The following is a 55,967-nucleotide window of genomic DNA, read 5'->3' as shown; positions in this document are numbered from 1 at the left end:
CCGTCTCCAACTCCGGCGGATTGCCCGCCAGCCGCGACAGGAAGGCGTCGAAATCCTCCCCGCACGGCAGCAGCAGCCGCTCCACCCGCTCCGCCGGCGGCAGCGACGGATCCACGTCCCGCGCGTCGTCGTACGCGCAGAACCACACCGACCCGATCCGCTCGCCCTTCACCTTCACCGCGAGCAGCCCGCCCTGGACGAACGAGACACCCAGATAGTCCTTGGTCAGATGGTCGCGCAGGCACTTGTTCACGTACACCAGGTCGTTCACCGCCGCCTCGTCGCGCACCGTGAAGAACGGCTGGTCCACCAGCAGCCCCAGCTCCGCGTCCAGCGCCGCGCCCACCGGCGCGCAACCGCCCGCCGCCTTCAGGAACGACCGGTACGCACCCGGCAGCCGGTACCCGAGGTCCTCCTCGACACCCTGCACCTGCGACTCGGTCACCGCCACACCCGACTTCGGCAGCCCGAAGTGCGCCGGACGCGTCTCCTGCAACGGCCGCGTCCCCCGCTTGTCCTGGTCCACGCCCGACGTCGCCACCCCGCCGTGATGCCGCAGCAGTGCCTTCACCTCGACCGGGACCAGCTCCAGCCGCCGCGTGTCCGCCACGTGGTGCCACGTCCAGCCGTGCGGCGTCGCCACCGCCGGCACCGTGTCCCACAACTCGTGCCCCGACGCCGCCAGCGCCGTGTTCGCCGACACGTAGTCCGTCAGCCGCAACTCGTCCACACCGAAACCCTCCGGCGGCTCCGCGATCTCCGCGGCCGCGCGCGCGTAGGGCGAGAAATCGGGGTGACCACGCTCGTCGACCCGTACCCCTCTCGGGTGACGGGCCGCCCGCACCGGATCCGGGAAGTGCACGACCTGCCCGGCATAGGCCGCGTTCGGCGGCGCGGCGTGTCCCCCGGCCTGGCGGCCGGGAGGCGCCCCCAGCCCGAGCCGACCTGTCGTCATGGCGGTTGCCCCCTGCGGCACTCTGTACGACCCGTATTGACCACCCTTGGCGCACTACGGCCCGTATCGACTGTCACGTCTGCTGATGCGACTTCCTGCACTTCACTGCGTCCCCGGCCACCACGGATCACCCTCCGGTTCACTGCATCGAACCCCGAACGGATCACCGCTTCGACCGCGGTGCCGGACAGCCTATGCGGTACGACGACACCGGTCACCGGCGCCGGTCGCCGCCCCCCGGCGCACCCGTGACCCGCCGTCACCCCACCGTCACGACACGCCCCGCCCCGGGCGTGTCGCACCGCCCCAGCTTCCGCACCAGCCACGGCATTTGGCAGTCTGTGACCACCCGGGGGGATGCACGGAGGGGAATACGATCATGAACGCGACACAGACGGGACCACACACCGGCAGGCCCGCCGGCCACCACGACGGCGACCCGCGCACCGCAGTCCCGCACCCCGCGGACCCCCCGGGCGGAGACCCCCGCATCGGCTGGAGCGCCACCGCGGCGGCCCACGCCCCCGTCCTGCGCCACCGCCGCGACGGCATCCTCCCCACCGTCGCCGCCGCCCTCTCCGTCCGCGGCACGACCCTCACCGGCACCGCCGCCCGCGGCGACACACCCCCCGCCCTGCACCCCCTCGTCCAGGACTTCCTCGACACCCTCACCAGCACCCAGCGCGACCGCTTCACCGGCCGCTGCGCCGAGACCATCCTCATCTCCCGCCACATCGCCGCAGCCGACGCCGCACGCAGCAAACGCGCCGCACGCAAGCCCATGACCAACGGCGAGGCCCGCAAAGCCCTCAAGCACGCCAAACTCACCGCCCGGCGCATCCGCGAGGACGGCGACCCCCTCCACGGCAGCTTCGCCACCCCCTGCCGCGCCTGCACCGCCCTCAGCGCCCACTTCGGCGTCCGCATAGTCGACCCCGCGGACCAGAACACCTGACGCGCCCACGATCGCGCCCGTCACCCCGCCACCCCGTCACCCCGTCACCACGACAAGACAAAGGGCAGATGCACACCGACCGCACCTCGACCACCCGCTTCGCCGTACCCGTCGACGCAGCCCTGCGCGCCGCCGGCTGGCAACCCGGACGCTGGGACATCAAACAAGCCGAGATCTGGGCCGACGCCCTGCGCGACCACGCCTCCCCCGCAGGCCACCGCCACAGCGTCTTCCCCGCCGCCGTCGAGGCCTGGGCCGAGTTCGGCGGACTCCACATCACCCCCAGTGGCCCCGGCCGCCAGGTCGCCCCCGCCACCCTCCACCTCGACCCGCTGCACGGCCTCCACATGGCCCGCACCCTCGGCGACCTCGGCCGCGCGCTCGACACCGAGGTCTGCCCCCTCGGCGCCGAGACCGACACCCAGGCCCTGCTCGCCATCGACACCGACGGCCGCGTCTACACCCTCGACCACACCGGCGACTGGTACCTCGGCACCGACATCGACCAGGCCCTGGCCACCCTCATCGCCGGCACCGCACCCGCCCGCCTCACCACCCACTGACGCGAGCCCCGCACCCGGCCCGGCCACGCCCGCCAGGCCCGGCCACGCGCGCCACGCCCGGCTACGACGCCGGAATCACCGCCGACACCCGGAAACCCCCCGCGTCCGTCGGCCCCGACACGAACACCCCGCCCAGCGCCGACACCCGCTCCTTCATCCCCACCAGCCCGTTCCCCCCGGACGGCAGCCGAGCCGACGACGCCGCCTCCTCGGGCGGCTCGTTCTCCACCTGCATCGCGATCTCCGACACCCGGTGCGCCAGCCGCACATACGTCTTCGCACCCGCCGCGTGCTTGTGGACGTTCGTCAACGCCTCCTGCACCACGCGGTACGCCGTCTGCTCCACCAACGGCGCATACGACCGGGCCTCCCCCTCCACCGACAGATCGACCACCATCCCCGCCGCGGCCGACTGCCCCACCAGCTCCTCGATCTCCGCCAGACACGGCCCGTCGTCGTCCGCCGCCCGCGACGCCGCCGCAGCCGCGGCCGCCGCCGCCCCCACCGCCGCCAACGGCACCGACTCCGCCCGCGCACGCCGCTCGTCCCCACCACTGCGCAGCACCCCGAGCATCTCCCGCAGCTCGGTCAGCGCCTGCCGCCCCATGTCCCCCACCAGCACGGCGTTGCGGACCGCCTTCTCCGGATCCTTGCGGGCCACCGCCTGCAACGCCGCCGCGTGCACCACCATCAGACTCACCCGGTGCGCGACCACGTCGTGCATCTCGCGCGCGATCCGCGTCCGCTCCTCGTTGCGGGCCCACTCGGCCCGCTCCTCCGCCCGCTCCGCCAGCAACTGGAGCTCCCGCTCCAGACTGTCCGCGCGCTCCCGCAGACTCTCCATCAGCCGCCGCCGCGCCCCCACGTACAGACCCAGCAGCACCGGGGGCGCCGTGAAGCCCAGCGACATCGTGACCGCCGCGAACGGCACGAACCAGTCACCCAGGTCCAGCTCCCCGCGCGACATGTCCTGCCGCGTCTTCACGAACGTCACGATGAGCGTCCCCACCAGCGACATCCCCGCCAGCGAGGCGACGATCCGCCGGGGCATCTCGGCCGCGGCCAGCGTGTACAGGCCGACGATGCCCATCATCAGGCCCATCTCCGCGGGCGTGATCGCGATGGACACCAGCACGACCGCGATCGGCCACCGCCGGCGCACCAGCAGCACGGAACCGGCCAGCAGACCGAAGACGACCCCCGCCGCCACCGGAATCCCGGCGTCCCTCGCGAACGGGATCCCCTCCAGCGCGCACTCCAGCGCGGACACCACGGCCAGACTCGCGTCGAACACGGCGCTGCGCCGCCTGGCCCACCACCACGGCCCTCCCCGGGCCGTCACATGGTCTTCCCCCGTCGCGGTCATGCCCCCAGCCTACGGGCGCCCCCCGCCGGTTTTCCGGTGAGTTTCCCGGACTCGCCCGCACCACACGCGGTGACCGATCGGCTGCGAATTCACCCGACATCCCTCGAACTGCTGAATCGCACGCCGTTCGATCCCGGAGTCGGTCATTCCGCCCGGACGGTATGCGTATGACACATGCATCCGGCAAGTACGCCGACTTCGAGGCCCTCCGCGAGAAGGCGGTGGCCCTGCGCCGCCAGGGCCTCTCCCTCCGGCAGATCCGCGACGAACTGAAGATCTACAACAACGACATCCTCAACCGCCTGGTGAAGGGCGAACCGCCACCGGCCTGGACGAGGCGCCCGAACGCCAAGGACGACCTCCGGGCACGGGCCAGGGAACTACGCCTCCAGGGCTGGACCTACGACCGGATCGAGGCGGAGCTCGGGTGCTCGAAGAGCTCGATCTCCTTGTGGGTGCGGGATCTGCCGAAGCCGGAGCGTCGTGACCCGACCGAGCAGGCGAAGCTGGCGGCGCGGAAGCGCTGGGAGCACGAACTCGCCATCCGGGACGAGGAGCGACTGCGAACCAAGCGGGCTGCGGCACAGGAGACCGCCGAACTGTCGGCCCGTGACCTGTTCATCGCCGGCGTGGCGCTCTATTGGGCCGAGGGCTCGAAGGACAAGCCCTATGACCGACGTGAGAACGTGCTCTTCGTCAACAGCGACCCAGGGGTGATTCGGCTCTACCTGGCATGGCTGGACCTGCTGGGCGTGGAACGCGACCGCCTGCGGTATCGCGTCATGATCCATATGACAGCCGACGTCGAGGGTGCCGAGCGCTACTGGGGCGACGTGGTGGGCGTTGACAGCTCCACATTCCAGAAGACGACGATCAAGAAGCACAACCCGAAGACCGTCCGCAAGAACGTGGGCGAGAACTATCGGGGTTGCCTCGTGGTCCGCGTCTCCCAAGGCGCCGAGTTGTACCGTCGTATCGAGGGCTGGTGGCATGGAATGGTTTCCGGGATCACCACGTCCTTCTCCTCGGGTAAGGTCTGACGCAGCCATCCGCCATGGGGTAACTGGTAGCCCGCGGGCCTTTGAAGCCCTGTAGTGCTGGTTCGAATCCAGCTGGCGGAGCTGCGCGGTGCGGGCCCTGACAGTCACGTCAGGGCCCGCACCCATGCCCCCCGGAAAACCCCCCGGTATCCTGCGGATGACACCCCACCCCATCCACAGCCGAAGGGCATCCCGTGAGCGCCAACCGCCCGGCAGCCGTCGTCGTTCTCGCAGCGGGTGAGGGCACCCGTATGAAGTCGGCCACACCCAAGGTCCTGCACGAGCTCTGCGGTCGCAGTCTCGTCGGGCACGTGCTCGCCGCCGCGGGCGAGCTGGACCCCGAGCACCTGGTCGTGGTGGTCGGTCACGCGCGGGAGAAGGTCACCGCGCACCTGGGCGAGATCGCGCCCGGCGTCCGCACCGCCGTGCAGGCCGAGCAGAACGGCACGGGGCACGCCGTGCGGATGGGCCTGGAGGAGCTGGGCGGGTCGGTCGACGGGACGGTCGTGGTCGTGTGCGGGGACACTCCCCTGCTGACCGGCGCGACGCTGCGGGCGCTCGCCGGGACGCACTCCGCGGACGGCAACGCGGTCACCGTGCTGACCGCCGAGGTGCCGGACGCGACCGGCTACGGCCGGATCGTGCGGGACGACGCCACGGGTGCCGTCACGGCGATCGTGGAGCACAAGGACGCGACGGACGCGCAGCGGTCGATCCGGGAGATCAACTCGGGTGTGTTCGCGTTCGACGGTCAGCTGCTGGCCGACGCGCTGAAGAAGGTGCGGACGGACAACAGCCAGGGCGAGGAGTACCTGACGGACGTGCTCGGGATCCTGCGTGAGGCGGGGCACCGGGTGGGGGCGTCGGTGGCCGGTGACCACCGTGAGATCGCCGGGATCAACAACCGGGTGCAGCTGTCCGAGGCCCGCCGGATCCTGAACGACCGGCTGCTGACCGAGGCGATGCTGGCGGGGGTGACCGTCATCGACCCGGCGACGACGTTCGTCGACGTGACCGTGACGTTCGAGCAGGACGCCGTCGTCCACCCGGGCACGCAGCTGCACGGCGCGACGCATCTGGGTGAGGGCGCGGAGGTCGGGCCCAACTGCCGGCTGACCGACACCCGGGTGGGTGCGGGCGCGCGGGTGGACAACACGGTGGCCGTGGGTGCCGAGGTGGGGGCGGACGCGACGGTGGGTCCGTACGCGTATCTGCGTCCGGGGACGCGGCTGGGCGCGAAGGGCAAGATCGGGACGTACGTGGAGACGAAGAACGCCTCGATCGGTGAGGGCACGAAGGTGCCCCATCTGTCGTACGTCGGTGACGCGACGATCGGTGAGCACACGAACATCGGTGCCGCCAGCGTGTTCGTGAACTACGACGGGCAGGAGAAGCACCACACGACCATCGGCTCGCATTGCCGTACGGGCTCGGACAACATGTTTGTGGCGCCTGTCACGGTGGGGGACGGTGCGTACACCGCTGCGGGGTCCGTGATCACGAAGGATGTGCCGGCGGGTTCGCTGGCCGTGGCCCGTGGTCAGCAGCGGAATATCGAGGGTTGGGTGGCTCGCAAGCGTCCGGGGAGCGCGGCCGCGAAGGCGGCGGAGGCGGCTTCCCGGGGGTCGGCCGAGGAGGGCTGACCGGAAACCGTTGCCTGAAACACGGCGTACGGTGATAAGTGCACACCCGCACCCCCACCAGCTGAGACGGCCTCCGGCAAGCCGGCTGCGAGGTCTCTCGACACCCAGCTGCGACACCTCTGAGGAGACAGTGCTGTGACCGGGATCAAGACGACCGGCGAGAAGAAGTTGATGTTCTTCTCCGGCCGCGCCCACCCCGAGCTTGCCGAGGAGGTCGCCCAGCAGTTGGGTGTCGGGGTCGTCCCGACGAAGGCCTTCGACTTCGCGAACGGCGAGATCTATGTGCGGTATCAGGAGTCGGCGCGTGGTGCCGACTGCTTCCTGATCCAGAGCCACACGGCTCCGATCAACAAGTGGATCATGGAGCAGTTGATCATGATCGACGCGCTGAAGCGTGCGTCGGCCCGCTCCATCACGGTCATCGTGCCGTTCTACGGTTACGCGCGGCAGGACAAGAAGCACCGCGGGCGTGAACCGATCTCGGCGCGTCTGATCGCGGACATGATGAAGACCGCGGGTGCGGACCGGATCCTGACCGTGGATCTGCACACGGACCAGATCCAGGGCTTCTTCGACGGTCCGGTGGACCACCTGTTCGCGCTGCCGCTGCTGGCGGACTACGTGGGCCGGAAGGTGGACCGGGAGAAGCTGACGGTGGTGTCCCCGGACGCGGGCCGTGTGCGGGTGGCGGACCGCTGGTGCGACCGGCTGGGCGCGCCGCTGGCGATCGTGCACAAGCGCCGGGACAAGGACGTCGCGAACCAGGTCACGGTCCACGAGGTCGTGGGTGAGGTGAAGGGCCGCGTGTGCGTCCTGGTGGACGACATGATCGACACCGGTGGGACGATCTGTGCCGCGGCGGACGCGCTGTTCGCGCACGGTGCGGAGGACGTGATCGTGACGGCGACGCACGGTGTGCTGTCGGGTCCGGCGGCGGACCGGCTGAAGAACTCGCGGGTGAGCGAGTTCGTGTTCACGAACACGCTGCCGACGCCGGGTGAGCTGAGCGGTGACATGGACAAGATCTCGGTGCTGTCGATCGCGCCGACGATCGCCAGGGCGGTGCGTGAGGTGTTCGAGGACGGTTCGGTGACGAGCCTGTTCGACGAGCAGTAGAGATCGTTTTGGAGGCGGCCTTCCTGGCCGAGTAGACTGCTGCAGTTGCTCGGCGAGGGAGGCCGTTCCCGTTTGTTGGCGGGATGCGGCGGTCCGTTATCGACGCGCTCTTCGTAGCAGGCCGTTCGTGGCCGGGTGACCACGTTCGTCGACTGACTATGAGGAGTGATCATGTCCGAGGTGAAGATCGCCGCCGAGACGCGCACCGAGTTCGGCAAGGGTGCTGCGCGCCGTATCCGTCGTGAGGACAAGGTTCCCGGCGTGCTGTACGGGCACGGTTCGGACCCGCTGCACCTGACCCTGCCGGGTCACGCGCTGCTGCTGGCGCTGCGTACGCCGAACGTGCTGATCGCGCTGGACATCGACGGCAAGACCAACGAGCTGGCGATCCCGAAGTCCGTGCAGCGCGACCCGCTGAAGGGCTTCCTGGAGCACGTGGACCTGCTGCTGGTCAAGCGTGGCGAGAAGGTCACGGTGGAGATCCCGGTGCAGGCCGAGGGTGAGCTGGCTCCGGGCGGCAACCTGCTGGAGCACGTGCTGAACGCGCTTCCGGTCGAGGCCGAGGCCACGCACATCCCCGAGGCCGTGACGGTGTCGGTGGAGGGTCTGGAGGCCGGTGCCTCGATCCTGGCCAAGGACATCGAGCTGCCCAAGGGCGTCACGCTGGCCGTCGAGGAGGACGCCGTCGTCCTTCAGGTCCTGGCCGCGCAGGCCGAGGAGGCTCCGGAGGGCGAGGAGGCCGCTGAGGAAGAGGCCGCCGAGGCCTGATCCTCAGCGTCGTCGTGTGGTCGGCCGCTGTTCCCGTGCGGGGCAGCGGCCGACGCGTATGAAGGAGACAGGGACGTGACGACCGATGCGGCCGCGCCGTGGCTGATCGTGGGGTTGGGCAATCCGGGGCCGGAGTACGCGGGGAACCGGCACAACGTGGGCTTCATGGTGGCCGATCTGCTGGCCGGGCGGATCGGGGGGAGGTTCAAGCGGGCCGGGAAGGCGCAGGCGCAGGTGGTCGAGGGCCGGATCGGGCCGCCGGGGCCGGCGGGCCGGCGGGTGGTGCTGGCGAAGCCGATGTCGTACATGAACCTGTCGGGCGGGCCGGTGAACGCGTTGCGGGACTTCTACAAGGTGCCGGTGGCGCATGTGGTGGCGGTCCATGACGAGTTGGACATCGACTACGGGGTGCTGCGGCTGAAGCTCGGGGGCGGGGACAACGGGCACAACGGGCTGAAGTCGATGACGAAGGCGTTCGGTGCGGACTATCACCGGGTGCGGTTCGGGATCGGGCGGCCGCCGGGGCGGATGCAGGTGGCGGATTTCGTGCTGAAGGACTTCTCGTCCGCGGAGCGCAAGGAGCTGGACTACTTCGTGGACCGGGCGGCGGACGCGGTGGAGTGTCTGGTGCTGGACGGTCTGGAGCGGGCGCAGAGTACGTACAACTCCTGACTTGTCACCCGGCGAGGTTGACGGGTTGTTCAGGCATGGCCAATGATCCCGGCCATGCCTGCCCACGCCACGCCCTCCCGTCCGGTGTCGGCCGTCGCGCTGCGGTTCGGGCGGTTCGCCGCGATGGGGGCGCTGGCGGTGCTGATCCTGGTGGCGGGCGTGTGGGCGTCGTGGGGGACGGCGCAGCACGTGATGCTGACGAAGGGCCGGGAGCGGGGCACGGTCGAGGTGACGCGGTGCGGGACGGACTCGTGCCAGGGCCGGTACACGCCGGTGTCGGCGGGGTCGCAGCCGCGGTCGCGGGTGGTGCTGGAGAAGTCGGTCGCGGTGGAGCCGGGCCGGACGTACATGGTGGTGCTGAAGCCGGGCGGTGAGGCCGCGGTGCGTTCGGGTCCGGCGGGGGTGCTGTACGCGTGGATCCCGCTGGGTGGTGCGCTGTTGCTGGCGTCGGTGGTGGTGGCGGGGGGTCTGCTGCGGTCGCGGGCGGCGTGGGTGCTGGCGCTGTCGGGGGTGGCGTTGCTGACGGCGGCTTTCGTGACCGTCTGAGGGGCCGCCGGTGTTCGTCGTGCGCCGGATGCGGCCGTGCCCCCGGGCCCTTGCGGGTCCGGGGGCACGGTTGTGTGCGGGTGCGGGTCAGCCGGTGTTGCGCAGGCCCGCGGCCACGCCGTTGACGGTGAGGAGCAGGGCGCGGGCGAGCAGCGGGTCGGGCTCCTCGCCGGCGGCGGCCGCCTCGCGCTGCCGCTTGAGCAGGGCGACCTGGAGGTAGGAGATGGGGTCGAGGTAGGCGTCGCGGATGGTGAAGGTCTGCTTCAGTACGGGCGCGGCGTCGAGGAGTTCGTTCTCGCCGGTGACGCGGAGCACTTCGCGGACGGTCAGTTCGTGTTCGGCCTTGATGGTGTCGAAGACGTGCTTGAGCTCGTCGGGCACGAGGGTGTCGACGTAGTGCTGGGCGATCCGCAGGTCGGTCTTGGCGAGGGTCATCTCGACGTTGGAGATGAAGTTGCGGAAGAAGTGCCACTGCTGGTGCATCTCGTCGAGGACGGTGTCGAGGCCGGCCTCGCGCAGGGCCTTGAGGCCGGAGCCGACGCCGAACCAGCCGGGGACGATCTGCCGGGACTGGGTCCAGCCGAACACCCAGGGGATGGCGCGCAGGCCGTCGAGGGAGACGCCGGAGCCGGGGCGGCGGGAGGGCCGGGAGCCCAGGTGCAGGTCGGCGAGCTGGTCCACGGGTGTCGACGCGAGGAAGTAGGTCGGCAGGTCGGGGTCCTCGACGAGGTTGCGGTAGGCGGCGTGGGCGGCGTCGGAGACGACGTCCATGGCGGCGTCCCAGCGGGCGAGTGCCTCGGTGGACTGGCGGGGCGCGGTGTGCAGGGCGGAGGCCTGGAGGGTGGCGGCGACGGTCAGTTCGAGGTTCTCGCGGGCCAGGGACGGGATGAGGTACTTGTCGGAGATGACCTCGCCCTGTTCGGTGACCTTGATCTCGCCTTCGAGGGTGCCCCAGGGCTGGGCGAGGATGGCGTCGTGGGTGGGGCCGCCGCCGCGGCCGACGGTGCCGCCGCGGCCGTGGAAGAGGCGCAGGCGGACGCCGTAGCGGTGGGCCACGTCGCGCAGGCGGCGCTGGGCGCGGTGGATCTCCCACTGGCTGGTGGTGATGCCGCCGAACTTGGAGGAGTCGGAGTAGCCGAGCATGACCTCCTGGACGTCGCCCCGCAGCGCGACGAGGCGCCGGTAGGACGGGTCGGAGAGCATGTCCTCGAGGATGGTGTCGGCGGCCTTGAGCTCGTCGGTGGTCTCCAGCAGCGGCACGATGCCGATCTTGGCCCAGCCCGCGTGGAGGTCGAGGAGGCCGGCCTCGCGGGCGAGGACGGCGGCGGCGAAGACGTCGTCGGCGCCCTGGCACATGGAGATGATGTAGGACTCGATGACCTCGGGTCCGAAGACCTCCAGGGCCTTGCGCACGGTCTGGAAGACGCCGAGCGTCTTCTCGCCGGCGGCGTCGACGGGTGCGGGGGTGGGGGCGAGGGGCCTGCGGGAGCGCAGTTCCTTGGCGAGGAGCTTGGCGCGGTAGTCGCGGGGCATGTCGGCGTAGCGCCAGGATTCCTCGCCGAGCCGGTCGAAGAGCTGGCCGAGGGCGTGGTGGTGGGCGTCGGCGTGTTCGCGGACGTCCATGGTGGCGAGCTGGAGGCCGAAGGCGGCGAGGGTGCGGATGGTGCGGGCGAGGCGGCCGTCGGCGAAGAGGCCGCCGCGGTGGGCGCGCAGGGACTCCTGGATGATCCGCAGGTCGGCGAGGAGTTCGCCAGTGCCGAGGTAGTCGCGTCCGTCGACGTGGGGGGTGCCGTCGGCGAGGCGCTTCTTGGTGTTCTCCAGCTTCTGCCGGATGCAGGTGGCCTTGAGCCGGTAGGGCTCCTCGGCGTTGAGGCGCTTGTAGCGGGGGCTGATCTCGGGGAGGTTGTCGAGGTCGGCGTGGAGGGAGGTGAGCAGTTCCTCGGTGGCGCCGGCGTAGCGGATGGAGTTGGACAGGAAGCCGCGGAGCTCGTCGATGGTCTCCAGGGCGTCGTTGATGCCGTGCTCGTGCTGGAGGATGAGGACGTCCCAGGTCACCTGGGGGGTCACGTTGGGGTTGCCGTCGCGGTCGCCGCCGATCCAGGTGCCGAAGGTGAGGGGGCGGGTGTCGTCGGGGAGCTTGACGCCGGCGCGCTCCAGTTCGGCGGTGAGGTCCTCCAGGACGTCGCCGACGGCGCCGGCGTGGAGTTCGTCGAGGTAGTAGACGGCGTTGCGGGCCTCGTCGGCGGGCTCGGGGCGGACGACGCGCAGTTCGTCGGTCTGCCAGACGAGGTCGATGTTCTCGGCGAGCCGGGTGTCGAGGCGGCGGCGGTCGGACTCGATGACCGGGGTCTCCAGGAGCGCGGCGATGCGCCGGAGCTTGTTGAGGACGGACCGGCGGGCGGCCTCGGTGGGGTGTGCGGTGAACACGGGGCGGACGTTGAGGTTGCGGACCGTCTCGCGCAGGTGTTCGGGGTCGGCGTCCTTGAGGCGGTCGGCGGTGCGGGCGAGGAGTCCGCCCTCGGCGGCGCGGCGGGCGCGCAGCTCGCGGCCGCGGTGGACCTGCTCGGTGACGTTGGCCAGGTGGAAGTAGGTGGAGAAGGCGCGGACCAGCTTGGCCGCGGTGTCGAGTTCGGTGCCGCGCAGCAGCTCGGCGGCGGCCTCACCGTCCTCGCGGGTCAGTCGGCGTACCTTCTCGACGAGGTCCAGCAGCTCGGGGCCCTCCTGCCGGACGAGGGTCTCCCCGAGGAGGTCGCCCAGGCGGCGGATGTCGGCACGCAGCTCACTGCTCGTCGTGGTCTGGTCGTCGGCACTGCTCACAGGTGCGGCTCCTTGCAGTGTTGAAGCTCGTCTGGGAGGGGAACCCGGACGGCGTCTCGCGCGGCGGGCGCCGCTTACGGGGCGGGGCGTCCGGGAAGAAATCAGAGCGGACCGCGCTGTCCGACCGACTCAAGGATAGGTGTCGACCGGGACGCGCAGGCCGTCGGGCCCTTGCCGCGGAGCACCGCACTGCCATACTTACGATGCCGTAGGTTACGGAACCGTAGGGAGCACGGCACGGATTCCCGTGGCCCGGCCACACCATCTCCCTCCACATACCCCCCAGGGGACGCGTATGACCAGTAGTTCCGATGTGATCGAGGACGCCGCGAAGGCACCCGGTCGGTCCAGCGACGCCGCAGCCTCCGCCACGCTGGGTGGCGAGAAGAAGCGGTCCATCGAGCAGCTCGCCCTGCTTGTCTTCATCATCGTCCCGTTCGTCGCGCTGCTGGCGGCCGTGCCGCTGGCGTGGGGTTGGGGAGTGAGCTGGCTGGACCTCGGTCTGCTGGTCTTCTTCTACTTCCTGGGGTGCCACGGCATCACGATCGGGTTCCACCGCCACTTCACGCACGGCTCCTTCAAGGCCAAGCGCCCGTTGAAGATCGCTCTGGCGATCGCGGGGTCCATGGCGGTCGAGGGGCCCTTGGTGCGCTGGGTGGCCGACCACCGCAAGCACCACAAGTTCTCCGACGCCGAGGGCGACCCGCATTCGCCGTGGCGGTTCGGCGAGACGCTGCCGGCCCTGATGAAGGGCCTGTGGTGGGCGCACATCGGCTGGATGTTCGACGAGGAGCAGACGCCGCAGGAGAAGTACGCCCCGGACCTGGTCAAGGACAAGACGCTCCGCACCATCTCGCGCCAGTTCGTGCTGTGGACGGTGGTGTCGCTGGGGCTGCCGGCGCTGATCGGCGGTCTGGTGACGATGTCCTGGTGGGGCGCGTTCACGGCGTTCTTCTGGGGTTCGCTCGTGCGGGTGGCGCTGCTGCACCATGTGACCTGGTCGATCAACTCGATCTGCCACGCGGTGGGCAAGCGGCCGTTCAAGTCGCGTGACCGCTCGGGCAACGTGTGGTGGCTGGCGATCCTGTCGTGCGGCGAGTCCTGGCACAACCTGCACCACGCCGACCCGACGTCCGCGCGCCACGGCGTGATGCGCGGGCAGGTGGACTCCTCCGCCCGGCTGATCCGCTGGTTCGAGCTGGCGGGCTGGGCGTACGACGTGCGCTGGCCGTCACGCTCGCGTATCGATTCGCGCCGTACCGGCGGGGAAGGCGGCTCCCGGCGCGGGAAGGAACCCGCCGAGGCGGCATGATGGTCGCTGTGGCGACCGACTCGAGCAGCAATCCCAGCAATGACAAGCCGCGGCGAGTGCGTCGCACCCGTATGACCGGTGCCGAGCGCCGTCAGCAGCTGCTGGAGATCGGTCGCACGCTCTTCGCCGCGAAGGGCTTCGAGGGCACCTCGGTGGAGGAGATCGCGGCGAAGGCCGGGGTCTCCAAGCCGGTGGTGTACGAGCACTTCGGCGGCAAGGAGGGCCTGTACGCGGTGGTCGTGGACCGTGAGATGCGGTGCCTGCTGGACATGGTCACCGGCTCGCTGACCGCCGGTCACCCCCGCGAACTGTGCGAACAGGCGGCGTTCGCGCTGCTGGACTACATCGAGGAGTACACGGACGGGTTCCGCATCCTGGTCCGTGACTCGCCCATCCCCCAGTCGACGGGGTCGTTCGCGTCGCTCATCTCGGACATCGCCACCCAGGTGGAGGACATCCTGGGCCGCGAGTTCAAGAGCCGCGGCTTCGACCCGAAGCTGGCCCCGCTGTACGCCCAGGCCCTGGTCGGGATGGTCGCGCTGACGGGTCAGTGGTGGCTGGACGTGCGCAAGCCGAGGAAGGCCGAGGTGGCCGCGCACCTGGTGAACCTGGCCTGGCACGGCCTGGACGGCCTGGAGGCCAAGCCCCACCTGATAGGCCGCCGCAAGGCCTGACCGCGCCGGCCGGCCGGCCCCGGCCGTCAGTCCCCCCTGCGTGCCACGGCGAAGACGCGGCGGAAGGGGAACACGGTGCCGTGCGGGCCGGGCGGGTAGGCCGCGCGCAGGGCTGTGCGGTACTCGGCGACGAACGCCTCGCGCGCCGCGGGGTCGTCGCCGAGGGCGGTGAGGACGGGCCGCAGCCCGGTCCCCTCGACCCAGTCGAGGACCGGGTCCGGCCCGTGCAGCAGGTGGAGGTACGTCGTCTCCCACACGTCGGCCGCGCAGCCGAGCGCGGTCAGCCGCTCGTGGTAGGCCGCCGGGGAGAGCACGGCGTCGGCGTGGCGCAGGACGCCCTCGAGCCGGTCGCGCCAGCGGGGCGAGACGGCGAGGGCGCGCATGAGGCGATGGCTGGGGGCGTCGAAGTTGCCGGGCACCTGGAAGGCGAGGGTGCCGCCGGGCTTCAGCGCGGCCGTCCAGTCCGCGAACCGTTCGGCGTGTCCGGGCACCCATTGCAGGGTGGCGTTGCTGACGATCAGGTCGTGCGGCTCGCCGGGTGTCCAGGTGCGGGCGTCGGCGGGGGCGAAGTCCAGCCGGCCGCCGCCCGCGGTGGGCCCCTCGTGGTCCACGTGGGCCCGGTCGAGCATCTCGGCGGAGTTGTCGTAGCCGGTGATCCGCGCGGTGGGCCAGCGGCCGGCGAGCAGGGTGGTGACGTTGCCCGGGCCGCAGCCGAGGTCGGCGATGCGGGGGCGGTCCGGCGGCTGCGTGGGCAGGTCGGGGACGCGGGCCAGGAGATCGGCGAAGGGGCGGGCGCGGTGCCCGGCGTGCCGCAGGTACCGGTCGGGGTCCCAGGTGGGGGTGTCCGCGGGCATGGGTCCTCCAGGTGTCCGGCCGGTGTCCCCGGGTGCGGACGCTCGGCGCCTGCACCCAGCGTGATCCCGCAAGTCTCTTGATGTCAAGAAGATCGACGTCAAGAGACTCTACGTCGACACAACCACTACACTGATCGTCATGGAGGACGAGGTCGATCGGCTGGTCGCAGCGTGGCGCCGGGAGCGCCCGGACCTCGACGTGGAACCGCTCGAGGTGCTCAGCCGCGTCAGCAGGCTGGCCAGGCACCTGGACCGGGCCCGGCGCCTGGCCTTCTCGGAGCACAACCTGGAGCCGTGGGAGTTCGACGTGCTGACGGCGCTGCGCCGGGCGGGCACGCCGTACCAGCTCTCGCCGGGGCAGCTCCTCACCCAGACCCTGGTCACCTCGGGCACGATGACCAACCGCATCGACCGGCTGGCGAAGAAGGGCCTGGTGGAGCGCCTCCCGGACCCCAGCGACCGGCGGGGCGTGCTGGTGCGGCTGACGGACGAGGGCCGGGACCGCGCGGACCAGGCCCTGTCCGGACTGCTGGACCAGGAGCGGGCGATCCTGGCGGAGCTCTCCAGCGGCCAGCGCGGTGAGCTGGCCGGTCTGCTACGCCAGTTGACCGCCCCGTTCGACAACATCCCCGGCTAGGTCGGCCGGTCCCACCCCGGCCCGCCGGGCGAGGGCCACGGCGGCGAGCGTGGAGTGCACGCCGAGTTTGCCCAGCACGTTCTGCATATGGGTCCGCACGGTGTGCGGCGACAGGTACAGGCGCTCGGCGACGGCCTTGCGCCCCAGCCCCGCCACCATGCACCGCAGCACCTCGCGCTCCCGCGGCGTGAGCGACTCCACGAGCCGCTCGCTCTCGGTGCGGTGCTTGCGGGCGGCGGTCAGTTCGCGCAACACCCCGGTCAGCAGGGCGGGCGGCAGATGCGTCTCGTCGCGCAGCACCCCGCGGATGACCGTGAGCAGCCGGGACAGCGAGCAGTCCTTGGCGACCCAGCCGCAGGCCCCTGCCTGCAGGGCGAGCGCGGCCCGCCGCGGGTCGTCCTTCTCGGCGAGCACGACGATCCGTACGTTCGGCTGCGCGGTGCGCACCCCGGTGACCAGGGAGATCCCGTCGACCAGCCCGTCCTCGTTGCCCTCCTGCACCGGCACGGCCGGGCGGGCGCCCGGGACCTTGCCGCCCAGGTCGGCGTCGACGAGAGCCACATCGAAGCGGCGCCCCTCGGCGACCGCCCGCTCCAGGCTGCGCAGGGCGGCCGGGCCGCTGCCCGCCGCGGACACCTCGACGTCGGGCTCGGCGGCCAGGGCCGCGGCGAGCGACTCGGCGAAGATGCGGTGGTCGTCGACGACCAGGACTCGGATGCGAACCACGTAACCCCCTTCCCCGATGCTCCCGAGGAGCAGGGGATCCCCATCGTCGGAAGACGACACCGCGCGGGCACGACGCCGGAGTGCGGTGACCGGCCGCGTCCGTGCTCGTCCGCAGCCGCACCGGGTCGCCGCAGCCGCACGGCCGCCGCCGTGCAGGAACCGCCACCCCCACCCCGGGCGCCGTACCCGGCTGTCTCGCCCCCTGAGCGGCACCGGCCCCCACCGGTGCTGTTCATCAGAGTACGGACGGGTGCCCGGAGCGGAAGGTTATTTGCAGAACTGACTGTCCGACGCGTTTATGGTGTGCCGCATGTTCCGTCTTGAGACAGAAGTCGACAAGGACCGACGTGATCTGCTCCGTACCCGGTTGCGGGACTCCAACACGACCGCCTCGGCGATCCTGCGCTCGCTGCGCGGAACGCCCGGCGAGCGGGACGTCCCCTTGCATGTGTGGGCTGTGAACGAGACGGACGGCGATCTCGCCGGCGGGCTCGTCGGCTACACCTGGGCGACCTGGCTGCACGTGACGCACCTGTGGGTCGACGACCGCCACCGCGGCGCGGGCCTGGGCAGCCGCCTGCTCGCCCGCGCGGAGGACATCGCGCTCTCGCAGCGCTCCTGCCGCTTCTCCCGCCTGGAGACCTGGGACTTCCAGGCCCCCCGCTTCTACGAGAAGCAGGGGTACCGGGTGGCGTGCACCGTGCCGGACTACCCGCCCGGCGTCACGGAGTACTTGCTGACGAAAACGCTTCGGTGAGGCTCAGGCCAGCCGGCGGGCACCGGCCGACGGCACCGCTTCGAAGACCCGGGGCGCGGTGAAGCCCGCCGCCGCGAAGGCCTCCGTCACCGCCTTGCCGATCGCGTCGACGTCCGCCTCCTCCGCCAGGACGATCGCCGAGCCGCCGAAGCCGCCGCCGGTCATGCGGGCGCCCAGCGCGCCGGCCGCCAGGGACGCCTCGACGACCAGGTCCAGCTCCGGGCAGGAGATGCGGAAGTCGTCCCGCAGGGAGGCGTGGCCCTCGACCAGGACGGGCCCGATGCCGCGGGTCTCGCCCGCCTCGAGCAGGGAGACCACGCGCTCCACCCGCCGGTCCTCGGTGACCACGTGCCGGACCAGGCGGCGGACCTCCTCCTCGTCGCCGAGGCGGTCCAGGGCCGCGTCCAGGTCGTGGTAGGCGATGTCGCGCAGGGCGTCGACGCCCAGCAGGGCCGCCCCCTTCTCGCAGCCCGCGCGGCGCTTGCCGTACTCGCCCTCGCTGTGGGAGTGCTTGACCTGCGTGTCGACGACCAGCAGGCGCAGGCCCTCGGCCGCCAGGTCGAAGGGGATCTGCTGCTGGGAGAGGTCCCGCGTGTCGAGGAACAGGGCGTGGCCCTGCGTGCAGCAGGCCGACGCCGTCTGGTCCATGATGCCGACGGGCGCGCCCACGTAGACGTTCTCCGCGCGCTGGCACAGGCGGGCCAGCTGCCAGCCGCGCAGGCCCAGGTCGAACAGGTCGTTCAGGGCCAGCGCGACCACGACCTCCAGGGCCGCCGAGGAGGACAGCCCGGCGCCCGAGGGGACCGTGGAGGCCAGGTGGACGTCCGCGCCGGTGACCGCGTGGCCGGCCTCCCGCAGGGCCCAGACCACGCCGGCCGGGTACGCCGTCCAGTCCTTGTCGGACTCGGGTGCCAGTGCGTCCAGGCGCAGTTCGGCGACGCCGGAGTCCACGTCGGCGGAGTGCAGGCGCAGCACGCCGTCGTCGCGGCGGGAGACGGCCGCGACCGCCGTGTGCGGCAGGGCGAACGGCATGACGAAGCCGTCGTTGTAGTCGGTGTGCTCGCCGATGAGGTTCACGCGGCCCGGAGCCGCCCAGACCCCCTGCGGCCCCGTGCCGTACAGCTCGGTGAACCGTTCGGCGACCGTGCCGGCGACAGCCTCGCTCATGCCCTGCTCCCTGACCTTCTCGTAGCTACTGCTTGCCGTGCCGCCGGGCGAAGTCCCACGCGTCGGCGACGATGCCCGCGAGATCCGCGCGGGACGGGTTCCAGCCCAGCTTCTCGCGGGCCGTGGCGGCGGACGCCACCAGGACCGCCGGGTCGCCGCCGCGGCGGGGGGCGACGACCTCGGGGATCGGGTGGCCGGTGACCCGGCGGACGGTGTCGATGACCTCGCGGACGGAGAAGCCGCTGCCGTTGCCGAGGTTGCAGATCAGGTGCTCGCCGGGGGTGGCGGCCCTCAGCGCCAGCAGGTGGGCCTCGGCCAGGTCTGCGACGTGGATGTAGTCGCGCACGCAGGTGCCGTCCGGCGTCGGGTAGTCCTCGCCGAAGACGGAGATCGCCTCGCGCCGGCCCTGCGCCACCTGGAGGACCAGCGGGATCAGATGGGACTCGGGGTCGTGGCGCTCGCCGAACTGCCCGTAGGCGCCCGCCACGTTGAAGTAGCGCAGGGAGACCGCGCCCAGGCCGTGCGCCGCCGCCTCGCCGGTGATCATGTGGTCGACCGCGAGCTTCGAGGCGCCGTAGGGGTTGGTGGGCCGGGTGGGGGCGGACTCGACGATCGGGACCTGCTCCGGTTCGCCGTAGGTGGCGGCCGTGGAGGAGAAGACCAGCGTGCGCACGCCCGTCTCGCGCATGGCGCCGAGCAGGGCCATGGTGCCGCCGACGTTGTTGTCCCAGTACTTCTCCGGCTTCACGACCGACTCGCCGACCTGGGAGGAGGCGGCGAAGTGCAGGACGCCGTCGAAGGAGGAGTCCAGCCATTTGGCGGCGTCGCGGATGTCGCCCTCGACGAAGGAGGCCCCGGCCGGGACGCCTTCGCGGAAGCCGGTGGAGAGGTCGTCGAGGACGACGACCTCGTGGCCGGCCTCCAGCAGGTGCTGGGCGACCACACCGCCGACGTATCCCGCGCCGCCCGTCACCAGGTACTTCCCGCTCATGAACTCGCTACCTCTCGCAGTCGCTCGGCCGCGCGCTCCGGCGGCACGTCGTTGATGAACACGTTCATGCCGGACTCGGAACCCGCGAGAAACTTCAGCTTGCCGGAAGTGCGGCGGATGGTGAAAAGCTCGAGGTGCAGTGCGAAGTCCTCGCGCACGACCCCGTCGAACTCCTCCAGCGCGCCGAACGGTGCCTGGTGCCAGGCCGCGATGTACGGCGTCGGCGGCTCGCCCTCACCGAAGATCCGGTCGAAGCGCCTCAACAGTTCCAGGTAGACCTGGGGGAATTCTGTGCGCGCGGCCTCGTCCAGGGCGAGCAGGTCGGGCACCCGCCGCTTGGGGTACAGGTGGACCTCGTAGGGCCAGTGCGCCGCGTACGGCACGAAGGCCACCCAGTGCTCGCCCTCCAGGACGACCCGCTCCCCGGCGAGTTCGCGCCGCACGACGGCGTCGAAGAGGTTCTCCCCGCCCGTCGCCTCCTTGTGGGCCGCGGCCGAACGGAGCATCAGCGCGGTGCGCGGGGTGGTGAAGGGGTAGGCGTAGATCTGCCCGTGCGGGTGCTGGAGCGTCACGCCGATCTCGGCGCCCCGGTTCTCGAAGCAGAACACCTGCTCTACGGCGGGCAGATGGGACAGCTCCGCGGTGCGGTCGGTCCAGGCTTCCAGCACCAGGCGCACCTGCTCCTCGTCGAGGTCGGCGAAGGAGGCGTCGTGGTCGGAGGTGAAGCAGACGACCTCGCAGCGGCCCGAGTCGCCGGCGAGGGAGGGGAAGCGGTTCTCGAAGACGGCGACGTCGTAGGAGGAGTCGGGGATCTCGCTGAGCCGGTCGCCCTCGGAGGGGCACAGGGGGCACTCGTCGGCCGGCGGGTGGTAGGTGCGGCCCTGGCGGTGCGAGGCGACGGCGACCGCGTCGCCGAGCAGAGGGTCGCGGCGGATCTCCGACGTGGTGACCGTGCGGTCCAGGGGGCGGCGGTCGACCGCGTCCCGGACGGTGTCGTCCCGCAGGTCGTAGTAGAGGAGCTCGCGGCCGTCGGCCAGCCGGGTCGAGGTCTTCTTCACGCCGGACTCCCTCATCCTGCTCACTCGGCTTCACACTCAGCCTTCAAACACGGCCTTCAAGCACAGCCTTCAAACATAACCCAACATATTGAAACACAACTCACCACAGCGGGTCAACATCACAATCAAACAAAGAGCACCACCCGACGTGTTCAATGACGGAACGCGGAGAAGTGGACTTCCGCCAGGTATCGGTTCGCGCAACGAAGCGAGGGCTCATGCATCCCCCCCTGTATCTGTCGGCCGAGTATCTGTCGGCCGAGCTGCGGCTCCCCACCAACTGGCTCGACTACACGATCCTCGGCATCTACTTCGTCGTGGTCCTCGGCATCGGCTTCGCCGCGCGCCGGTCGGTGAAGACCAGCCTGGACTTCTTCCTGTCGGGCCGCTCCCTGCCCGCCTGGGTCACCGGGCTGGCGTTCATCGCCGCCAACCTGGGGGCCACCGAGATCCTCGGCATGGCCGCCAACAGCGCCCAGTACGGCGTCTACACCACGCACTGGTACTGGATCGGCGCCATCCCGGCCATGGTCTTCCTGGGCCTGGTGATGATGCCCTTCTACTACGGCTCCAAGGTGCGCTCGGTCCCCGAGTTCCTGCTGCTGCGCTTCGACAAGGCGGCGCACCTGCTCAGTTCGATCCTGTTCGCCTTCGCGGCCATCCTCATCGCCGGCGTCAACCTGTACGCCCTGGCGATCGTCGTGGAGGCACTGCTGGGCTGGCCGGAGTGGGTGGCGATCGTCGTCGCCGGATTCTTCGTGCTGGCGTACATCACGCTCGGCGGCCTGTCCTCGGCGATCTACAACGAGGTCCTGCAGTTCTTCGTCATCCTGGCCGCGCTCATCCCCATCACCGTGCTCGGGCTGAAGAGCGTCGGCGGCTGGGACGGGCTGTCGGACTCCCTCACCGAGTCCCGCGGCGCCGACTTCATGACGTCCTGGGGCGGCACCGGCATCGGCAGCGACAACCCGCTGGGCGCCAACTGGCTGACCATCGTCCTCGGGCTCGGCTTCGTGCTCTCCTTCGGCTACTGGACGACGAACTTCGCCGAGGTGCAGCGCGCCCTGTCCGCCAAGAACCTCTCCGCCGCCCAGCGCACCCCGCTGATCGCCGCGTTCCCCAAGATCTTCATCGTGTTCCTGGTGATGATCCCGGGCCTGGTCGCCGCGGTCCTGGTGCCGAAGATCGGTACGGCGGACTCCGATCTGCAGTACAACGACGCCATCCCCTACCTGATGGAGCAGTTGCTGCCCAACGGCGTGCTGGGCATCGCCGTGACCGGTCTGCTCGCGGCGTTCATGGCGGGCATGGCGGCCAACGTGTCGTCGTTCAACACGGTGTTCACGACCGACATCTGGGCCAAGTACATCGTCCGGGGCCGCGAGGACGAGTACTACGTGCGCTTCGGCCGGCTCATCACCGCGGTCGGCGTCCTGGCGTCCATCGGCACGGCGTTCCTGGCCCGGTCCTTCTCGAACATCATGGCCTACCTCCAGACGCTGTTCTCCTTCTTCAACGTGCCGATGTTCGTGGTGTTCATCATCGGCATGTTCTGGAGGCGGGCATCGGTCAAGTCCGGCTTCTGGGGGCTGCTGGCGGGCACCACGGCGGCGATGGTCAACTACTTCGTCCTCTACAAGCAGGACGTCATCGACATCCCCTCCGACCAGGGGGCCAACTTCGTCTCGGCGATCGCGGGATTCGTCGCGGGCGCGGTCGTGATGGTGGCGGTGTCGCTGTTCACCAGGCCCAAGCCGGCGGCGGAACTCCAGGGCCTGGTCTACGGCACGACCTCTCCCGGCATGTCCGAGCCGCCGGCGCCCGGGGACGAGGCGTGGTACCGCAGGCCGGCGCTGCTGGGCTGGGGCGCGGTGATCCTGGCCGCGGCCTGCTACATCCCGTTCTCGTTCTGACGGGTCACGCTGTTTCGAGGGAGGATTGACAGATGTCCGAGTTCTACTCCGAGAAGGACGTGCAGCGGGAAGTCACCGAGCTGCAGGGCAAATCGGCGACGGCCGCCCGGCTGTTCGACATCCGCCGCATCATCGGCGGGCTGTTCGTGCTGTACGGCGTGATCGTCATGATCGCCGGCTTCACGGCGTCCGACGCCGACATCGACAAGGCGGAGGGCGTCAACATCAACCTCTGGACGGGCCTGGGCATGCTCCTGCTGGGCCTGTTCTTCCTGGTCTGGCTGAAGCTCCGGCCGGCGGCCCCGCCCCCGCCGGACGTCACACCCGACCAGGAGCCGCGGGACTGAGGCTCCCGCGACGACCGGCGCCCGGTCCCCGACCGGGCGCCGAGGCCGGCCGGTACGCCTCACGACGTCCGGTGGAGCTGCCCCACCAGGGCGGCGTGCGGCGTGTCACGGCTCCTGGTGCGGCGGGCCCGGCAGTGGGGTCGCTCGGTCCAGGAGGCCTGTGCGGGCTGCCAGGGCCGCTGCCTCCAGGCGGGAGCCGACGCCGAGTTTCATCAGGACCCGCTGGACGTGCGTGCGGGCCGTGGAGGGGGCGATGCCCATGCCCGCCGCGATCAGGCGCGTGTCCTCGCCGTCCGCGACGCGGACCAGCACCTCGACCTCGCGGGGCGTGAGCATCGACAGCAGCCGCTGCCCCTCGTCGTCCGGCTGGGCGGCGGGGTTCAGCAGCTCGGCGAACGCCCCCTGGAGCAGCTGCGGCGCCACGGCCGCCTCCCCCGCCCGGGCCTTCATGATCGCCCGCTCGACGCCCTCGATGCGCTCGTCGTGCCGGACGTAGCCCGACGCCCCCGCGGCGAAGGCCGCCGCGATGCCGCGCGGGTTCGGGACCGGTCCCAGCACCAGGACCGCGACCTGCGGCCGCTCCTGCTTGATCCGTACCACCGGGTCGAAGACGCCCGGCTCCGCCGGCGCGGCCGTGCCCAGCAGGCACACCTCCGGCGCCCGGGTGATCACCAGCTCCGCCGCCCCCGCGGCCGGCGCCGCCGCGGCCAGCACCCGGTGCCCCCGCAGCTTCAGCGCCGAGGCCAGCGCCTCGGCCAGCAGACGGTGGTCGTCGACCACCATGAGCCGCACTCCCATCGAGCAACCCCCCAGTCACCCCGGTCCCCCTGATGGAAGCCCCCCGGCTCCCCCGCTTCATGCCCCCGGAAGCTACACGCTTGTTCGACGCCGCGCTCCCCCTACCGGCGATAATCGCCCCGGATCGAGGAAATTCCTCGCATACGAGGTTGACCGGCCCAAACGCGAACGGTCCCGCCCCTGAACAGGGACGGGACCGCTGTGGCCACCGCTCGGTCGGAAACCGACCGGACGCCGATCAGCTCGTACCGAAACCGACCGCGAGGTACTCCTCGTTGCCCGACGTGGACCGCTTGCTCGCGTACACCCGGGACATGAACAGGTGCCCGTCGGCGTAGAGGTACTCGGAGTAGTCCGGGGACATCCGGCTCTCCACGTCCCGCACCTGCTCGGTCGTCGGGTTCTCCAGCAGCTTGGTCTGCTTGAAGCTGCCGCCGTCGATGCTGACGACCTGCCCGCCCTTGTCGTACGGCGGGCGCTTGTACGCGATCACGTTGCCGCCGTCCATGCGCAGCGGCGAGATCGTGTAGCCCTCGCCGGCGTCGGCCCGCTGGCCGGTCTGCTTACCGGTGGTGAGGTCGAAGGCGACGATCTCGTTGGTCTGGCTGTACTTGCCGGTGCCGTCGTGCTCCTCGGTCGGCAGGTACAGCCGGTTCGGGCCGACGGCGATGCCGGTGCAGTACTCGATGCGCGTGATGCCCTCGCAGCGGGCCGCGAACTGCTCGCCCGGCGCGGCGATGCGCGTGCGCAGCTTGCCGGTCTTGTTGTCGATGGAGAAGAAGTCGGAGATGCCGCTGCCGTCACCCGCGGAGTCGCCGACGTCGGCGGCCACGACGAGCGGGTCGGTCGACACCACGCTCGCGTACTCGATGTCCTCGGCCATCTTGTACTCGGAGACCACCTTCCCGGACTTCGGGTCGATGGTCTGGATGTGCAGCTGCCGCGCCCCGTACGACCCGCACTTGCGCACCGCGACGAGCCTCTCGCCGCCGCCGTACCCGGCGTCGTAGCAGGAGTCGCTCGTCTTGGGGCTCCACAGGAGCTTGCCGGAGGTGTCGAACGCGGCGCCGCCGCTGGTGCTGCCGACGGCCACGGTCTGTCCGCTGATCGTGACGTTGTTGAAGCTGATCGGGTCACCGCCCGTGTCGACCGTCTTGGTCCACAGCTTCTTGCCCCCGTCGAGATCGATCAGGGCGATCTGGCTGCACCCGTGCGAGGGCTGGGCCTTGGTGGGCATGGCCGGCTGGTAGAGGATCGCCGTCTTGCCGTCGTCGGTGGCGTGGCGGCTGGCCTGGCACACCGGGCCGGGCAGCGGAACGGTCCACAGCTCGGTGCCCTTGTCGCGGTCGTAGCCGACGATCTTGGCGATGCCGCTCTTGACGTACGCCTTGTCGGTGAGCCACGAGCCGGAGACGACGACGGTGCTGTCGTTCTTCACCTCGGGCGCCGGGACCTGGAAGAGGACCTTGGCGGTGGGGTCGGCCGGGGCCTTCTCCTCGCCGCCGGAGGCCCCGCCCTTGCCGTCGTCGGAGCCGCCGGTGCCACCGCTGGAGCTGGCGGTGTCGTCCTTCTTGCCGTCGCCGTCACCGGACTTGGCGTACCAGACGCCGCCGCCGATGATCAGCGCGATCGCGACGACCGCGGCGACGATGATGGCCACCTGCGCGTTGAACCCACCGCCGCCCTGCCGGCCGGCCTGCGGCTGCTGCGGCATGGCCCCCTGCGGGTAGCCGTAGCCGGGCTGCCCGTACGGCACCGTCGGAGGCTGCCCGTACCCGGGCTGCCCGTACGGGCCCGGCTGCTGGCCCGGGTAGCCGTAGCCCGGCTGCGGCTGCGGCGGCTGGGGCGCGCCCTGCGGGTAGCCGTAGCCCGGCTGCGGCGGGGCCGCGGGAGGCGTCTGCGGGGCCGTGGGGGGCGTCTGGGGAGCCGTGGGGGGCGTCTGCGGCGTCTGCGGCGTCTGCGGGTAGCCGTAGCCCGGTTCCGGGGCCTTGTTCAGGTTCGGGCCGCCGGGGGGCGGCGGGGTCTGCGGGGGCTGGTCCTGGGGCGGGCCGAACCCGCCTCCCTGCGGGGGCTGCTGGGGCGGCGGAGGGGGCGGCTGGGTCATGACGTGAGTACCTCGGGGAAGGGGACGGACGGCGACGGGGGGACAAGCGGTCCGGGAGGGCGGAGAGTCACTTGCCGTAGGCGAGCATCAACTTCTCCTTGGAGTCGTCGTTCCCGCTCAGCCGGGTGGTGGAGAGGTAGAAGCGCCCGTCGACCCAGTCGATGTCCTTGGAGAAGAAGCCCTTCTCGATGTCCGCGGCGCCCTGCGGGTTGCGCAGCAGCTCGACCGGCTTGTGGCCGGCGCCGCCGGTCGGGATGGAGACGACCTGGCCGCCCCCGTCGTAGGAGGGCTCCACGTAGGCGATGAGCTTGCCGTCCTCGACCTTCATCGGGACCATCGACTCCTCGGCCGGGGACTTCACCCGCCACTTCTCCTTGCCGTTCGCCAGGTTGATCGCGACGATCTCGTTGGCGCCGGTGGTCGCCTTGGTCGGCAGGTAGAGCGTGTCGTCGTCGGCGGCGACGCCCTCGCAGCCCTGGAGTTCCCGCGCGAGGATGGCCCAGCCGCACTCGGGGGCGAAGTCCTCGTCGAAGCCGACCTGGGAGCGGAACTTGCCGCCGGAGGTGAAGGTGGAGATGTTCCAGGCCTTCTTGTCCTCGTTGGTGCTGTAGATCACCAGCGGGTTCATCGAGTAGGCGCGCGCGACCCGCCAGCCCTTGTCGAACTTCTGCGTCCAGCGGACCTTGCCGGTCCTCGGGTCGAGTTCCTGCACCTCGTCGTGCTGGTTGTTCCCGCCCGCACCGCAGGAGGAGACGGCGACGAGCCTCTCGCCGCCGGCGAACGCGGCCGGGAAGCAGGTGTCGCCGTAACGCTTCTTGTCGAAGAGCTTCTTGCCGCTGGTGACGTCGTACGCCGTGCCCGACTGGGAGCGGCCCACCATCAGCGTCTTTCCGGTGACGGTCAGCTCCACGGACAGGGTGGAGTCGAACAGGGCGCCGTCGGCGACCTTCTGCGTCCAGCCCTTCTTGCCCGTGTCGAGGTCGATCTCCTGGAGCTGGTTGCACTTGGCGCGGTCGCTGCTGCCGCTCATGTACGCCACGACGATCTTGTCGTCGGCCGTCTTCTGCGGGGTCGTCGCGCAGATCTTCTGCGGGAAGGTGACGGTGTCCCAGGCGGGCTTGCCGTCGGCCACGCCGAACGCGAGGAGCTGCTTGTAGGCGGCCTTCACGGCGGTCTTGTCCGTGATCCACATGCCGGGGGCCTCGGCGCCGGAACCGGGCGCGTCGGGCGCCTCCTTGTACCAGAGGACCTTGGCCTCGCCGGCCTTGCGGCCCTCGTTGAGGTTGTCGGGGTCCTCGCCGCCGTCGCCGTCGCCGTCACCGGGGTTGACCGGTGCGGAGGAGCCGCCCTTGGGGTCGTCGCTGCCCTGCGCGACCGGCTTCTTGTCCCCCTTGTCGTCTCCCGTCGCGGTGACGGCCCACACGGTGCCGCCGACCACGAGCAGCGCGGCGACGGCCGCGCCGATGACGGCGGCGGGCTTGCCCTTGAAGGGGCCGCGCGAGCCGCCGGGGGGCGGGGTGCCGGGCCCGCCGGGGTAACCCGGCTGCTGCGGGTAGCCGTAACCGGGCTGCCCGTACGGCCCCGGCTGCTGCGGCTGCCCGTACGGCCCCGGCTGCTGCGGCTGGCCGTAGGGTCCGGGGGCGTAAGGGCCCGGCTGCTGCGGCTGCCCGTACGGCCCGGGCTGCTGCGGGGGCTGCTGGGGGTAGCCGTAGCCGGGCTGCGGCGGTGTCTGGGGCGGGCCCTGGGGTGGCGGCGGGGTCGGTGCCCCGAAGCCACCGCCCTGCGGCGGCGGGTCCTGCGGTGCTCCGAAGCCACCCTGCGGCGGCTGACTGGGCGGCTGAGACATCAGTCGCTCCCCCCGTTTCACTGATTTTTCGCCACGCCCTGAGGCACCGGAGCGCTCAGAGTCGTTCCATAAAGTTCTAAGACGGCTCTTTCTATCACCCCGTTCCGACAAGCGAACGGGCCGTCCCATCCCCTGTTCCCAAGGGAGGACCGGCCCGTGATGCCCTCGTTACGCGCCTTCACGCGCCCTTCACGCGTCTTCGGCGAGTTCCAGCCAGCGCATCTCCAGCTCCTCGCGCTGACCGGCCAACTCGCGCAGCTCGGCGTCCAGTTCGGCCACCTTCGCGAAGTCCGTGGCGTTCTCGGCGATCCGGGCGTGGAGCTTGGTCTCCTTCTCGGAGACCTTGTCGAGCTGCCGCTCGATCTTCTGCAGCTCCTTCTTGGCCGCGCGCTGGTCGGCGGCGCTCCTCTCCGGGGCGGCGGTCTGCTGCGCGGCGGCGGGGGCCGCGGCGGCCGCGGCCTCCTCCATGCGCCGGCGCCGCTCAAGGTACTCGTCGATGCCGCGCGGCAGCATCCGCAGGGCGCCGTCCCCGAGCAGCGCGAACACCCGGTCGGTGGTGCGCTCGACGAAGAACCGGTCGTGGGAGATGACGATCATCGAACCGGGCCAGCCGTCGAGGACGTCCTCCAGCTGGTTCAGCGTCTCGATGTCGAGGTCGTTGGTGGGCTCGTCGAGGAAGAGGACGTTGGGCTCGTCCATGAGCAGCCGCAGCAGCTGGAGCCTGCGGCGCTCACCGCCGGACAGGTCGCCGACCGGCGTCCACTGCTTCTCCTTGGAGAAGCCGAACGTCTCGCACAGCTGACCGGCGGTCATCTCCCGGCCCTTGCCGAGGTCGACGCGCTCGCGCACCTGCTGCACGGCCTCCAGCACGCGTGTGGCGGGGTCGAGTTCGGCGACCTCCTGGGAGAGGTAGGCGAGCTTGACGGTCTTGCCGACGCGGATGTGCCCGCCCGCGGGCTGGGCCTCCCCCTCCGTCCGGGCCGCCTGGGCCATGGCCCGCAGCAGGGAGGTCTTGCCCGCGCCGTTGACCCCGACGAGGCCGATCCGGTCGCCGGGGCCGAGCTGCCAGGTGACGTGCTTGAGCAGGACCTTGGGGCCGGCCTGGACGGTGATGTCCTCCAGGTCGAACACGGTCTTGCCGAGCCGGGTGGAGGCGAACTTCATCAGCTCGCTGCTGTCGCGGGGCGGCGGGACGTCCTTGATCAGCTCGTTGGCGGCCTCGACGCGGAAGCGGGGCTTGGACGTGCGGGCGGGGGCGCCGCGGCGCAGCCAGGCCAGCTCCTTGCGGACCAGGTTCTGGCGCTTGACCTCCTCGGTGGCGGCGATGCGCTCGCGCTCGGCCCGGGCGAAGACGTAGTCGGAGTAGCCGCCCTCGTACTCGTAGACCGCGCCGCGCTGGACGTCCCACATGCGGGTGCAGACCTGGTCCAGGAACCAGCGGTCGTGGGTGACGCAGACGAGGGCGGAGCGCCGGGTCTGAAGGTGCCGGGCGAGCCAGGCGATGCCCTCGACGTCGAGGTGGTTGGTGGGCTCGTCCAGGACGAGCAGGTCCTGCTCCTCGATGAGGAGCTTGGCGAGGGCGATGCGACGGCGCTCGCCGCCGGAGAGCGGGCCGATGACGGTGTCCAGGCCCTTGGGGAAGCCGGGCAGGTCCAGTCCGCCGAACAGGCCGGTCAGCACGTCCCGGACCTTGGCGTCGCCGGCCCACTCGTGGTCGGCCATGTCGCCGATGACCTCGTGGCGGACGGTGGCCTCGGGGTCGAGGGAGTCGTGCTGGGTCAGCACGCCCAGCCGCAGCCCGCCCGAGTGGGTGACGCGTCCGGTGTCGGCCTCCTCCTGCTTGGCGAGCATGCGGATGAGGGTGGTCTTGCCGTCGCCGTTGCGCCCGACGACACCGATGCGCTCCCCTTCGGAGACGCCGAGGGAGACGCCGTCGAGCAGGGCACGGGTGCCGTACACCTTGCTGACGTTCTCGACATTGACCAGGTTGACGGCCATTACTCTCCTGCCAAGGGGGATGGATCGACCCTCAAGGGTAGTCCGGCACGGGGGTGCTCCGGCGGGGCGTCCGCGCGCCTGCCGGGCGCCGGCCGCCGCGCGCGCTCAGCGGCCCGTGAGCGTCGCCCCCGGAACCGGTCCTGCTGCCGTCCTGGCCGTGCGGCAGGTGCCGGAGGAGACGAGGGCCTGCGCCACCGCCGCCGCCGAGTCCGGGTCGCGGACCAGGAAGGCCGTGGTCGGGCCGGAGCCCGAGACCAGGGCGGCCAGGGCGCCCGCGGCGCGGCCCGTGGCGAGGGTGCCGGCGAGTTCCGGGAAGAGGGAGAGGGCCGCGGGCTGGAGGTCGTTGGAGACGGCCGCGGCGAGCGCGTCCGGGTCGCCCTTGGCCAGGGCGGCGAGGAGTTCCGGTGCGGCGACGGGCTCGGGGATGTCCGTGCCCTCGCCCAGCCGGTCGAACTCCCGGAAGACGGCCGGGGTCGACAGGCCGCGCTCCGCCATGGCGAAGACCCAGTGGAAGGAGCCGCCGACCTCCAGGGGCGTCAGCCGCTCGCCCCGTCCGACGCCGAGGGCGGCCCCGCCGACCAGGCTGAACGGCACGTCGCTGCCCAGCTCGGCGCAGATGTCGAGCAGTTCCTCGCGGGAGGCGCCCGTGCCCCAGAGCGCGTCGCAGGCGAGCAGCGCGCCGGCGCCGTCCGCGCTGCCGCCCGCCATGCCGCCGGCGACGGGGATGTCCTTGGCGATGTGGACGTGGACGTCGGGGCTGCGGCCGTACCGCTCGGCCAGCGCGATCGCCGCCCGGGCCGCCAGGTTCGTGCGGTCCAGGGGCACCTGGTCGGCGTCGGGGCCCTCGCAGGTGACGCGGAGTTCCGCGGCCGGGGCGACGGTGATCTCGTCGTGGAGGCCGACGGCGAGGAACACGTTGGCCAGGTCGTGGAAGCCGTCGGGGCGGGCGGCGCCGACCGCCAGCTGGACGTTGACCTTGGCGGGGACGCGGACCGTGACGCTCACGCGGACTCCTCCGGCCGGACGGGGGCCGCCTTGTGCTCGGCGATCCGCGCGAACTCCTCCACCGTCAGGGACTCGCCCCGGGCCTGCGGCGAGACGCCGGCGGCGACGAGGGCCTCCTCGGCGGCGGCCGCGGAGCCCGCCCAGCCGGCCAGCGCGGCCCGCAGCGTCTTGCGGCGCTGGGCGAAGGCCGCGTCCACCACGGCGAAGACCTCCGCCTTGGACGCCGTGGTCTTCAGGGGTTCGGTCCGGCGGACCAGGGAGACCAGGCCGCTGTCCACGTTCGGCGCGGGCCAGAAGACGTTCCGGCCGATGGCGCCGGCGCGCTTGACCTGCGCGTACCAGTTGGCCTTGACCGAGGGGACGCCGTAGACCTTCGAGCCGGGGGCGGCGGCGAGCCGGTCGGCGACCTCCGCCTGGACCATGACCAGGGTGCGCTCGATGGTCGGGAAGGTGTCCAGCATGTGCAGCAGCACCGGGACGGCCACGTTGTAGGGCAGGTTGGCGACCAGCGCGGTCGGGGCGGGCCCCGGCAGGTCGGTGACGTGCATGGCGTCGGAGTGCACGAGGGCGAACCGGTCGGCGCGCTCGGGCATGCGGGCCGTGACGGTGGCGGGCAGCGCGGCGGCGAGCACGTCGTCGATCTCGACGGCCGTGACCCGGTCGGCGGCCTCCAGCAGTGCCAGGGTGAGCGACCCGAGCCCCGGGCCGACCTCGACGACCACGTCGTCGGGGCGGACCTGTGCGGTGCGGACGATGCGGCGGACGGTGTTCGCGTCGATCACGAAGTTCTGTCCGCGCTGTTTGGTGGGGCGTACGCCGAGGGCTGCCGCGAGTTCTCGGACGTCGGCGGGGCCGAGCAGGGCGTCGGGGGCGGGGCTGGTCACGGGGACAAGGGTACGGGGAGGGGTGCGGGGGGTCGCGCACCCGGCCGCCGGGCCCGCTACTGGTGCAGCCGCCCGCCGCAGTGCGGCCAGGGGCTCGCGCCCCGGCGCACGTACAGCTTCTTGGCCCGGTAGGTCTGCTCCGCCGCCGGGGCGTCCTGGGGGCGGCCCCGGCCGCCGAGCTTGTGCCAGGTGTGGGTGTCGAACTGGTACAGGCCGCCGTAGGTGCCCGAGGGGTCGACGGCGTCCGGCCGGCCGCCGGACTCGCAGGCGGCCAGGCCCTGCCAGTTCAGGTGGTCGGCGCCCCGCACCGACTCCGGGCGGGGTCTGGTGCCCACCTTCACCTCCTGCGGGCGCGGCGCGCGCACCACTTCGGAGGTCAGCCGGCGCGGTGTCTGGCGGACGCCGTTGACCGTGCGCACGGCGTAGGTGATCCGGCGCAGGCCCGGCTCGCCGGGACTCGCGACGACCTCGGTGCCCCGGAACAGGGTCGGGTCGTCGGTGCGCCGCACCTGGAAGGGGATGGCCTCCTCGCGGATCTCCCGGCCTCCGGTGATGCGCAGGACGGTGACGGTCTGCCCGTCGCGCGGGAAGCTCGTCTGCGCGACCGAGGTGGTGTCCTGGCCGCGCAGGGTGATCCCGGCCTGCTCGACGGCCTCCCGGACGGTCGCCGCGTTGGTGCGGACGGTGCGGGCGCGGCCGTCGGCCATGATCGTCACGGTGCGCTCGGTGCGGACGTCCAGGGTGAGTCCGGCGTGCCCGATCGGCCGGGAGCGCGAGGTGGACACGTACGCGCCCTCCTGCCGTACGCCCAGCTGGCGCAGGACACCGGCGACCGTGCGGGCCGTCGTCCACACCTCGCGCCGGTGGCCGTCGAGGGTGAGCCGCACCGGGCGGGCGTGGAGCACGGACACCTCGTCGCCGTTGCCGAGGCCGGCGCCGTGCCCGGGGGTCACCACGTCGTGGGCGCCGACTTCCACGCCCTCCTCGGCGAGCAGCTCGGTGACGTCGTCGGCGAAGGTGTGCAGCGTGCGCTCCTGGCCGTCGACGCTCAGCTCGATCGCCTTGTCCTCGGCGACGAACGCCGTGGTGCCGCCCGCCAGGAAGGCCACGACCAGGGCCTGCGGGAGCAGGCGCAGCACGGAGCTGTCGGGGCGTTCGACGAGGCGGGTGCGGCGCCGGCGCGGGGATCTGCGGTGCGAGCCGGTGCGCGAGGCGGCTCGCGATCCGGCGCGCACCCCCGCGTCGCCGTCCGGGTCGTCACGCTCCGTGCACGCGGGCGGGAGGTCGCCGGCCGGTGCGCCCTGGCGGGGCAGACCGGGCAGGGTCGGGCCCTCGTAGGCGGGGCGGTAGGTGTCCGCGTAGGCCGGCCGGTAGGGGTCCGCGTGGGCGGGCGTGCCGTACGCGAGGGTCTCGGCGCTGTGCAGATCGGCGGGCGGCACGGCGAGGCCGCCGTACGCCGCCTCGGCGTAGGCCGGGCCGTACGTCTGGTACGTGTCGTACTGCGGGCTGCTCACGCCGACAGGCTCCAGGGGCCGGGGGGAGTCCAGAGGGGTCCGGATCGGGCCCCCAGAACCTAGCGGAGCGCTCGTCACTCTCCAAAGCGACGCGACTACGCACAGTCGTGCGGGAGAGGCCGAGGGGTCAGTACCCGAACGCGCGCGCGGTGTTCGCGCCGAGCGCGGTGGCCAGCGTGTCCTCGTCGGTGCCGCGCACCTCGGCCAGGGCGCGCACGGTGATCGGCACGAGGTAGGGGGCGTTGGGCCGACCCCGGTAGGGCACGGGCGTGAGGAAGGGCGCGTCGGTCTCCACCAGCAGCAGCTCCAGCGGGGCCACCGCCACGGCGTCGCGCAGGTTCTGGGCGTTCTTGAAGGTGACGTTGCCGGCGAAGGACATGAAGTAGCCCGCGGCCGCGCAGATCTCCGCCATCTCGGCGTCGCCGGAGTAGCAGTGGAAGACGGTCCGCTCGGGGGCGCCCTCCTCCTTCAGCACCCGCAGCACGTCGGCGTGGGCCTCGCGGTCGTGGATGACGAGGGCCTTGCCGTGCCGCTTGGCGATCTCGATGTGGGCGCGGAAGGACCGCTCCTGCGCGTCCTTGCCCTCGGGCCCGGTGCGGAAGTAGTCGAGTCCGGTCTCGCCGACGCCCTTGACCTGCGGGAACGCGGCCAGCCGGTCGATCTCGGCGAGGGCCTCGTCCAGGGCCGCCGGGCCGCCCGGTGCGCGGGCGCCCTGCCGGGACCAGCCGTCGGGGTCGCCGTGGACGATCCGGGGCGCCTCGTTCGGGTGCAGCGCGACCGTGGCGTGGACGGCGTCGTGCGCGGCGGCCGTCTCGGCGGCCCAGCGCGAGCCCGCGAGGTCGCAGCCGACCTGCACGACCGTCGTCACTCCGACCGACGCGGCCTTCGCCAGGGCCTCCTCGACCGTGCCGGACTGCATGTCCAGGTGGGTGTGGGAGTCGGCGACCGGTACCCGCAGGGGGTCCGGCAGCGGGGGCGCGGTGTGCTTGTCGGGGTCGTTGGCAGGCATGCCCCGATCCTACGGAAGGGCGACGCCCTCCCCCGCGGGGGAGGAGGCGGGGAGGGCGTCGACGGCAAGGGGAGCCGGACGGGTCAGCTCGCCTTGCGCTGGAAGGGGTGCAGCAGGTCGGACAGGTGCCAGTGGTGCTGCACCCGCGGGGTCCGGGCGGCCGCGGCCTCCGGGACGGGTGCCTCGACGGGTCCGGCGGGCGGCGGCACCCGGCGGGAGCCGTACGCGGCGTCCCGGGCCGACGCGACCCGTCCGGGCCGCATGATCCGCACGACGTGCCCGTCGCAGTTGTGGCAGGCGGGCCTGCTCAGCGGGGAGGGCACGACCCGGCCGTCGGCCACGTAGAGCACGAACTCGTGCCCGGTGGCGTCCGTGTGGTGCTCTATCTCGTACGACTGCTCCCAACCGTGCCCGCAGCGCATGCAGGCGAAGGAGTAGGACTCGTTGACGACGGCACTCGCACCGGCGCGAAGCCCGGTCCGCCCTGCGATCTCACTCATGCCGGCTCCTGTTCCGCTGTGGCGTGGGAACGGTTGCGTCCCCGCACCCCAGTGGACTCCCCGGCCGGGCGGACGGCAGCAGACCTGTCGACGAATTGGCCCCGATTTGGGCGGCCCTTGTCCCAGGGGCAGATCACCTTTGCCCACCCATGGGGCGCACGCTCAAACGACAAGCGCCCTGCTCACAGGCGTGTGCGGGAGTCAGCCGGCGTTCTTCGCGGCGACCACGGCGTCGAAGACGACCCTCTTGGGCACTCCGGCCTCCTGGGCCACGGCGGCGATCGCCTCCTTGCGGCGCTCCCCCGCCTCCTCGCGCGTGCGCACCCGCCGCACGAACTCCTCGGGCCCCACGTCCTCGGGTCCCTTCTCGGGCGCGCCCTCGACCACCACGGTGATCTCGCCGCGCACCCCGTCGGCGGCCCACTCGGCGAGTTCGCCCAGACCGCCGCGCCGGATCTCCTCGTAGGTCTTGGTCAGCTCCCGGCACACCGCGGCCCGCCGCCCGGCGCCGAACACCTCCGCCATCGCCGCCAGCGTGTCGTCCAGCCGGTGCGGGGCCTCGAAGTACACGAGGGTGCGCCGCTCGTCCGCCACCTCCCGCAGCCGCCCGAGCCGCTCCCCCGCTTTGCGGGGCAGGAAGCCCTCGAAGCAGAACCGGTCCACGGGCAGCCCCGACAGCGCCAGTGCCGTGAGCACGGCGGACGGCCCGGGCACGGCCGTCACCCGCACGTCCCGCTCGACGGCGGCGGCGACCAGCCGGTAGCCCGGATCGGACACGGACGGCATGCCGGCGTCCGTGACGAGCAGCACCCGCGCCCCGCCCACCAGTTCCTCGACCAGTTCGGGCGTGCGCGCGGCCTCGTTGCCCTCGAAGTAGGACACCACCCGCCCCCTGGGCGTGACGCCGAGCGCCTGGGTCAGCCGGCGCAGCCGCCGCGTGTCCTCGGCGGCGACGACGTCGGCCCCGGCCAGTTCCTCGGCGAGCCGGGGCGGGGCGTCCGCGATGTCGCCGATGGGGGTGCCTGCGAGTACGAGGGTTCCGGTCACGCCCCCATCCTCCCAGGGGCGGAGGATGCGGACGCATACCGGTCATGGACGGGACTCACACAGCACGGTTCCCTACGATGGCGCGGTGACCAGTACCGCGTCCTCCACGGACACCCGGCAGGGCCAGGCGCCGCTCGAGCAGCGGCCGCCCTGGCAGCAGCGGCTGCGCCGCTTCGGCTACCAGGGGCAGCCCGGCAGCGACGCCGGTGACGTCCGGGACCGGCTGGTGCCGCCGTACACCGAGCCCTCCCCGCGGCTGTGGGGGGCGCTCGGCGTGCCGCACGCCCTCGCGGGGCGGCTGGTGCGCTGGTCGGGCTGGATCGGGCCGCTGCTGGTGACGCTGCTGGCGGGGGTCCTGCGGTTCTGGAACCTGGGCAGCCCCCGGGCGGTGATATTCGACGAGACGTACTACGCCAAGGACGCCTGGGCGCTCGTCCACCGCGGCTTCGAGGTGAACTGGGCGAAGAACGCCAACGACCTGGTCCTGTCGTCGGGCGGGAACGTGAAGCTCCCGACCGACGCGGCGTACGTCGTGCACCCGCCGGTCGGCAAGTACGTCATCGGGCTGGGCGAGCTGATGTTCGGCTTCGACCCGTTCGGCTGGCGGTTCATGACGGCCCTGCTCGGCACGCTGTCGGTGCTGCTGCTGTGCCGGATCGGCCGGCGCCTGTTCCGCTCGACGTTCCTGGGCTGTCTGGCCGGTGCGCTGATGGCGCTGGACGGGCTGCACTTCGTGATGAGCCGCACGGCGCTGCTCGACGGTGTGCTGATGTTCTTCGTGCTGGCCGCGTTCGGCTGTCTGCTGGTCGACCGGGACCGGGCCCGCGCGCGGCTGGCCGCGGCGCTGCCCGTGGACGCCGACGGCCGGGTCCGGCCCGACCGGTACACGGCCGAGACGGCCCGTCTGGGGTGGCGGCCCTGGCGCTGGGGGGCGGGCCTGATGCTGGGTCTGGCCATCGGCACCAAGTGGAACGGCCTGTACATCCTGGCGGCGTTCTGCGTGATGGCGGTGCTGTGGGACGTCGCCGCGCGCCGCGTCGCCGGTGCCCGGCACCCGTACACGGCGGCCCTGAAGCGGGACACTGGCCTGGCGTTCGTCGCCACCGTGCCGGTCGCCCTGCTGACCTACCTCGCCTCCTGGACCGGCTGGTTCCTGTCCGCCACCGACGGTTCCGGCGGCTACTTCCGCAACTGGGCGGCGACCGACGGCAAGGGCGGCAGCTGGACGTTCCTGCCCGACTGGCTGCGCAGCCTGTGGCACTACGAGCACCAGGTGTACGAGTTCCACGTGGGGCTGTCCTCGCCGCACACGTACCAGTCCAACCCGTGGAGCTGGCTGGTCCTGGGCCGCCCGGTGTCGTACTTCTACGAGTCGCCGGCCCCCGGCAAGGCCGGCTGCCCCGCCGACGCCGGCGAGAAGTGCGCCCGCGAGGTGCTGGCCCTGGGCACGCCGCTGCTGTGGTGGGTGGCCTGCTTCGCGGTGCTGTACGTGCTGTGGCGCTGGTTCTTCCGCCGCGACTGGCGCGCCGGGGCCATCGCCTGCGGCATCGCGGCGGGGTACCTGCCCTGGTTCATGTACCAGGAGCGCACGATCTTCTTCTTCTACGCCGTCGTGTTCCTGCCGTTCCTGTGCCTGGCGGTGGCGATGCTGCTCGGGGCGATCGTCGGGCCGCCCCGTTCCGGCGACACCCGCCGGGTCGTCGGCGCGACGGCCGCGGGCGTCCTGGTCCTGCTGATCGCCTGGAACTTCATCTACTTCTGGCCGATCTACACCGGTCAGGCCGTCCCGATCGACGACTGGCGCTCGCGGATGTGGCTGGACACGTGGGTGTGAACGGTGTTCGGTCAAAAATCGAAACTCCGGTACCACCAGTAACCGCTTGCGCATAGAGTGCCCCCGATCGAGCTTCTGAACGCGTTCAAACGGTCGCGTGCGGCTCAACGGGGAGGGGCGCCCAATGGGCAAGGGGGTCAAGGCCGCCGTCATAGGCGGGGTGTTCGCGGTGATGGTGGGCGGGGCCGGCTACGGCGCCTACAACATCCTCGGGGCGCTGGACGGCGACGGCATCGGCGGGGTCGCCGCCGAGAAGAAGTCGGGGCCGCCCGACGAGGACGAGGTCGAGGAGACCACGGACGCGTTCTTCAGCGCCTGGGAGAAGGGCGAGAGCGTCCGGGCCGCGTCGTACACGAACAACGACGCGGACGCCGGCCGGGTGCTGAGCGCCTTCGCCGACGACGCGCACATCACCGCCGTGCGCGTCACCCCCGGCCCGGCGAAGGGCACCACCGTGCCGTACACGGTCAAGGCGAAGGTGTCCTACGGCGGGAAGTCCGCGCCGCTGACCTACCGCAGCGAGCTGAAGGTGGTGCGCGGCGTGACCACCGGGCGGGCGCTGGTCGACTGGCAGCCCTCGGTCGTGCACCCGCGGCTGAGGAAGGACGACACCCTGGTCACCGGGCAGTCGGCCGACCCGCCGGTCGAGGCCCTCGGACGGGACGGGTCGAAGCTGACGAAGGAGAAGTACCCCTCCCTCGGACCGGTGCTGGACGCCCTGCGCGAGAAGTACGGCGAGAAGGCCGGCGGCTCGCCCGGCGTCGAGCTGGTCGTGCGGCACGCCGGCGGGAGCGCTCCCGACACCCCGCTGCTCACCCTCGCCAAGGGCAGGCCGGGCCGGCTCACCACGACGATCAGCCCCACCGCGCAGGCCGCTGCCGAGAGGGCGGTCAAGCGGTTCGCCCAGTCGTCGGTGGTCGCCGTCAAGCCCAGCACCGGCGAGGTCCTGGCCGTCGCCAACAACCGCGCCGACGGCTTCAACGCGGCCTTCCAGGGCCAGGCCGCCCCCGGCTCCACCATGAAGATCATCACCGCAGCCATGCTCATCGACAACGGCGTGACCTCGATGAACGGCCCGGCGCCCTGCCCCGACACGGCGACGTGGCAGAGCCAGACGTTCAAGAACCTGACGGGCATGAAGCCGAACGAGGACGCCACGCTGGCCGACAGCTTCCTGCGCTCCTGCAACACCGCCTTCGTCAAGCTCATCGACGAGAAACCGCTGACGGACGCCTCGCTGAGCCAGGAGGCCGAGCGGCGCTTCGGGCTCGGACGGGACGACTGGAAGACCGGCATCGCCTCCTTCGACGGCAGGGTTCCCGCCGTCGAGGGCCCGGACCGGGCCGCCGGGGCCATCGGCCAGGGCCAGGTGCAGATGAGCCCGCTGAACATGGCCTCGGTCACGGCGACCGCGATCACCGGCGCCTTCCGCCAGCCCTACCTCGTCCCGCCCGGCCTGGACGACCGCCGGCTGGCCCGGGCGGAGGGCCTGAGGGCGGGCACCGCCGCGCAGCTGAAGCAGATGATGCGGCTGACCGCGACGCAGGGCACCGCGCGGGAGGCCATGAGCGGGCTCGGCGGCGACATCGGCGCCAAGACCGGCTCCGCCGAGGTCGAGGGCAGCGCCCGCTCCAACAGCTGGTTCACCGGTTTCCGGGGCGACGTCGCGGCCGCGGCCATGACCGAGCAGGGCGGCCACGGCGGCGACGCGGCCGGGCCGATTGTCGCAGCCGTGCTACGAACAGGAGGCTGATCCCGCCTCCACCCGACGGGACTCTAGGGTGGGGGCCGGCGTTGGGACAGCCGAGGGCGGCGGGGGGCCCAGGGGACTTGCGGAGGAACGAACAGCAGTGGGCAACAGAAGGCGCGTCGCCGAGCGACGGAAGACGAACCCCGCGGTGATCGGCTCGGTGCTCGCCGTCGTCGTCGGCGGAGCCGGGTTCGGCGCCTACGCGCTGTTCGGCGGCGACACCGCGGCCGACAGCGGGTCACGCGCGGTGTCGGACGAGAAGCCCGAGGTCAGGACGGGCCCGCTGGCCCGCACCGAGGTCACCGCCGCCGCCCGCGCCTTCCTCGGCGCCTGGCAGTCCGGCGAGGTCGCGCGGGCCGCCGCCGCCACCGACGACACCGCCGCGGCGAAGGCCCTGCTCACCGGCTACAGCAAGGACGCCCACATCAAGGACGTCACCCTGACCCCGGGCCGGCCCAGCGGCGCCGAGGTGCCGTTCGCCGTCAAGGGCACCGTCTCCCACAAGGGCACCGACAAGCCGCTGGCCTACGACAGCGCGCTGACCGTCGTACGCCGCGCCGGTGACGGCAAGCCCGTGGTCGACTGGCACGCGACGGTCGTCCACCCGGACCTGAAGGACGGCGACCGGCTGGTCACCGGCGAGGCGGGCACGCCCCCGGTGAAGGCGCTGGACCGCGACGGCGGCGAACTCACCACCGCGAAGTACGCCTCCATCGGCCCGCTCCTGGACGGCCTGCGCGAGAAGTACGGCAAGGAGGCCGGCGGCACGGCCGGCATCGAGCTGCGCGTCGTGCGCGGGAAGGCCGCCAAGGGCAAGGACCTGTCCGACAAGACGCTGGTGGAGCTGAGCGAGGGCACCCCGGGCACGGTCAGGACGACCCTCGACCCCGGTCTCCAGGCGGCGGCCGAGCGGCAGGTCGCCCGCAAGGCCCGGTCGTCGGTGGCCGTGCTGCGGGTGTCGACGGGTGAGATCCTGGCCGCCGCGAACGCCTCCCGGGGCTTCAACACCGCCCTCCAGGGCTCCCTGGCGCCCGGGTCGACGATGAAGGTCGTCACCTCCTCGCTGCTGATCGAGAAGGGCCTGGCGTCGGCCGACAAGAAGCACCCGTGCCCCAAGTACTTCACCTACGGGCACTGGAAGTTCCAGAACGACGACAAGTTCGAGATCAAGGGCGGCACCTTCAAGGCGAGCTTCGCCCGCTCCTGCAACACGGCCTTCATCAGCCAGGCGCCGAAGCTGAAGAACGACGACCTCACCAAGCAGGCCCAGCAGGTGTTCGGTCTGGGGCTGGGCAACTGGGCGATCGGGGTGCCGTCCTTCGACGGTGCGGTGCCGGTGCAGTCGGCCGCGCAGATGGGGGCGTCGCTGATCGGCCAGGGCGGGGTGCGGATGAACCCGCTGAACATGGCGTCGGTGTCGGCGACCGTGAAGGCCGGCACCTTCCACCAGCCCTACCTGGTCTCCCCGGACGTCGACGGGCGCGAGCTCGCCACCGCGTCCCGCACGATGTCGGCGAAAACCCTGTCGCAGCTGCGCGAGCTGATGTCGTACACGGCCCGGTACGGCACGGCCGCCGAGGCGATGGCCGGGGTCGGCGGCGACACGGGCGCCAAGACGGGATCGGCCGAGGTCGACGGGCAGAGGAAGCCGAACGGCTGGTTCACGGCCTACCGGGGCGACCTCGCCGCGGCGGGTGTGGTCCAGCAGGGCGGGCACGGCGGATCCACGGCCGGGCCCATCGTGGCGGCGCTGCTGAAGGCCGGCGGCTGAGGCCGCAGGGTCAGTGGGTGACGGGTTCGGCGGCGGCCGTGTAGGTCCGCCGCAGGAACCGCAGCAGCGTCGGCCGCTCGAACTGCACCACCGACACGCCCTGGGCGGAGTGGAACTCGACGATCGTCTGCACCCGGCCGCAGGGCCAGACCCGCACCTCACCGCTGCCCGCCGGGCTGCGCAGCCCCTCCTCCAGCAGGCGGCGGTCGAACCGCCACTCGCGCCCGCCGGCGCCGGGCAGCCGCACGGTGACGCAGCGGGGATCGCCGTCGGGGTCGTACCGAAGACTGACCGGGACCGCCTGGAGTTCGTCGATCAGGGGCACCGCCGTCTCCGTGATGATGTGGGCTCGCGCGTACTGCTCGACTACGGACATCGGACAGCCCTTTCACCGTGCGCCACCGTCGTGGAGGATGTGCAGCCACCACCTCTCCAATGTCCCATATTTTCCGGTTTTCACCCTTTGAGGATGCACATCTCACGGATGAGATAAAACGAGCGGCACGCTCTTGCACATCGTTCGCATCAAGCCACATCATCGAACAGTGCACGTACCTGACGGATTCATCGACGCCCCCACCTCCGCCGCCACCGGTGTGCTCGCCGCGGCGGCCATCGCCGTGAGCCTGCGCGGCGCCCGCCGCGAACTCGACGAGCGCACGGCCCCGCTGGCCGGCCTGGTCGCGGCGTTCATCTTCGCGGTGCAGATGCTGAACTTCCCCGTCGCGGCGGGCACCAGCGGGCATCTGCTCGGCGGGGCCCTCGCCGCGATACTCGTCGGCCCCTTCACCGGGGTCCTGTGCGTGTCCGTCGTCCTGCTGATGCAGGGCATCCTGTTCGCGGACGGCGGGCTGACCGCGCTGGGCGTGAACATCACCAACATGGCGATCGTCACGGTGGTCGTGGCCTACGCCGTCTTCCGCGGCCTGGTGAAGGTGCTGCCCCGCACGCGCCGGACGGTGACCGCCGCCTCCTTCGTCGCCGCCCTGCTGTCCGTGCCGGCCGCCGCGCTGGTCTTCACGCTGATGTACGCCGTCGGCGGTACCACGGACGTCTCGATCGGCAAGGTCGCCACCGCCATGATCGGCGTGCACCTGCTCATCGGCATCGGCGAGGCCGTCATCACCGCGCTGACCGTCGGCGCCGTCGTCGCCGTGCGCCCGGACCTGGTGTACGGGGCGCGGGGCCTCACGCGGAAGTTGAAGCTGCGGGTGAACGGCGAGCTGGTCGACGCGCCGCAGGCCGCGCCCGAACCCGTCGCCGCCCGGTCCTCCCACCGCACGGTGTGGGCCGCCGGCCTGGTCACCTCGCTGGTCCTCGCCGGGTTCGTCAGCTTCTACGCCTCCGCGAACCCCGACGGCCTGGAGAAGGTCGCCGGCGACAACGGCATCGACGAGAAGACCGAGGAACACGCGGCGGCCGACTCCCCGCTCGCCGACTACGGCGTCAAGGACGTCGACGACGCCCGCCTGTCCGGGGGGCTGGCCGGCGTCATCGGCGTGGGGGTCACGGTCGTCGCGGGCAGCACCGTCTTCTGGGCCGTCCGCCGCCGTCGGAACGGTGACACGTCTCCGTCCGACACCGTGAACGCGACGGGCGACGGGGACTCGGCGGACGCCTCGGCCGGCTCCCGCACCCCTGGCGTCTGACGTGGGAGCGGGACACGCGCACAAGCTGTACCGGCACGGGCACTCGCCCGTGCACGGTCTGCCGCCGCACACCAAACTCGCCGCCGTCTTCGCCTTCGTGGTCGTCGTGGTGACGACCCCGCGCGAGGCGATGTGGGCGTTCGGGCTGTACGCGGTGCTGCTGGGGGCGGTGGCGTACGCGGCGCGTGTGCCCGCGGGCTTCCTGCTGCGCCGGCTGCTGATCGAGGTGCCGTTCGTCGCGTTCGCGGTGCTCATGCCGTTCGTGGCGGAGGGCGAGCGGGTCGACGTCCTCGGCCTGTCCCTGAGCGTGAACGGCCTGTGGGGCGCCTGGAACGTGCTGGCCAAGGGCACGCTCGGCGTCGCCGCCTCGGTGCTGCTGGCCGCCACCACCGAACTGCGCGAACTCCTCCTGGGGCTCCAGCGCCTGAGGCTCCCGCCGCTGCTGGTGCAGATCGCGTCGTTCATGATCCGCTACGGCGACGTCATCACGGACGAGATGCGGCGCATGCGCATCGCCCGGGAGTCCCGCGGCTTCGAGGCCAGGGGCGTGCGGCACTGGGGGGTGCTCGCCAAGTCGGCGGGCGCGCTGTTCATCCGGTCCTACGAGCGCGGTGAGCGGGTGCACCTGGCGATGGTCAGCCGCGGGTACGCCGGTTCCATGCCGGTCATCGACGAGGTGACCGCGTCCCGGGCGCAGTGGCGTCACGCCCTGGCCCTCCCGGGCGCGGCCCTCGTCGTCTGTCTGCTGGGATGGACCCTGTGACTGCTTCCCTCGAGGTCTCGGGCCTCGCCTTCGCCTACCCCGACGGGCACCAGGCCCTCTTCGGCGTCGACTTCTCGATCGAGCGCGGCGAGCGGGTCGCGCTGCTCGGGCCGAACGGCGCCGGCAAGACGACCCTGGTGCTGCACCTCAACGGCATCCTGAGCGGCGGGACCGGCGCGGTGCGGGTGGCCGGGCTGCCCGTGGACAAGCGGCACATGGCCGAGGTGCGGCGCCGGGTGGGCATCGTCTTCCAGGACCCGGACGACCAGCTGTTCATGCCGACCGTGCGCGAGGACGTCGCGTTCGGGCCGGCGGCCGCCGGGCTGAAGGGGCCGGAGCTGGAGCGCCGCGTGGACCGGGCGCTGGAGCGGGTCGGCATGCGGGAGTTCAAGGACCGGCCCCCGCACCACCTCTCCTTCGGCCAGCGCCGCCGGGTGGCGGTGGCGACCGTGCTGGCGATGGAGCCGGAGATCCTCGTCCTCGACGAGCCGTCTTCCAATCTGGACCCGGCCTCGCGCCGCGAGCTGGCCGACATCCTGCGCTCGCTCGACGTGACGGTGCTGATGGTGACCCACGACCTGCCGTACGCCCTGGAGCTGTGCCCCCGCGCCCTGGTGCTCAGCGACGGGGTGATCGTGGCGGACGGCCCGACGGGCGGGCTGCTCTCCGACGCCGAGCTGATGCGGGCGCACCGGCTGGAGCTGCCGTTCGGGTTCGATCCGCGTTCCGTGCCGGCCGCCCCGGCCCGTCCGTGACAATGGGCGCGTGACCGACGAGGAGACCGAGCGCCCACCGCTGCTGGACGAGCAGCTGTGCTTCGCGCTGTACGCCGCGCAGCGGGCCGTGACGGCCGCGTACCGCCCGCTCCTCGACGACCTCGGCCTGACCTATCCGCAGTACCTGGTGCTGCTGGTGCTGTGGGAGCGCGGGGAGGCCCCGGTGAAGGAGCTGGCCGGGGCCCTGCGCCTGGACTACGGGACCGTCTCGCCGCTGCTGAAGCGGCTGGAGGCGGCGGGCCTGGTGCGGCGGGAGCGCTCCGCGCGCGACGAGCGGTCGGTGCTGGTGGCGCCGACGGGGCGCGGGGAGGAGCTGCGGGAGCGGGCGGGGCGGGTGCCCGGCGCGCTGCTCGCGGCGACGGGGCTCGGCGAGGCGGAGGTGGTGCGGCTGCGCGAGGAGCTGTGGCACCTGACCGCGCGGGCGGGGTCGGCGGCGGACCGGAGCCTGTGATCCCGAACGCGACCCGGGGGAACATCGACGTGACCGTCCTGCTTGGGTGAGAGGGAGACAGCGCCACCGCAGCGGGATCGAGGAGTGACGGACGTGGACGTGCACGGCACTGTGGCCGAGGGCTTCGAGCCGGTGAGGGAGGCGTTCGTCCGGAACTTCGACGCGCTCGGGGACCGGGGCGCGGCCGTCGCGGTGTACCGGCACGGACAGCGGGTCGTCGACCTGTGGGGCGGCACGAAGGACGTCGACGGCACCGAGCCGTGGCAGCGGGACACCGCCCAGGTCGTGCGCTCGGCGACGAAGGGCGTGGCCGCCGCCGTGCTCCTGCTGCTGCACCAGCGCGGGCAGCTGGACCTGGACGCGCCGGTGGGCCGGTACTGGCCGGAGTTCAAGGCGCGGGGCAAGGAGGGCGTGCTGGTGCGGCACGTGCTGAACCACCGGGCGGGTCTGCCCGTCCTGGACCGGCCGCTCAGCCCGCAGGAGGCCCTCGACCCGCTGAAGGGCCCGCAGGCGGTCGCCGCCCAGGCCCCCGTCTGGGAGCCCGGGACCGACCACGGCTACCACGCGCTGACCTACGGCTGGCTGGTCGACGAGATCGTGCGGCGGGTGACCGGGCAGTCGGCCGGCGAGTGGCTCGCGGCCCAGGTCACCGGCCCGCTGGAGCTGGACCTCTGGCTGGGCCTGCCCCCCTCGCGGGCCGGCCGGGCCGGGCGGGTGGGCCGGGTCGAGGGCGCCGAGCCGGCCGGGGGCCTGCGGGCCCGCCCCAAGCCCTCGGTGACCCGGGCCTACGAGGACCCGGAGTCCCTGACCCGGCGGGCCTTCGCCGCCATCACCCCGTTCCCGGAGCAGAACGACCCGGCCTACCTCGCGGCGGCCCTGCCCGCCACGAACGCCGTCGCCACGGCGGACGGACTGGCCCGCTTCTACGCCGCACTGATCGGCGACACGGCCGGTTCCGCCCGGCTGTTCACGCCGGAGACGGTGGAGCTGGCCCGGGCCGAGGAGTCCGCGGGCCCCGACCGGGTCCTGGTGGTCGGCACCCGCTTCGGCCTCGGCTACATGCTGCACGGCAGCGCCTCGCCGCTGCTCACGCCGGGGTCCTTCGGCCATCCGGGCCGCGGCGGCGCGCTGGGCCTGGCCGACCCGGAGACCGGCATCGCGTTCGGCTACGTCACCAACGGCCTGCGCACGTCGGTGACGGCCGACCCGCGCGCGCAGAGCCTGCTGCGGGCGGTGCGCGGGGCGCTGGACCTGCCGTGAGGGCGCCGGGGGGCGCCACCGGCTAGACGTGGATCGGGTGGGAGGTCCGCCCGGACGCCTGGTCGATCTCCTCGTGGGCCTTGGTCAGCAACTGCATGGCGAGTTCGTTGAGCGCCCGGGCCGCGGCGATCTCCTCGCCGATCCGGGGCTGATTGGCGTCGGAGCGGTGCCGGTTCGCGTGCCCGTGCGCCCGTACCTCGGTGCCGTCGGGCAGGCGGACCATCGCGGCGGCCCTCGTGCGCTGGTCGTCCTCCATGAACTCCATCTCGACGTGCCATCCGACTGCGGTGTGCATCATGCGGATCACCTCCGGAGCGCTTGCTTCCAGGGTGCTCCCGCCAGGTGCCGCAGCGCATCCCACCGGCCCTATCCGGCGTGCAGCATCAGCCCGATCCCGACGACGAGCAGCCCGGCCGCCGCGATCCTGGGCGCCCCGAACCGCTCCTTGAAGAACACCGCGCCGATGGCCGCCCCGACGATGATCGACGATTCGCGCAACGCCGCGACGGGCGCGAGCGCGGCCCGGGTCTGGGCCCACAGCACCAGGGCGTAGGCGGCGACCGACAGGGCCGCCCCGGCCAGTCCGATCCAGGCGAAGGGCCGCAGGATGTGGGCGGTCCCGCCGCGCCAGTGGCAGAGCGCGTACGCCGGGATGACCAGGCCCTGCACGGCCATCAGCCAGGCGATGTACCCCAGGGGCGAGCCGGAGGCGCGCACGCCGAGCCCGTCGACGACCGTGTACGCGGCGATCGCCAGCCCGGTCGCCAGGGCCGCCCCGATGGCCGCCCAGTCGGGCCGGCGGCCGCGCAGCCCCCACAGGGCCACCCCGGTCAGCCCGGCGCAGGACAGGGCCACGCCCGCGGCGGCCCACCCGTCGGGCACCTCGTGGGCGAAGAGGGCGGCCAGGACCGTCACGACCAGGGGCGCGGTGCCGCGGGCGATCGGATAGGCCTGCCCGAAGTCGCCCAGCCGGAAGGACGTCATCAGCAGGGCGTAGTAGGCGATGTGGAGGGCGGCCGAGCCCAGCAGGTACGGCCAGGCGCCGGGTGCGGGCTGGGGTACGAAGGGCGTCATCGCCAGCCCGATGAGCAGTCCGCCGCCCGAGATCAGGGTGAAGCCGGCCAGCTTGTCGGTGATGTGGTGGGCGAGGGCGTTCCAGCCGGCGTGGGTGACCGCGGCCAGCAGGACGGCGGAGGTGACCAGGGGGGTCACGGGGCGGTGCGCTCGCGGACGTCCACGAGGGTGGCGCGGGCGTGGGTGACCAGGTCGCCGGGGGCGATCGGGAAGACGGTGTGCGGTGTCCCGGCCGCGGCCCAGACGAGGTCGTGCTCCAGCAGGGACCGGTCGGCGAGCACCCGCGTCCTGGTCCGGTGGCCGAAGGGCGGCACCCCGCCGATGGCGTACCCGGTGGTCTCGCGCACGACCTCCGCCTTGGCGCGGGTGACCTTGCCGGCGCCCAGTTCCTCGCGCACGAGGTCGAGGTCCACGCGGGAGGCGCCGTCCATGAGGACCAGCACGGGTTCCCGGTCCGCGGCGAAGATCAGCGACTTGCAGATCTGGCTCAGCTCGCAGCCGACCGCGGCGGCGGCCTCGGCGGCGGTGCGGGTGGCGTCCGGGAAGCGTCGGACCCGGCCCACGAGGTGGTCGAGTCCGAGGTTCCGCAGGGCCTCGGCGAAACGGGGGTGCGCTCCGGAGCTGTCGGCGTCAGTGGCGGCTGTCGTCGTCATGCGGAGCACGCTATCGGTGCGTGTAGGGCACACGCGAGGCCGTTTCAGCTGGTGGAGTCCTCCGGGCGCACATCGGCGAACTCCCACGCGGTCCCGACCGGGTAGGTGGTGCCGGACAGTCCGGAGACCGCCACGAGAAGGGTGCCGATGCGCAGAAACCCGGGTCAGGCCGGCTGTCACTCGGTGACGTACGCGAGGAACGACTCCCACGTGGCGGAGGCGATCGTCACGTGGGGGGTCCCCGGGGTCTTGGAGTCCCGGACGTGGATCACGGCGGGGGTGTGGGCGACCTCGACGCAGTCGTTTATGTCACTGCTGCTGCTGTAGCTGCTCTTGAACCAGTGGAGTTCCGGGACACTCATAGTTCTCCTAGCTGCCGCTCGATGAAGGCCAGCGACTCCCTCGGCGTGAGAGCCTGCGCCCGGATCATTCCATAGCGCATCTCAAGGATGCGGAGATCCCGAGCACTTGAGACCGGGCGGCCGTTGAACGCACCTTCAGAACGTCCGATGGCCGTGCCGTCGGCGAACTTCAGTACCTCGATCAAGCCCTGGACTCCCGCGTGCTCCTCACGGTCGGTCGGCATGACCTGGAGCACGACGTTCCTCAACTGCCCGACTTTCAAGAGGTGTTCCAGCTGTCGACGCAGGACCATCCTCCCACCGTGAGGGCGCTCCAGCGTCACCTGCTCCTGGACGAAACTGAGCATGGGAGCGGGCTCCCGCTCGAAGACCGACTTGCGGGCCACACGCGCGGCCACGCCCCGCTCGACCTCGCTCGGCGCGTACGCGGGCTGGTGCATCTCGAACAACGCCCTCGCATACTCCGGCGTCTGCAAGAGCCCGTGGATGTTGTGGTGGCTGTAGAGCAGCATCTCCACCGCCCGCCCCTCCAGCTCCGCCAGCTCCCGCACCTTCTTCGGGTACCGGGCCCGCTCCATGTCCTTCGCGAACGCCCTCAGATGCCCCTGGGCGTTCAGCACCCGGTCCGCCCTGTCCAGGTACTCCGGCCGGGGAATGCGCGTTCCCCGTTCCATCTTGCGGATCATGTCCTCGCCGTAGCCGAGCATCTCGCCCAGCTCGGCGACCCGCAGTCCCGCCGCCTCCCGGCACACCTTCAGCAGCTTCCCCACCGCCTGGACCAACGGCTCGATCTCGTCGCCCGGCTCTACGTCCCAGCCGGCCTCGTCGACAGCCTCGTTCATGCCCCACCTCCATCGCGCAGCCGTACCCGTACAACGACCGGGACAGCCGGGACAGCACGAGACAAGCTCGGGACTTCCGGCGGCGACCTGCTCCCCCACACCGCCGGTGAGGGCGCACCGTTCCTCGGTGCGCCCTCACCGGCCGGTCTCTCACGCGTCGTCAGACGCGGACCAGTTCCCGGTCGCCGTCGTCGTCGCCGGAGGCGGCGCGCAGGCCCTCGCCCTCCACGTCGACGTTGGGCAGGGCCCGGTCCAGCCACGTGGGCAGCCACCAGGCCCGGCGGCCGAGGAGCGCCAGGACCGCCGGGACGATGGCCATGCGGACGACGAACGCGTCGAACAGCACGGCGATCGCGAGGCCGAAGCCGATCATCTTGACCATCGACTCGGAGGAGCCGATGAAGCCGGCGAACACGGCCATCATGATCACGGCGGCGGCGGTGACGACCCGGGCGCCGTGGCGGAAGCCGGTGACCACGGCCTGGGCCGGCTTCTCGCCGTGGACGTAGGCCTCCCGCATGCGGGTCACGAGGAACACCTCGTAGTCCATGGCCAGACCGAAGACCACGCCGACCATGAAGATCGGCATCATCGACATGACCGGGCCCGTCTGCTCCACGCCCATCAGGCCCGACAGCCAGCCCCACTGGAAGACCGCGACGACCGCGCCGAGGGCCGCCAGCACCGACAGCAGGAAGCCGAGGGCCGCCTTGAGCGGGACGAGGATGGAGCGGAACACCACGATGAGCAGCAGGAACGCCAGGCCGACCACCAGGACCAGGTAGGGCACCAGGGCGTCGTTGAGCTTCTGGCTGACGTCGATGTTCATGGCCGTGCTGCCGGTGACCAGCACGTTCGCGTCCGTGTCGGCCTGGATGCCGGCGCCCGCGTCGCGGATGCCGTGCACCAGGTTCTCCGTGGACGGCGAGGACGGCTGGGAGCCGGGGATCACGGTGATGGTGGCGGTGTCGCCGGCCTTGTTGGGCGCGGGCGGCGTCACCGTCACCACGTCCTTCAGGCCCTTGATCTCGTCGCCGACCGCGGTGAAGGCGGCCTTGGGGTCGTCGCTGCCCTTGGCGTCGACCACGACCATCAGCGGGCCGTTGAAGCCCGGCCCGAAGCCCTCGGACAGCAGGTCGTAGGCGCGCCGCTGGGTGGTCGAGGTGGGCTGGGACCCGTCGTCGGGCAGACCCAGCTCCAGGTCGGCCGCCGGGACGGCCGCCGCGCCGAGGCCGACGACACCGAGCAGCAGGACGGCGAGGGGACGGCGGACGACGAAGCTCGCCCAGCGCGTGCCCAGGTTGGGCCGGGCGGGCTCGTCCGCACCGCCGGAGTGGCCGCGCTTCTTGGCCCGGCCCGCCAGCCTGCCCTTCTCCCCCATCGGCTTGACCCTGCGGCCCGCGTAGCCGAGCAGCGCCGGGACCATGGTCAGGGCGATCAGCACGGCGATGGCCACCGTGCCGGCCGCCGCGACGCCCATCTTGGTGAGCATCGGGATGTTGACCACGGCGAGGCCCACCAGGGCGATCACCACGGTGAGGCCGGCGAAGACCACCGCGGAGCCGGCCGTGCCGACGGCCCGGCCCGCCGCCTCCTCGCGCTCGCGGCCCTCGGCCAGTTCGGCGCGGTAGCGGGAGACGATGAACAGGGCGTAGTCGATGCCGACCGCGAGGCCGATCATCATGGCGAGGATGGAGGTGGTCGAGCCCAGGTCCAGGGCGCTGGCCAGCGCGGTGATGGTGGACACGCCGATGCCGACACCGATGAGCGCCGTCAGCAGCGGCAGGCCGGCCGCGACGAGCGAGCCGAAGGTGATGACCAGGACGACGGCGGCGACCGCGATGCCGATGACCTCGCTGGAGCCGGTGTGCGGCACCGCCTGGAGCGCGTCACCGCCGATCTCGACGGTCAGCCCGGCCTGGCGGGCGTGCTGCGCGCTGTCCTCCAGGGCGTCCTTGGCGGCGTCGTCCAGCTCCATGCCGGAGACCTTGTAGGACACCTGCGCGTAGGCGATCGTGCCGTCCTTGCTGACGGCCTTGGCCCGGTAGGGGTCGGTGACGGCGGCGACCTCGGAACCGTCGGACAGTTCCTCGACGGTGTCCTGGACGGTCGCCTTGTTGCCGGGGTCGGTCATCTTCTCGCCGCCGGGCGCCTTGAAGACGACCCGGGCGGTGGCGCCGTCGGCACTGGTGCCGGGGAAGCGCTGCTCCAGCAGGTCGAAGGCCTTCTGGGCCTCGGTGCCGGGGATGGAGAACGAGCTGTTGCCCGCGGTGGGGGCACTGGCCGCGCCGGCCCCGGCGAGGGCCAGCAGTGCCACCCATATCAGGGCGACGAGGTGCCGCCGCCGGAACGAGAGCCGGCCGAGTTTGTAGAGGAAAGTGGCCACGAGGGCGTACTCCCGGTCAGGTCGTGGGTCTTCAGGGCAGGGGGGACCAGCCCGACGACGTGAGCGGTGGACGTCAGGTGGAGGGCTAGCTGGGGACTAGTCGGTGGTGGGGACGCCGAGGGCGGGGAGGACCACGGCGTCGATGTACGAGATGAGGAAGGCCTGGGTGGGCGGCTGGTCGTCGATCAGCGTGCGGGTGGCGAACGCGCCCACCAGCATGTGCACGATGTAGTCCAGCGCCGGGCGGCCGGCCTGGATCTCGCCGCGGTCGACGGCCCGCTGCACCACCCGGTGGAACTCCTCCATCTCGGGTTCGATGAGCAGTTCCTTGAACGCCTGGAGGAGATCCGGGTTGCCGTGCACCGCCATGAACAGGCCCCGCATCAGCGCGGCGTTCTGCTGCATGGCGCAGTCGTCCTCCCGTGCCGTGAGGGCGTGCAGGTCGCCCCGCAGGGATCCGGTGTCGACGTCGGCGGTGCCGCCCGGTTTGTTGTGCCGGATCGCCTTCGCCACCAGCTCCGGCTTGCCGCCCCACTGGCGGTAGAGCGTGGCCTTGCTGGACCGGGTGCGGGCGGCCACGGCGTCCATGGTGAGGGCGTCGTAACCGACCTCGCGGAGCAGGTCGAGCACGGCCGTGTACAGCTCGGCCTCGCGCTCGGGGGTGATCCGGCTGCGTCGCGCGGCGGCGACCTCGGCCATCGTGCTCACCTTCCTGCTCCGGAACGACACGGTTTCGTACACCACGAAGGTACCCCAGGGCTTAAGGAAACGAAACCGTTTCGTACGTGTCGTGGGTCACGGTGCCGTACTTGTCACGACTTGCTGGTCGCCATACCCGGGCAAAGCATGGTCGAGTGACCTATCTGCGTCTGCCGCACCTCCATGACGACGTGCTCTGCTTCGTGGCCGAGGACGACCTCTGGCTCGCCCCCCTCGACGGCTCCGGGCGCGCCCGGCGGCTCACCGTGGACCGCACCAAGGTGGGCCACCCGCGCTTCTCGCCCGACGGCCGCCACCTCGCGTTCACGAGCTGGCGCACCCTGGTACCCGAGGTCCACCTCGCCCCGGTGGACGGCGGCCCGGCCCGGCAGGTCAGCCACTGGGGCAGCGCCGACACCCGGGTCTGCGGCTGGACCCCGGACGGCGACATCCTGGCCGTGGCCTCGCACGGCGAGCCCTTCTCGTTCTTCACCTGGGCCTACAAGCTCTCCCCCGAGGGCGACCCGGGCCGCAAACTGCCCTGGGGCCCGGTCTCCGACATCCAGGTCGCCGACCTCGCGGGAGAGCGCAGGTCGCTGCTGCTCACCGGCACCCCGCCGCACGAACCGGCCTCGTGGAAGCGCTACCGCGGCGGGGCGACTGGCCGGCTGTGGCTGCACGGCGAGCGGCTCCTCGACGGCCTCGACGGCCATCTGCACTCCCCCATGCTCGTCGGCGGCCGGATCGCCTTCCTCTCCGACCACGAGGGCGTCGGCAACCTCTACTCCTGCGCCCACGACGGCTCCGACCTGCGCCGCCACACCGACCACGACTCCTTCTACGCCCGCCACGCGTCCAGCGACGGCACCCGCGTGGTGTACCAGTGCGCGGGCGACCTGTGGCTGGTGGACGACCTGGCGCCGGACGCCGTGCCGCGCCGGCTGGACGTCCGGCTGGGCGGACCGCGCGCCGGGCGGCGCCCCTACCAGGTGGCGGCCTCCCAGCACCTCGACGGGATCGCGGTCGACGAGACCGGGCGCGCCTGCGCGGTCGTCGTACGCGGCAGCCTGTACTGGCTCACCCACCGCGACGGCCCCGCCCGCGCCCTCGCCGACACCCCCGGCGTGCGGGTGCGGCTGCCGGAGATGCTCGGCGGCAGCGGCCGGGTGGCGTACGTGACCGACGCCGGCGGCGAGGACGCCGTCGAGATCGCCTTCCTGCCCCGGGCCAGCGGTGCCCGGACACCCAGGCGGCTGGCGCAGGGCGCGCTGGGGCGGGTGCGGGAACTGGTCGCGGACCCCGAGGGCGAGCGGCTCGCGGTCGCCGCGCACGACGGCCGGCTGCTGCTGGTGGACGTGGGCGAGGACGCCGCCGGCGAGGTCACCGAGCTGACCAGGTCGGACAACGGCCCCGTGCGCGACCTGGCGTTCTCCCCGGACGGGGCGTGGCTGACCTGGTCGCACCCGGGCATCGGCCGGACCCTGCGGCAGATCAGACTCGCCAGGATCGCCGACGGGTTCGTCACCGACGTCACCAACGGCCGCTTCGAGGACGAGAACCCGGTCTTCACCCGCGACGGCCGCTACCTCGCCTTCCTCTCCTGGCGCGGCTTCGACCCCGTCTACGACGTGCACACCGGCGACCTGTCCTTCCCCCTGGGCTGCCGCCCCTACCTGGTGCCGCTGTCCTCCGCGACGCCCTCCCCGTTCGCGGTGAACCCCGAGGGACGCCCGGCCGCCGGGGGCCTGGACCCCGTCGAGGACGACGGCAACGGCGAGAACGGGGCCGTGACCGTGGAGGTCGAGGGCCTGGAGAGCCGGGTCACCCCCTTCCCGGTGGCCGCCTCCAAGTACTCGGCGCTGCACCCGGTGGCGGGCGGCGGCCTGGTGTGGCTGCGCTGGCCGATCTCCGGCGCGCTCGGCGAGACCTTCGCCAACCCGGACGACACCACCGGCCGGCCCACCCTGGAGCACTTCACCCTCACCAAGGGCCGCAGGTCCGAACTCGCCCAACACCTGGACGGGTTCGCCGTCAGCGGCGACGGCACCCGGCTGGTGATCGTCGACGAGGGCGACCTGCGCGCCGTCCCGTCCCACGAACCGGGCGACTCCGACTCGACGGTGTGGATCGACGCACGCCGCATCCTGCACACCGTCGACCCCGGGGCGGAATGGCGGCAGGCGTACGAGGAGGCCGGACGGCTGATCCGGGCCTACTTCTGGGACCCCGGCATGTGCGGTATCGACTGGGACGGGGTGCTGGACCAGTACCGCCCGCTGGTCGAACGGGTCGCGTCCCCGGACGAGTTCGCGGACCTGCTGCGCGAGGTGCTGGGCGAACTCGGCACGTCCCACGCCTACGTGACGGCCGCCCGGCGCAACGAGGGCCCGCCGCACTACCAGCGCCGCCAGGGCCTGCTGGGCGCGAACCTCGTGTGCCGCGACGGCGGCTGGACCGTCAAGCGGATCCTGCCCGGCGACTCCTCCGACTCCAAGGCCCGCTCCCCGCTCGCCGGAACCGGCATCCGCGAGGGCGCGGTCCTCACCCACGTCGACGGCCGCCCGGTGGACCCCGGCACGGGCCCCTACCCGCTGCTGGCCGGAGCCGGCGGGACGACCGTGGAACTGACCTTCACCCCCGCCGGGGGCACGGGAGCGCCCCGCCGCGTCGCCGTGGTCCCGCTGACCGACGAACGGCCGCTGCGCTACCAGGACTGGGTGGCCAAACGCCGCGAAGTGGTCCGCGAGTTGAGCGGCGGCCGCTGCGGCTACCTGCACATCCCCGACATGGGCGGCTCCGGCTGGGCGCAGTTCAACCGCGACCTGCGCATGGAGGTATCCCGGCCCGCCCTGATCGTGGACGTGCGCGGCAACGCCGGCGGCCACATCAGCGAGCTGGTCGTCGAGACGCTGAGCCGGACCGTCCTGGGCTGGGACCTGACCCGGGACGCCCAGCCCGTCTCGTACACCTCCAACGCGCCCCGCGGCCCGGTGGTGGCCCTGGCCGACGAGGCGACCTCCTCCGACGGCGACATGATCACCGCCGCGTTCAAGCTGCTCGGGCTGGGACCCGTGGTGGGCCAGCGCACCTGGGGCGGAGTGGTCGGCATGACCGGCCGGCACGCCCTGGGCGACGGCACCGTGATCACCGTGCCGATGAACGCGGCCTGGTTCGACGCCTACGGCTGGTCCGTGGAGAACAAGGGCGTCGCCCCCGACATCGACGTCCTGCGCACCCCGCTGGACTGGGCCGAGGGACGGCACGCCCAGCTCACCGACGCCGTCGAACTCGCCCTGCGCCTGCTGGAGACCGACCCGCCCGCGACCCCGCCGACGTACCGCGACGTGCCCGACCGCTCCCGCCCGAAGCTGCCGCCCCGCTCCTGACACCGGCACGGGAAAGGGGCGCCCCGCACAGGGGCGCCCCAGTCCGCTCAGCACGCAACGTCAGGCGTCGAAGTCCTGGTCGAAGCGGTCCTCCTGCTCGCGCTCACGCTCACGGTCACGCTGCGGCTGCGAGGGGTCCATGTCCTCGTCACGCCGACGGCCGCGGCCCTGCATCTGCTCGCGAGCCTGGTCCGCCTTCTGACGGGCCTGGTTCTGCCACTGCTCGGACTTCTCCTGGAACTGGTCCTTCATACCCATGTGGGTTCACTCCCGTTGGGGGTGAGGGGATCTGGCTCGATCAGATTCACACGGGCCGTGACGCTGCGCATGTCGATCACTCACGGAGCGTGGTGCGCCGCTGCTCGTCGGCCGCGCCACCGGCCCCCACCAGGCCCGTGCGCATGCCCGTCAGCCGGTCGGCGAAGCGCCGCATCTCCCGCTGCCCCACCGTCCCGATGACCGCCGGCAGGTAACCGCGCACCCCCTGCATCCCCCGCAGCCACCACTGCCCGTAGACGTGGCCCGACCGGCGCTCGATCCCCGCCACCAGCCGGTCCACCGCCGGACCGAGCGGATAGGTCTTGTTGGACGGCCAGGGCAGCCGCTGCCTCAACTCCCGCATCACGTCGTCCTGGTCGGCCCCGCGCACCATGTCCGTGTCCGTCCACGACAGATACCCCACACCGACCCCCACGCCCCGGTACCCGACCTCGGCCCGCAGACTGTGCG

General features: G+C 72.1%; 51 protein-coding genes and 1 tRNA gene (2 of these 52 running past the window's edge). 24 read left to right on the top strand and 28 right to left on the bottom strand.

Translation table 11 applies throughout. The features are described from left to right. On the bottom strand, positions 1–955 hold the 5' portion of the coding sequence (locus tag ACH4C6_RS26575) for an SMI1/KNR4 family protein (RefSeq protein ID WP_398111097.1). Its footprint begins 80 nt before the window's first position; the window shows 955 of its 1,035 coding nt (coding positions 1–955); it begins with the start codon at positions 953–955; its stop codon lies off the left edge, out of view. Positions 956–1,334: 379 nt separating this feature from the next. On the opposite strand from ACH4C6_RS26575, the gene ACH4C6_RS26570 reads away from it, so the two are divergent. Together ACH4C6_RS26570 and ACH4C6_RS26565 are read left to right on the top strand one after the other, a co-directional pair. Next, positions 1,335–1,910, top strand: a complete 576-nt coding sequence (locus ACH4C6_RS26570; protein ID WP_398111096.1) for a YwqJ-related putative deaminase — start codon at positions 1,335–1,337, stop codon at positions 1,908–1,910. Positions 1,911–1,978: 68 nt separating this feature from the next. After that, complete coding sequence (locus tag ACH4C6_RS26565; RefSeq protein WP_398111095.1) at positions 1,979–2,473, top strand: SUKH-3 domain-containing protein; 495 nt, start codon at positions 1,979–1,981, stop codon at positions 2,471–2,473. A 61-nt stretch (positions 2,474–2,534) separates the two neighbouring features. Here ACH4C6_RS26565 and ACH4C6_RS26560 read toward each other — a convergent pair whose 3' ends face one another. Beyond that, a complete protein-coding gene (locus tag ACH4C6_RS26560) occupies positions 2,535–3,839 on the bottom strand; it encodes a histidine kinase (protein WP_398111094.1) in 1,305 nt (434 codons plus the stop codon). 167 nt (positions 3,840–4,006) lie between these two features. Between ACH4C6_RS26560 and ACH4C6_RS26555 the strand changes: the two genes are divergently transcribed. The 7 genes from ACH4C6_RS26555 to ACH4C6_RS26525 all read left to right on the top strand — a co-directional run bounded on the left by ACH4C6_RS26555 (position 4,007) and on the right by ACH4C6_RS26525 (position 9,624). Further along, positions 4,007–4,879 (top strand): hypothetical protein, encoded by an 873-nt coding sequence (locus ACH4C6_RS26555; protein WP_398111093.1) that lies wholly within the window; start codon positions 4,007–4,009, stop codon positions 4,877–4,879. 8 nt (positions 4,880–4,887) lie between these two features. Next, a tRNA-Gln gene (locus ACH4C6_RS26550) sits at positions 4,888–4,960 on the top strand. Positions 4,961–5,073: 113 nt separating this feature from the next. Then, the gene (gene glmU / locus ACH4C6_RS26545) at positions 5,074–6,522 is read left to right on the top strand and encodes a bifunctional UDP-N-acetylglucosamine diphosphorylase/glucosamine-1-phosphate N-acetyltransferase GlmU (protein WP_398111092.1); all 1,449 of its coding nucleotides are present in this window, start codon (positions 5,074–5,076) and stop codon (positions 6,520–6,522) included. Between the two features lie 135 nt (positions 6,523–6,657). Beyond that, positions 6,658–7,638 (top strand): ribose-phosphate diphosphokinase, encoded by a 981-nt coding sequence (locus tag ACH4C6_RS26540; protein WP_333935471.1) that lies wholly within the window; start codon positions 6,658–6,660, stop codon positions 7,636–7,638. Between the two features lie 171 nt (positions 7,639–7,809). Beyond that, positions 7,810–8,406 (top strand): 50S ribosomal protein L25/general stress protein Ctc, encoded by a 597-nt coding sequence (locus ACH4C6_RS26535; RefSeq protein ID WP_398111091.1) that lies wholly within the window; start codon positions 7,810–7,812, stop codon positions 8,404–8,406. A gap of 75 nt (positions 8,407–8,481) precedes the next feature. Next, positions 8,482–9,078 carry an aminoacyl-tRNA hydrolase gene (gene pth / locus ACH4C6_RS26530; RefSeq protein ID WP_398111090.1) on the top strand — a complete coding sequence of 199 codons (597 nt, stop codon included), beginning with the start codon at positions 8,482–8,484 and terminating at the stop codon, positions 9,076–9,078. Between the two features lie 54 nt (positions 9,079–9,132). After that, the gene (locus tag ACH4C6_RS26525) at positions 9,133–9,624 is read left to right on the top strand and encodes a hypothetical protein (RefSeq protein WP_398111089.1); all 492 of its coding nucleotides are present in this window, start codon (positions 9,133–9,135) and stop codon (positions 9,622–9,624) included. Between the two features lie 87 nt (positions 9,625–9,711). Here the strand turns inward: ACH4C6_RS26525 and ppc are convergent, their stop codons facing one another. Next, the gene (ppc, locus tag ACH4C6_RS26520; RefSeq protein ID WP_398111088.1) at positions 9,712–12,441 is read right to left on the bottom strand and encodes a phosphoenolpyruvate carboxylase; all 2,730 of its coding nucleotides are present in this window, start codon (positions 12,439–12,441) and stop codon (positions 9,712–9,714) included. A gap of 295 nt (positions 12,442–12,736) precedes the next feature. Between ppc and ACH4C6_RS26515 the strand changes: the two genes are divergently transcribed. After that, on the top strand, positions 12,737–13,753 hold the full coding sequence (locus tag ACH4C6_RS26515) for an acyl-CoA desaturase (RefSeq protein ID WP_398111087.1): 1,017 nt from the start codon (positions 12,737–12,739) through the stop codon (positions 13,751–13,753). Next, positions 13,750–14,427 (top strand): TetR family transcriptional regulator, encoded by a 678-nt coding sequence (locus tag ACH4C6_RS26510; RefSeq protein ID WP_398111086.1) that lies wholly within the window; start codon positions 13,750–13,752, stop codon positions 14,425–14,427. The genes ACH4C6_RS26515 and ACH4C6_RS26510 overlap by 4 nt, the downstream gene beginning before the upstream one ends. A 26-nt stretch (positions 14,428–14,453) precedes the next feature. On the opposite strand, the gene ACH4C6_RS26505 is transcribed toward ACH4C6_RS26510, so the two are convergent. Then, complete coding sequence (locus ACH4C6_RS26505) at positions 14,454–15,281, bottom strand: trans-aconitate 2-methyltransferase (RefSeq protein ID WP_398111085.1); 828 nt, start codon at positions 15,279–15,281, stop codon at positions 14,454–14,456. Between the two features lie 139 nt (positions 15,282–15,420). Here ACH4C6_RS26505 and tamR point away from each other — a divergent pair, with 139 nt between their 5' ends. After that, positions 15,421–15,918, top strand: a complete 498-nt coding sequence (tamR, locus tag ACH4C6_RS26500) for a MarR family transcriptional regulator TamR (RefSeq protein ID WP_398111084.1) — start codon at positions 15,421–15,423, stop codon at positions 15,916–15,918. On the opposite strand, the gene ACH4C6_RS26495 is transcribed toward tamR, so the two are convergent. Continuing rightward, positions 15,877–16,644, bottom strand: coding sequence for a LuxR C-terminal-related transcriptional regulator (locus ACH4C6_RS26495; protein WP_398111083.1), 768 nt, complete (start codon positions 16,642–16,644; stop codon positions 15,877–15,879). The genes tamR and ACH4C6_RS26495 overlap by 42 nt on opposite strands. Positions 16,645–16,942: 298 nt before the next feature. Between ACH4C6_RS26495 and ACH4C6_RS26490 the strand changes: the two genes are divergently transcribed. Next, positions 16,943–17,401, top strand: a complete 459-nt coding sequence (locus ACH4C6_RS26490; protein WP_398111082.1) for a GNAT family N-acetyltransferase — start codon at positions 16,943–16,945, stop codon at positions 17,399–17,401. Positions 17,402–17,404: 3 nt separating this feature from the next. Here the strand turns inward: ACH4C6_RS26490 and galK are convergent, their stop codons facing one another. The 3 genes from galK to galT are packed head-to-tail and all read right to left on the bottom strand — an operon-like array spanning position 17,405 to position 20,617. Further along, a complete protein-coding gene (galK, locus tag ACH4C6_RS26485; RefSeq protein WP_398111081.1) occupies positions 17,405–18,568 on the bottom strand; it encodes a galactokinase in 1,164 nt (387 codons plus the stop codon). Positions 18,569–18,593: 25 nt separating this feature from the next. Beyond that, entirely contained in the window at positions 18,594–19,559 is a 966-nt protein-coding gene (gene galE / locus ACH4C6_RS26480) for a UDP-glucose 4-epimerase GalE (RefSeq protein ID WP_398111080.1), read from the bottom strand. After that, positions 19,556–20,617, bottom strand: a complete 1,062-nt coding sequence (gene galT, locus ACH4C6_RS26475) for a galactose-1-phosphate uridylyltransferase (RefSeq protein WP_398111079.1) — start codon at positions 20,615–20,617, stop codon at positions 19,556–19,558. Before galT ends, galE begins: the two co-directional genes overlap by 4 nt. Before the next feature lie 218 nt (positions 20,618–20,835). On the opposite strand from galT, the gene ACH4C6_RS26470 reads away from it, so the two are divergent. Both ACH4C6_RS26470 and ACH4C6_RS26465 read left to right on the top strand, forming a co-directional pair. Then, positions 20,836–22,530, top strand: coding sequence for a sodium:solute symporter family protein (locus ACH4C6_RS26470; RefSeq protein WP_398111078.1), 1,695 nt, complete (start codon positions 20,836–20,838; stop codon positions 22,528–22,530). 32 nt (positions 22,531–22,562) lie between these two features. Continuing rightward, positions 22,563–22,877, top strand: coding sequence for a hypothetical protein (locus ACH4C6_RS26465; protein ID WP_398111077.1), 315 nt, complete (start codon positions 22,563–22,565; stop codon positions 22,875–22,877). Between the two features lie 105 nt (positions 22,878–22,982). Here ACH4C6_RS26465 and ACH4C6_RS26460 read toward each other — a convergent pair whose 3' ends face one another. The 10 genes from ACH4C6_RS26460 to rsmI all read right to left on the bottom strand — a co-directional run bounded on the left by ACH4C6_RS26460 (position 22,983) and on the right by rsmI (position 35,582). Continuing rightward, complete coding sequence (locus ACH4C6_RS26460; RefSeq protein ID WP_398111076.1) at positions 22,983–23,675, bottom strand: LuxR C-terminal-related transcriptional regulator; 693 nt, start codon at positions 23,673–23,675, stop codon at positions 22,983–22,985. A 238-nt stretch (positions 23,676–23,913) separates the two neighbouring features. Beyond that, positions 23,914–25,779, bottom strand: a complete 1,866-nt coding sequence (locus ACH4C6_RS26455; protein ID WP_398111075.1) for a PQQ-binding-like beta-propeller repeat protein — start codon at positions 25,777–25,779, stop codon at positions 23,914–23,916. Positions 25,780–25,846: 67 nt separating this feature from the next. Beyond that, positions 25,847–27,625: a PQQ-binding-like beta-propeller repeat protein gene (locus ACH4C6_RS26450; RefSeq protein ID WP_398111074.1), complete on the bottom strand. Its 1,779-nt coding sequence runs from the start codon at positions 27,623–27,625 to the stop codon at positions 25,847–25,849. Positions 27,626–27,814: 189 nt separating this feature from the next. Next, entirely contained in the window at positions 27,815–29,623 is a 1,809-nt protein-coding gene (locus ACH4C6_RS26445) for an ABC-F family ATP-binding cassette domain-containing protein (RefSeq protein WP_398111073.1), read from the bottom strand. A gap of 105 nt (positions 29,624–29,728) precedes the next feature. Further along, positions 29,729–30,628, bottom strand: a complete 900-nt coding sequence (locus ACH4C6_RS26440) for a 4-(cytidine 5'-diphospho)-2-C-methyl-D-erythritol kinase (protein ID WP_398111072.1) — start codon at positions 30,626–30,628, stop codon at positions 29,729–29,731. Then, positions 30,625–31,512: a 16S rRNA (adenine(1518)-N(6)/adenine(1519)-N(6))-dimethyltransferase RsmA gene (rsmA, locus tag ACH4C6_RS26435; RefSeq protein WP_398111071.1), complete on the bottom strand. Its 888-nt coding sequence runs from the start codon at positions 31,510–31,512 to the stop codon at positions 30,625–30,627. Before rsmA ends, ACH4C6_RS26440 begins: the two co-directional genes overlap by 4 nt. Before the next feature lie 56 nt (positions 31,513–31,568). Continuing rightward, positions 31,569–33,026 (bottom strand): ubiquitin-like domain-containing protein, encoded by a 1,458-nt coding sequence (locus ACH4C6_RS26430; protein WP_398111070.1) that lies wholly within the window; start codon positions 33,024–33,026, stop codon positions 31,569–31,571. Between the two features lie 127 nt (positions 33,027–33,153). Continuing rightward, positions 33,154–34,035 carry a TatD family hydrolase gene (locus tag ACH4C6_RS26425; RefSeq protein ID WP_398111069.1) on the bottom strand — a complete coding sequence of 294 codons (882 nt, stop codon included), beginning with the start codon at positions 34,033–34,035 and terminating at the stop codon, positions 33,154–33,156. An 83-nt stretch (positions 34,036–34,118) separates the two neighbouring features. Beyond that, on the bottom strand, positions 34,119–34,535 hold the full coding sequence (locus tag ACH4C6_RS26420; protein WP_398111068.1) for a hypothetical protein: 417 nt from the start codon (positions 34,533–34,535) through the stop codon (positions 34,119–34,121). A 201-nt stretch (positions 34,536–34,736) separates the two neighbouring features. After that, a complete protein-coding gene (gene rsmI / locus ACH4C6_RS26415) occupies positions 34,737–35,582 on the bottom strand; it encodes a 16S rRNA (cytidine(1402)-2'-O)-methyltransferase (protein WP_398111067.1) in 846 nt (281 codons plus the stop codon). Positions 35,583–35,667: 85 nt separating this feature from the next. On the opposite strand from rsmI, the gene ACH4C6_RS26410 reads away from it, so the two are divergent. The 3 genes from ACH4C6_RS26410 (at position 35,668) to ACH4C6_RS26400 (ending at position 40,937) form a co-directional block, all read left to right on the top strand. Further along, a complete protein-coding gene (locus tag ACH4C6_RS26410) occupies positions 35,668–37,416 on the top strand; it encodes a dolichyl-phosphate-mannose--protein mannosyltransferase (protein WP_398111066.1) in 1,749 nt (582 codons plus the stop codon). Positions 37,417–37,540: 124 nt separating this feature from the next. After that, positions 37,541–39,169, top strand: coding sequence for a penicillin-binding transpeptidase domain-containing protein (locus ACH4C6_RS26405; protein ID WP_398111065.1), 1,629 nt, complete (start codon positions 37,541–37,543; stop codon positions 39,167–39,169). Positions 39,170–39,266: 97 nt separating this feature from the next. Then, positions 39,267–40,937 carry a penicillin-binding transpeptidase domain-containing protein gene (locus ACH4C6_RS26400; RefSeq protein WP_398111064.1) on the top strand — a complete coding sequence of 557 codons (1,671 nt, stop codon included), beginning with the start codon at positions 39,267–39,269 and terminating at the stop codon, positions 40,935–40,937. 10 nt (positions 40,938–40,947) lie between these two features. Here the strand turns inward: ACH4C6_RS26400 and ACH4C6_RS26395 are convergent, their stop codons facing one another. After that, complete coding sequence (locus tag ACH4C6_RS26395) at positions 40,948–41,313, bottom strand: SsgA family sporulation/cell division regulator (RefSeq protein ID WP_398111063.1); 366 nt, start codon at positions 41,311–41,313, stop codon at positions 40,948–40,950. A 169-nt stretch (positions 41,314–41,482) separates the two neighbouring features. Between ACH4C6_RS26395 and ACH4C6_RS26390 the strand changes: the two genes are divergently transcribed. The 5 genes from ACH4C6_RS26390 to ACH4C6_RS26370 all read left to right on the top strand — a co-directional run bounded on the left by ACH4C6_RS26390 (position 41,483) and on the right by ACH4C6_RS26370 (position 45,836). After that, a complete protein-coding gene (locus ACH4C6_RS26390; protein WP_398111062.1) occupies positions 41,483–42,586 on the top strand; it encodes an energy-coupling factor ABC transporter permease in 1,104 nt (367 codons plus the stop codon). 1 nt (position 42,587) lies between these two features. Continuing rightward, on the top strand, positions 42,588–43,349 hold the full coding sequence (gene cbiQ, locus ACH4C6_RS26385) for a cobalt ECF transporter T component CbiQ (RefSeq protein WP_398111061.1): 762 nt from the start codon (positions 42,588–42,590) through the stop codon (positions 43,347–43,349). Continuing rightward, positions 43,337–44,104, top strand: a complete 768-nt coding sequence (locus tag ACH4C6_RS26380) for an energy-coupling factor ABC transporter ATP-binding protein (RefSeq protein WP_398111060.1) — start codon at positions 43,337–43,339, stop codon at positions 44,102–44,104. Before cbiQ ends, ACH4C6_RS26380 begins: the two co-directional genes overlap by 13 nt. A 10-nt stretch (positions 44,105–44,114) precedes the next feature. Continuing rightward, positions 44,115–44,576 carry a MarR family winged helix-turn-helix transcriptional regulator gene (locus tag ACH4C6_RS26375; protein ID WP_398111059.1) on the top strand — a complete coding sequence of 154 codons (462 nt, stop codon included), beginning with the start codon at positions 44,115–44,117 and terminating at the stop codon, positions 44,574–44,576. Between the two features lie 93 nt (positions 44,577–44,669). Then, positions 44,670–45,836, top strand: a complete 1,167-nt coding sequence (locus tag ACH4C6_RS26370; protein WP_398111058.1) for a serine hydrolase domain-containing protein — start codon at positions 44,670–44,672, stop codon at positions 45,834–45,836. A gap of 22 nt (positions 45,837–45,858) precedes the next feature. Here ACH4C6_RS26370 and ACH4C6_RS26365 read toward each other — a convergent pair whose 3' ends face one another. From ACH4C6_RS26365 to ACH4C6_RS26335, 7 genes are all read right to left on the bottom strand, one after another. Beyond that, positions 45,859–46,134, bottom strand: a complete 276-nt coding sequence (locus ACH4C6_RS26365) for a DUF1876 domain-containing protein (protein WP_369194488.1) — start codon at positions 46,132–46,134, stop codon at positions 45,859–45,861. A gap of 68 nt (positions 46,135–46,202) precedes the next feature. Beyond that, a complete protein-coding gene (locus ACH4C6_RS26360) occupies positions 46,203–47,048 on the bottom strand; it encodes an EamA family transporter (RefSeq protein ID WP_398111057.1) in 846 nt (281 codons plus the stop codon). Beyond that, positions 47,045–47,563, bottom strand: a complete 519-nt coding sequence (locus ACH4C6_RS26355) for a YbaK/EbsC family protein (RefSeq protein ID WP_398111056.1) — start codon at positions 47,561–47,563, stop codon at positions 47,045–47,047. Before ACH4C6_RS26355 ends, ACH4C6_RS26360 begins: the two co-directional genes overlap by 4 nt. A gap of 176 nt (positions 47,564–47,739) precedes the next feature. Continuing rightward, complete coding sequence (locus ACH4C6_RS26350; RefSeq protein WP_398111055.1) at positions 47,740–47,925, bottom strand: DUF397 domain-containing protein; 186 nt, start codon at positions 47,923–47,925, stop codon at positions 47,740–47,742. After that, positions 47,922–48,767, bottom strand: coding sequence for a helix-turn-helix domain-containing protein (locus ACH4C6_RS26345; protein WP_398111054.1), 846 nt, complete (start codon positions 48,765–48,767; stop codon positions 47,922–47,924). The genes ACH4C6_RS26350 and ACH4C6_RS26345 overlap by 4 nt, the downstream gene beginning before the upstream one ends. Positions 48,768–48,927: 160 nt before the next feature. Continuing rightward, entirely contained in the window at positions 48,928–51,153 is a 2,226-nt protein-coding gene (locus tag ACH4C6_RS26340) for an MMPL family transporter (protein WP_398111053.1), read from the bottom strand. A gap of 96 nt (positions 51,154–51,249) precedes the next feature. Further along, on the bottom strand, positions 51,250–51,852 hold the full coding sequence (locus tag ACH4C6_RS26335) for a TetR/AcrR family transcriptional regulator (RefSeq protein WP_398111052.1): 603 nt from the start codon (positions 51,850–51,852) through the stop codon (positions 51,250–51,252). A 155-nt stretch (positions 51,853–52,007) separates the two neighbouring features. Here ACH4C6_RS26335 and ACH4C6_RS26330 point away from each other — a divergent pair, with 155 nt between their 5' ends. After that, the gene (locus tag ACH4C6_RS26330; protein ID WP_398111051.1) at positions 52,008–55,238 is read left to right on the top strand and encodes a S41 family peptidase; all 3,231 of its coding nucleotides are present in this window, start codon (positions 52,008–52,010) and stop codon (positions 55,236–55,238) included. A gap of 60 nt (positions 55,239–55,298) precedes the next feature. On the opposite strand, the gene ACH4C6_RS26325 is transcribed toward ACH4C6_RS26330, so the two are convergent. Both ACH4C6_RS26325 and ACH4C6_RS26320 read right to left on the bottom strand, forming a co-directional pair. Next, positions 55,299–55,496, bottom strand: coding sequence for a hypothetical protein (locus ACH4C6_RS26325; protein ID WP_398111050.1), 198 nt, complete (start codon positions 55,494–55,496; stop codon positions 55,299–55,301). Between the two features lie 76 nt (positions 55,497–55,572). Then, positions 55,573–55,967 carry the 3' end of an SDR family oxidoreductase gene (locus ACH4C6_RS26320; RefSeq protein WP_398111049.1) on the bottom strand. It continues 490 nt past the right edge of the window, so only the last 395 of its 885 coding nucleotides appear in the window; its start codon lies beyond the right edge, outside the window; its stop codon occupies positions 55,573–55,575.

Source organism: Streptomyces sp. NPDC017943 (assembly GCF_044328425.1).
Taxonomy (GTDB): domain Bacteria; phylum Actinomycetota; class Actinomycetes; order Streptomycetales; family Streptomycetaceae; genus Streptomyces; species Streptomyces djakartensis_A.
The sequence above is the reverse complement of the archived record's forward strand: the minus strand, read 5'-3'. Positions and strand labels throughout refer to the sequence as shown.

Bases quoted from the DNA above. Each gene is read 5' to 3' on its own strand.
- ACH4C6_RS26570 (WP_398111096.1), top strand. From the start codon at position 1,335: ATGAACGCGACACAGACGGGACCACACACCGGCAGGCCCGCCGGCCAC.
- ACH4C6_RS26565 (WP_398111095.1), top strand. From the start codon at position 1,979: ATGCACACCGACCGCACCTCGACCACCCGCTTCGCCGTACCCGTCGAC.
- ACH4C6_RS26560 (WP_398111094.1), bottom strand. From the start codon at position 3,839: ATGACCGCGACGGGGGAAGACCATGTGACGGCCCGGGGAGGGCCGTGG.
- ACH4C6_RS26555 (WP_398111093.1), top strand. From the start codon at position 4,007: ATGACACATGCATCCGGCAAGTACGCCGACTTCGAGGCCCTCCGCGAG.
- ACH4C6_RS26535 (WP_398111091.1), top strand. From the start codon at position 7,810: ATGTCCGAGGTGAAGATCGCCGCCGAGACGCGCACCGAGTTCGGCAAG.
- ACH4C6_RS26525 (WP_398111089.1), top strand. From the start codon at position 9,133: ATGCCTGCCCACGCCACGCCCTCCCGTCCGGTGTCGGCCGTCGCGCTG.
- ACH4C6_RS26515 (WP_398111087.1), top strand. From the start codon at position 12,737: ATGACCAGTAGTTCCGATGTGATCGAGGACGCCGCGAAGGCACCCGGT.
- ACH4C6_RS26510 (WP_398111086.1), top strand. From the start codon at position 13,750: ATGATGGTCGCTGTGGCGACCGACTCGAGCAGCAATCCCAGCAATGAC.
- ACH4C6_RS26505 (WP_398111085.1), bottom strand. From the start codon at position 15,281: ATGCCCGCGGACACCCCCACCTGGGACCCCGACCGGTACCTGCGGCAC.
- tamR (WP_398111084.1), top strand. From the start codon at position 15,421: ATGGAGGACGAGGTCGATCGGCTGGTCGCAGCGTGGCGCCGGGAGCGC.
- ACH4C6_RS26490 (WP_398111082.1), top strand. From the start codon at position 16,943: ATGGTGTGCCGCATGTTCCGTCTTGAGACAGAAGTCGACAAGGACCGA.
- galK (WP_398111081.1), bottom strand. From the start codon at position 18,568: ATGAGCGAGGCTGTCGCCGGCACGGTCGCCGAACGGTTCACCGAGCTG.
- galE (WP_398111080.1), bottom strand. From the start codon at position 19,559: ATGAGCGGGAAGTACCTGGTGACGGGCGGCGCGGGATACGTCGGCGGT.
- ACH4C6_RS26470 (WP_398111078.1), top strand. From the start codon at position 20,836: ATGCATCCCCCCCTGTATCTGTCGGCCGAGTATCTGTCGGCCGAGCTG.
- ACH4C6_RS26465 (WP_398111077.1), top strand. From the start codon at position 22,563: ATGTCCGAGTTCTACTCCGAGAAGGACGTGCAGCGGGAAGTCACCGAG.
- ACH4C6_RS26460 (WP_398111076.1), bottom strand. From the start codon at position 23,675: ATGGGAGTGCGGCTCATGGTGGTCGACGACCACCGTCTGCTGGCCGAG.
- ACH4C6_RS26455 (WP_398111075.1), bottom strand. From the start codon at position 25,779: ATGACCCAGCCGCCCCCTCCGCCGCCCCAGCAGCCCCCGCAGGGAGGC.
- ACH4C6_RS26450 (WP_398111074.1), bottom strand. From the start codon at position 27,625: ATGTCTCAGCCGCCCAGTCAGCCGCCGCAGGGTGGCTTCGGAGCACCG.
- ACH4C6_RS26445 (WP_398111073.1), bottom strand. From the start codon at position 29,623: ATGGCCGTCAACCTGGTCAATGTCGAGAACGTCAGCAAGGTGTACGGC.
- ACH4C6_RS26425 (WP_398111069.1), bottom strand. From the start codon at position 34,035: ATGCCTGCCAACGACCCCGACAAGCACACCGCGCCCCCGCTGCCGGAC.
- ACH4C6_RS26420 (WP_398111068.1), bottom strand. From the start codon at position 34,535: ATGAGTGAGATCGCAGGGCGGACCGGGCTTCGCGCCGGTGCGAGTGCC.
- ACH4C6_RS26405 (WP_398111065.1), top strand. From the start codon at position 37,541: ATGGGCAAGGGGGTCAAGGCCGCCGTCATAGGCGGGGTGTTCGCGGTG.
- ACH4C6_RS26395 (WP_398111063.1), bottom strand. From the start codon at position 41,313: ATGTCCGTAGTCGAGCAGTACGCGCGAGCCCACATCATCACGGAGACG.
- ACH4C6_RS26380 (WP_398111060.1), top strand. From the start codon at position 43,337: ATGGACCCTGTGACTGCTTCCCTCGAGGTCTCGGGCCTCGCCTTCGCC.
- ACH4C6_RS26365 (WP_369194488.1), bottom strand. From the start codon at position 46,134: ATGATGCACACCGCAGTCGGATGGCACGTCGAGATGGAGTTCATGGAG.
- ACH4C6_RS26355 (WP_398111056.1), bottom strand. From the start codon at position 47,563: ATGACGACGACAGCCGCCACTGACGCCGACAGCTCCGGAGCGCACCCC.
- ACH4C6_RS26350 (WP_398111055.1), bottom strand. From the start codon at position 47,925: ATGAGTGTCCCGGAACTCCACTGGTTCAAGAGCAGCTACAGCAGCAGC.
- ACH4C6_RS26345 (WP_398111054.1), bottom strand. From the start codon at position 48,767: ATGAACGAGGCTGTCGACGAGGCCGGCTGGGACGTAGAGCCGGGCGAC.
- ACH4C6_RS26335 (WP_398111052.1), bottom strand. From the start codon at position 51,852: ATGGCCGAGGTCGCCGCCGCGCGACGCAGCCGGATCACCCCCGAGCGC.
- ACH4C6_RS26325 (WP_398111050.1), bottom strand. From the start codon at position 55,496: ATGGGTATGAAGGACCAGTTCCAGGAGAAGTCCGAGCAGTGGCAGAAC.